The 55001-nt window shown below is 67.7% G+C and carries 55 protein-coding genes, 2 tRNA genes and 1 pseudogene (1 of these 58 only partly in view); 26 read left to right on the top strand and 32 right to left on the bottom strand.

The genetic code is table 11. The annotated features are described in order from the left end of the window. Positions 1–41: 41 nt before the first annotated feature. From C5O79_RS03915 to hemN, 4 genes are all read right to left on the bottom strand, one after another. Entirely contained in the window at positions 42–365 is a 324-nt protein-coding gene (locus C5O79_RS03915) for a rhodanese-like domain-containing protein (protein ID WP_011351193.1), read from the bottom strand. Positions 366–379: 14 nt separating this feature from the next. Then, a complete protein-coding gene (locus C5O79_RS03910) occupies positions 380–1033 on the bottom strand; it encodes a protein-L-isoaspartate O-methyltransferase (RefSeq protein WP_039367744.1) in 654 nt (217 codons plus the stop codon). Between the two features lie 104 nt (positions 1034–1137). After that, a complete protein-coding gene (locus tag C5O79_RS03905; RefSeq protein ID WP_006488573.1) occupies positions 1138–1395 on the bottom strand; it encodes a hypothetical protein in 258 nt (85 codons plus the stop codon). Positions 1396–1474: 79 nt separating this feature from the next. Then, positions 1475–2866, bottom strand: coding sequence for an oxygen-independent coproporphyrinogen III oxidase (hemN, locus tag C5O79_RS03900; protein WP_122473648.1), 1392 nt, complete (start codon positions 2864–2866; stop codon positions 1475–1477). A 172-nt stretch (positions 2867–3038) separates the two neighbouring features. Here hemN and C5O79_RS03895 point away from each other — a divergent pair, with 172 nt between their 5' ends. From C5O79_RS03895 to C5O79_RS03885, 3 genes are all read left to right on the top strand, one after another. Beyond that, positions 3039–3353, top strand: a complete 315-nt coding sequence (locus C5O79_RS03895; protein WP_122474510.1) for a YkgJ family cysteine cluster protein — start codon at positions 3039–3041, stop codon at positions 3351–3353. Beyond that, the gene (locus C5O79_RS03890) at positions 3350–3931 is read left to right on the top strand and encodes a DUF1439 domain-containing protein (protein WP_122473649.1); all 582 of its coding nucleotides are present in this window, start codon (positions 3350–3352) and stop codon (positions 3929–3931) included. Before C5O79_RS03895 ends, C5O79_RS03890 begins: the two co-directional genes overlap by 4 nt. A gap of 80 nt (positions 3932–4011) precedes the next feature. After that, on the top strand, positions 4012–4842 hold the full coding sequence (locus tag C5O79_RS03885; protein ID WP_046545097.1) for an undecaprenyl-diphosphate phosphatase: 831 nt from the start codon (positions 4012–4014) through the stop codon (positions 4840–4842). 116 nt (positions 4843–4958) lie between these two features. On the opposite strand, the gene trmB is transcribed toward C5O79_RS03885, so the two are convergent. Beyond that, on the bottom strand, positions 4959–5726 hold the full coding sequence (gene trmB / locus C5O79_RS03880; RefSeq protein ID WP_039367728.1) for a tRNA (guanosine(46)-N7)-methyltransferase TrmB: 768 nt from the start codon (positions 5724–5726) through the stop codon (positions 4959–4961). 132 nt (positions 5727–5858) lie between these two features. Further along, positions 5859–5933 (bottom strand) — tRNA-Gly (locus C5O79_RS03875). Between the two features lie 297 nt (positions 5934–6230). On the opposite strand from C5O79_RS03875, the gene C5O79_RS03870 reads away from it, so the two are divergent. Continuing rightward, positions 6231–6575: a cupin domain-containing protein gene (locus tag C5O79_RS03870; RefSeq protein WP_014897840.1), complete on the top strand. Its 345-nt coding sequence runs from the start codon at positions 6231–6233 to the stop codon at positions 6573–6575. 277 nt (positions 6576–6852) lie between these two features. Further along, positions 6853–8013 (top strand): mandelate racemase/muconate lactonizing enzyme family protein, encoded by a 1161-nt coding sequence (locus tag C5O79_RS03865; protein ID WP_122473650.1) that lies wholly within the window; start codon positions 6853–6855, stop codon positions 8011–8013. Here C5O79_RS03865 and C5O79_RS03860 read toward each other — a convergent pair. Beyond that, positions 7999–8643, bottom strand: a complete 645-nt coding sequence (locus C5O79_RS03860) for a LysE family transporter (protein WP_046545104.1) — start codon at positions 8641–8643, stop codon at positions 7999–8001. The genes C5O79_RS03865 and C5O79_RS03860 overlap by 15 nt on opposite strands. 78 nt (positions 8644–8721) lie before the next feature. After that, positions 8722–9651, bottom strand: coding sequence for a LysR substrate-binding domain-containing protein (locus tag C5O79_RS03855; RefSeq protein WP_046546299.1), 930 nt, complete (start codon positions 9649–9651; stop codon positions 8722–8724). A gap of 169 nt (positions 9652–9820) precedes the next feature. Here C5O79_RS03855 and C5O79_RS03850 point away from each other — a divergent pair, with 169 nt between their 5' ends. From C5O79_RS03850 to scpB, 3 genes are all read left to right on the top strand, one after another. Continuing rightward, positions 9821–11143 (top strand): MFS transporter, encoded by a 1323-nt coding sequence (locus C5O79_RS03850; protein WP_122473651.1) that lies wholly within the window; start codon positions 9821–9823, stop codon positions 11141–11143. Between the two features lie 61 nt (positions 11144–11204). After that, a complete protein-coding gene (locus C5O79_RS03845) occupies positions 11205–12428 on the top strand; it encodes a CaiB/BaiF CoA-transferase family protein (protein ID WP_122473652.1) in 1224 nt (407 codons plus the stop codon). After that, complete coding sequence (scpB, locus tag C5O79_RS03840; protein ID WP_047850588.1) at positions 12425–13234, top strand: methylmalonyl-CoA decarboxylase; 810 nt, start codon at positions 12425–12427, stop codon at positions 13232–13234. Before C5O79_RS03845 ends, scpB begins: the two co-directional genes overlap by 4 nt. Before the next feature lie 118 nt (positions 13235–13352). Here the strand turns inward: scpB and C5O79_RS03835 are convergent, their stop codons facing one another. From C5O79_RS03835 to C5O79_RS03825, 3 genes are all read right to left on the bottom strand, one after another. Further along, positions 13353–13892 (bottom strand): chromate transporter, encoded by a 540-nt coding sequence (locus C5O79_RS03835; protein WP_047850587.1) that lies wholly within the window; start codon positions 13890–13892, stop codon positions 13353–13355. Next, a complete protein-coding gene (locus C5O79_RS03830; RefSeq protein ID WP_240687898.1) occupies positions 13889–14410 on the bottom strand; it encodes a chromate transporter in 522 nt (173 codons plus the stop codon). Before C5O79_RS03830 ends, C5O79_RS03835 begins: the two co-directional genes overlap by 4 nt. Before the next feature lie 231 nt (positions 14411–14641). Then, positions 14642–15397, bottom strand: a complete 756-nt coding sequence (locus tag C5O79_RS03825; RefSeq protein WP_021157071.1) for a DeoR/GlpR family DNA-binding transcription regulator — start codon at positions 15395–15397, stop codon at positions 14642–14644. 81 nt (positions 15398–15478) lie between these two features. Between C5O79_RS03825 and C5O79_RS03820 the strand changes: the two genes are divergently transcribed. From C5O79_RS03820 to C5O79_RS03800, 5 genes are all read left to right on the top strand, one after another. Beyond that, complete coding sequence (locus C5O79_RS03820; protein ID WP_046545111.1) at positions 15479–16078, top strand: NUDIX domain-containing protein; 600 nt, start codon at positions 15479–15481, stop codon at positions 16076–16078. After that, positions 16075–16455, top strand: coding sequence for an NUDIX hydrolase (locus C5O79_RS03815; protein ID WP_046545112.1), 381 nt, complete (start codon positions 16075–16077; stop codon positions 16453–16455). Before C5O79_RS03820 ends, C5O79_RS03815 begins: the two co-directional genes overlap by 4 nt. Positions 16456–16639: 184 nt before the next feature. Continuing rightward, positions 16640–17512, top strand: a complete 873-nt coding sequence (locus C5O79_RS03810) for a Sir2 family NAD-dependent protein deacetylase (RefSeq protein WP_047850585.1) — start codon at positions 16640–16642, stop codon at positions 17510–17512. A gap of 203 nt (positions 17513–17715) precedes the next feature. Further along, complete coding sequence (gene crcB, locus C5O79_RS03805) at positions 17716–18102, top strand: fluoride efflux transporter CrcB (protein WP_046545114.1); 387 nt, start codon at positions 17716–17718, stop codon at positions 18100–18102. 23 nt (positions 18103–18125) lie between these two features. Then, positions 18126–18476, top strand: coding sequence for a DUF190 domain-containing protein (locus tag C5O79_RS03800; RefSeq protein ID WP_046546300.1), 351 nt, complete (start codon positions 18126–18128; stop codon positions 18474–18476). Between the two features lie 15 nt (positions 18477–18491). Here the strand turns inward: C5O79_RS03800 and C5O79_RS03795 are convergent, their stop codons facing one another. Both C5O79_RS03795 and C5O79_RS03790 read right to left on the bottom strand, forming a co-directional pair. Further along, positions 18492–19055, bottom strand: a complete 564-nt coding sequence (locus tag C5O79_RS03795; RefSeq protein ID WP_039371016.1) for a YggT family protein — start codon at positions 19053–19055, stop codon at positions 18492–18494. A gap of 71 nt (positions 19056–19126) precedes the next feature. Then, on the bottom strand, positions 19127–20056 hold the full coding sequence (locus C5O79_RS03790; protein ID WP_122473654.1) for a DUF2520 domain-containing protein: 930 nt from the start codon (positions 20054–20056) through the stop codon (positions 19127–19129). 516 nt (positions 20057–20572) lie between these two features. On the opposite strand from C5O79_RS03790, the gene C5O79_RS03785 reads away from it, so the two are divergent. Further along, positions 20573–20875, top strand: coding sequence for a hypothetical protein (locus tag C5O79_RS03785; RefSeq protein ID WP_021157078.1), 303 nt, complete (start codon positions 20573–20575; stop codon positions 20873–20875). Between the two features lie 123 nt (positions 20876–20998). On the opposite strand, the gene C5O79_RS03780 is transcribed toward C5O79_RS03785, so the two are convergent. Together C5O79_RS03780 and C5O79_RS03775 are read right to left on the bottom strand one after the other, a co-directional pair. After that, on the bottom strand, positions 20999–21667 hold the full coding sequence (locus tag C5O79_RS03780; RefSeq protein WP_122473655.1) for a LysE family transporter: 669 nt from the start codon (positions 21665–21667) through the stop codon (positions 20999–21001). Between the two features lie 58 nt (positions 21668–21725). Beyond that, complete coding sequence (locus C5O79_RS03775; RefSeq protein ID WP_046545117.1) at positions 21726–23282, bottom strand: UbiD family decarboxylase; 1557 nt, start codon at positions 23280–23282, stop codon at positions 21726–21728. A 596-nt stretch (positions 23283–23878) separates the two neighbouring features. On the opposite strand from C5O79_RS03775, the gene C5O79_RS03765 reads away from it, so the two are divergent. Next, positions 23879–24991, top strand: a complete 1113-nt coding sequence (locus tag C5O79_RS03765; RefSeq protein WP_047850581.1) for a lytic transglycosylase domain-containing protein — start codon at positions 23879–23881, stop codon at positions 24989–24991. Positions 24992–25091: 100 nt separating this feature from the next. On the opposite strand, the gene C5O79_RS03760 is transcribed toward C5O79_RS03765, so the two are convergent. The 9 genes and pseudogenes from C5O79_RS03760 to C5O79_RS03720 form a co-directional block, all read right to left on the bottom strand. Beyond that, complete coding sequence (locus C5O79_RS03760) at positions 25092–26288, bottom strand: pyridoxal phosphate-dependent aminotransferase (protein WP_122473656.1); 1197 nt, start codon at positions 26286–26288, stop codon at positions 25092–25094. 72 nt (positions 26289–26360) lie between these two features. Beyond that, entirely contained in the window at positions 26361–26798 is a 438-nt protein-coding gene (gene nusB / locus C5O79_RS03755) for a transcription antitermination factor NusB (RefSeq protein ID WP_021157083.1), read from the bottom strand. Beyond that, positions 26795–27310 carry a 6,7-dimethyl-8-ribityllumazine synthase gene (ribH, locus tag C5O79_RS03750; RefSeq protein ID WP_039371042.1) on the bottom strand — a complete coding sequence of 172 codons (516 nt, stop codon included), beginning with the start codon at positions 27308–27310 and terminating at the stop codon, positions 26795–26797. The genes nusB and ribH overlap by 4 nt, the downstream gene beginning before the upstream one ends. Positions 27311–27363: 53 nt before the next feature. Further along, positions 27364–28506 carry a bifunctional 3,4-dihydroxy-2-butanone-4-phosphate synthase/GTP cyclohydrolase II gene (ribBA, locus tag C5O79_RS03745; RefSeq protein WP_046545119.1) on the bottom strand — a complete coding sequence of 381 codons (1143 nt, stop codon included), beginning with the start codon at positions 28504–28506 and terminating at the stop codon, positions 27364–27366. Positions 28507–28699: 193 nt separating this feature from the next. Continuing rightward, positions 28700–29218, bottom strand: coding sequence for a DUF1993 domain-containing protein (locus C5O79_RS03740; RefSeq protein WP_122473657.1), 519 nt, complete (start codon positions 29216–29218; stop codon positions 28700–28702). A 215-nt stretch (positions 29219–29433) separates the two neighbouring features. Beyond that, positions 29434–29511, bottom strand: a pseudogene (locus C5O79_RS38475) (riboflavin synthase); the annotation flags it as partial. A gap of 3 nt (positions 29512–29514) precedes the next feature. Further along, entirely contained in the window at positions 29515–30636 is a 1122-nt protein-coding gene (ribD, locus tag C5O79_RS03730) for a bifunctional diaminohydroxyphosphoribosylaminopyrimidine deaminase/5-amino-6-(5-phosphoribosylamino)uracil reductase RibD (protein ID WP_046545120.1), read from the bottom strand. Positions 30637–30651: 15 nt separating this feature from the next. Further along, complete coding sequence (gene hemL / locus C5O79_RS03725; protein WP_122473658.1) at positions 30652–31935, bottom strand: glutamate-1-semialdehyde 2,1-aminomutase; 1284 nt, start codon at positions 31933–31935, stop codon at positions 30652–30654. A gap of 174 nt (positions 31936–32109) precedes the next feature. Beyond that, complete coding sequence (locus C5O79_RS03720; RefSeq protein WP_046545122.1) at positions 32110–32574, bottom strand: hypothetical protein; 465 nt, start codon at positions 32572–32574, stop codon at positions 32110–32112. A gap of 250 nt (positions 32575–32824) precedes the next feature. Between C5O79_RS03720 and C5O79_RS03715 the strand changes: the two genes are divergently transcribed. Beyond that, entirely contained in the window at positions 32825–34042 is a 1218-nt protein-coding gene (locus C5O79_RS03715; protein WP_047850578.1) for a Bcr/CflA family multidrug efflux MFS transporter, read from the top strand. A gap of 102 nt (positions 34043–34144) precedes the next feature. Here C5O79_RS03715 and C5O79_RS03710 read toward each other — a convergent pair whose 3' ends face one another. The 3 genes from C5O79_RS03710 to zwf form a co-directional block, all read right to left on the bottom strand. Next, positions 34145–36073 carry a bifunctional transcriptional regulator/glucokinase gene (locus C5O79_RS03710; RefSeq protein WP_046545124.1) on the bottom strand — a complete coding sequence of 643 codons (1929 nt, stop codon included), beginning with the start codon at positions 36071–36073 and terminating at the stop codon, positions 34145–34147. Then, on the bottom strand, positions 36051–36731 hold the full coding sequence (pgl, locus tag C5O79_RS03705; protein WP_039371066.1) for a 6-phosphogluconolactonase: 681 nt from the start codon (positions 36729–36731) through the stop codon (positions 36051–36053). The genes C5O79_RS03710 and pgl overlap by 23 nt, the downstream gene beginning before the upstream one ends. A gap of 88 nt (positions 36732–36819) precedes the next feature. After that, entirely contained in the window at positions 36820–38289 is a 1470-nt protein-coding gene (gene zwf / locus C5O79_RS03700) for a glucose-6-phosphate dehydrogenase (RefSeq protein ID WP_046196648.1), read from the bottom strand. Between the two features lie 431 nt (positions 38290–38720). Here zwf and C5O79_RS03695 point away from each other — a divergent pair, with 431 nt between their 5' ends. The 4 genes from C5O79_RS03695 to ugpC all read left to right on the top strand — a co-directional run bounded on the left by C5O79_RS03695 (position 38721) and on the right by ugpC (position 43124). Beyond that, a complete protein-coding gene (locus tag C5O79_RS03695; RefSeq protein WP_046545127.1) occupies positions 38721–39968 on the top strand; it encodes an ABC transporter substrate-binding protein in 1248 nt (415 codons plus the stop codon). 139 nt (positions 39969–40107) lie between these two features. Continuing rightward, positions 40108–41046, top strand: a complete 939-nt coding sequence (locus C5O79_RS03690; RefSeq protein WP_039343490.1) for a sugar ABC transporter permease — start codon at positions 40108–40110, stop codon at positions 41044–41046. After that, a complete protein-coding gene (locus C5O79_RS03685; RefSeq protein WP_011544828.1) occupies positions 41036–41893 on the top strand; it encodes a carbohydrate ABC transporter permease in 858 nt (285 codons plus the stop codon). The genes C5O79_RS03690 and C5O79_RS03685 overlap by 11 nt, the downstream gene beginning before the upstream one ends. A gap of 112 nt (positions 41894–42005) precedes the next feature. After that, complete coding sequence (ugpC, locus tag C5O79_RS03680; protein ID WP_046545128.1) at positions 42006–43124, top strand: sn-glycerol-3-phosphate ABC transporter ATP-binding protein UgpC; 1119 nt, start codon at positions 42006–42008, stop codon at positions 43122–43124. Between the two features lie 81 nt (positions 43125–43205). Here ugpC and C5O79_RS03675 read toward each other — a convergent pair whose 3' ends face one another. The 3 genes from C5O79_RS03675 to trxB all read right to left on the bottom strand — a co-directional run bounded on the left by C5O79_RS03675 (position 43206) and on the right by trxB (position 45694). After that, positions 43206–43829, bottom strand: coding sequence for a trimeric intracellular cation channel family protein (locus C5O79_RS03675; protein WP_011351253.1), 624 nt, complete (start codon positions 43827–43829; stop codon positions 43206–43208). Continuing rightward, a complete protein-coding gene (locus tag C5O79_RS03670) occupies positions 43816–44595 on the bottom strand; it encodes a Smr/MutS family protein (RefSeq protein WP_046545129.1) in 780 nt (259 codons plus the stop codon). The genes C5O79_RS03675 and C5O79_RS03670 overlap by 14 nt, the downstream gene beginning before the upstream one ends. A gap of 136 nt (positions 44596–44731) precedes the next feature. Further along, positions 44732–45694, bottom strand: a complete 963-nt coding sequence (trxB, locus tag C5O79_RS03665; protein WP_046545130.1) for a thioredoxin-disulfide reductase — start codon at positions 45692–45694, stop codon at positions 44732–44734. Positions 45695–46123: 429 nt separating this feature from the next. Here trxB and C5O79_RS03660 point away from each other — a divergent pair, with 429 nt between their 5' ends. The 3 genes from C5O79_RS03660 (at position 46124) to C5O79_RS03650 (ending at position 50650) form a co-directional block, all read left to right on the top strand. Further along, positions 46124–48433 carry a DNA translocase FtsK gene (locus tag C5O79_RS03660; protein ID WP_046545131.1) on the top strand — a complete coding sequence of 770 codons (2310 nt, stop codon included), beginning with the start codon at positions 46124–46126 and terminating at the stop codon, positions 48431–48433. Between the two features lie 46 nt (positions 48434–48479). After that, complete coding sequence (gene lolA, locus C5O79_RS03655) at positions 48480–49169, top strand: outer membrane lipoprotein chaperone LolA (RefSeq protein ID WP_046545132.1); 690 nt, start codon at positions 48480–48482, stop codon at positions 49167–49169. Between the two features lie 170 nt (positions 49170–49339). Then, positions 49340–50650, top strand: coding sequence for a replication-associated recombination protein A (locus C5O79_RS03650; protein ID WP_122473659.1), 1311 nt, complete (start codon positions 49340–49342; stop codon positions 50648–50650). A 43-nt stretch (positions 50651–50693) separates the two neighbouring features. Here the strand turns inward: C5O79_RS03650 and C5O79_RS03645 are convergent, their stop codons facing one another. After that, positions 50694–50960 carry a DUF2164 domain-containing protein gene (locus C5O79_RS03645; protein ID WP_122473660.1) on the bottom strand — a complete coding sequence of 89 codons (267 nt, stop codon included), beginning with the start codon at positions 50958–50960 and terminating at the stop codon, positions 50694–50696. 263 nt (positions 50961–51223) lie between these two features. Between C5O79_RS03645 and serS the strand changes: the two genes are divergently transcribed. The 3 genes from serS (at position 51224) to C5O79_RS03630 (ending at position 54773) form a co-directional block, all read left to right on the top strand. Continuing rightward, entirely contained in the window at positions 51224–52525 is a 1302-nt protein-coding gene (serS, locus tag C5O79_RS03640) for a serine--tRNA ligase (RefSeq protein ID WP_047850575.1), read from the top strand. 123 nt (positions 52526–52648) lie between these two features. Beyond that, positions 52649–52739: transfer RNA gene (locus C5O79_RS03635), tRNA-Ser, on the top strand. Between the two features lie 498 nt (positions 52740–53237). Then, positions 53238–54773, top strand: a complete 1536-nt coding sequence (locus tag C5O79_RS03630; RefSeq protein ID WP_122473661.1) for a methyl-accepting chemotaxis protein — start codon at positions 53238–53240, stop codon at positions 54771–54773. Between the two features lie 103 nt (positions 54774–54876). Here the strand turns inward: C5O79_RS03630 and C5O79_RS03625 are convergent, their stop codons facing one another. Beyond that, on the bottom strand, positions 54877–55001 hold the 3' end of the coding sequence (locus C5O79_RS03625; RefSeq protein ID WP_046545137.1) for an alkane 1-monooxygenase. It continues 1036 nt past the right edge of the window; 125 of the gene's 1161 nt are visible here — the last part of the coding sequence; its start codon lies beyond the right edge, outside the window; the stop codon is at positions 54877–54879.

The raw sequence follows: 55001 nt of genomic DNA, 5'->3' as shown, positions 1-55001 counted from the left end.
CGCCGGTCGGCGAGGCGGCGCGTGATGCGCCGCGGGCAGGATCAGTAACGCGGCACGGACGGATCGACGTCGCGCGACCACGCGTCGATCCCGCCTTGCAGGTTGTACAGCTTCGTGAAGCCGCGCGATTCGAGGAACATCGCGACCTGCGCGCTGCGCATCCCGTGATGGCACACGCAGACGATTTCCGCTTCGTCGTCGAGCTCCTCGCTGCGCGCGGGAATCTGCTGCATCGGGATCGACACGCTGCCGGCGATGTGCGCGGTCGCGATTTCCCACGGTTCGCGCACGTCGAGCACGACCGGCGCGGGGCGCGCCTTGTCGCCGAGCCATTCCGCGAGCATCGCGGCCGTCAGGATCTGCATGGGGGCTCCGCGGCTCAGAACTTGAAGCGCGACGGCTCGATCGCGTTGACGAGGTGGTCGATGTACGTTTCGAACACGTCGGCGACGCGGTACTGCTTGTCGTCGATGCGCGTGATGATCTGCGCCTTCATCACCGGACGGCCGCCGACGAATGCCGCGAGGCGGCCACCGACCTTCAGCTGTTCGAGCATTTCCTGCGGCACGACGGGCAGGCCGCCCGCGACGCAGATCACGTCATACGGCGCCTTGCCGGCCCAGCCGCGCGAACCGTCGCCGAGCACGACTTCCGCGTTGGTCACGCCGTCGTTGCGCAGGTTGTCTTCCGCGAACTTCGCGTTGGTCGGGTCGATCTCGACGGCCGTCACGTGCTGCGCCCGGTGCGCGAACAGCGCGGCCAGGTAGCCCGAGCCGGCGCCGATCACGAGCACGTTCTCGTGCTTCTTGACCGTCAGCTCCTGCAGCACGCGCGCTTCGACGCGCGGGAACAGCATCTTGCCGCCACCTGGCAGCGGCAGTTCGAGGTCGGCGAATGCGAGATCGCGGTATTCGGCCTGAACGTAGTTTTCACGCTTGACGATCGACAGCAGGCCCAGGACGTCGAGATCCAGCACGTCCCACGGCCGGATCTGTTGTTCGATCATGTTGAAACGCGCGTTTTCGATATTCATGGTGTGGTCACGCAGCCTGGTCGGCCATCAGCGGGGATAGAGAAACTTCGTGATTGTACCAAACGGGGCGGCCGCGAAGCCTTCAGGCGGCCTGCAACAGACCTTTACCCCTTGCTCTTCTTGATCTGCGCCTCGAACGCGAGGTCGAGCTTGCTCGCCTTGCGCGGCTTTTTGGGGCCGAATTCGTCGACGAACTTGACGAACTCGTCGAGCGGCAGCGGCTCGCAGCGCTTTTCGGCGGTGCCGCCGGAGCGGTCGACGAGATAGAACAGGCCGCCCGCCATCGCGACGGCCGCGAATTGCGGGTTGCCGGAGCGGGTCTTCAGGCGTTCGACCGCGTGGGTCGCTTTGGTGGTGCGCATCGTGCGGATTCTGGCGGAGCGTAAGCCCCACACTGTATCAAACCGGCCGCCCGCGTGCGGCCGGCCGGGCACGTCGGGCTCAGACCGTGCGCGAGTAGCGCTGCTGCGGCGTCTGGCCGAGATACGCGTCGAATGCCATCGCGATGTTGCGCACGACCATCCGGCCGGCCGGATGGATCGTCAGGCGGTCGGCCGCGATCGTCAGCAGCCCGTCGCGCTCGAACGGGCGCAGCGCGTCGAGTTCGCGCGCGAAATGATCGGCGAAGCGGATGCCGTGCGCGGCCTCGACGTGCGAGAACGGCAGGTCGAGGTTGCACATCAGTTGCGTGATCACGTCGCGGCGCAGCCGGTCGTCGGGCGTGAGCCGCACGCCGCGCGCGATCGGCAGCCGGCCCGCGTCGAGCGCGGCGCCGTAGGCGGGCAGGTCCTTCGCGTTCTGCGCGTAGACGTCGCCGACCTTGCCGATCGACGACACGCCGAACCCGACGAGATCGGTATCCGCGCGCGTGCTGTAGCCCTGGAAATTGCGCTGCAGCGTGCCGCTGCGCTGCGCCCGCACGAGTTCGTCGGACGGCCGCGCGAAGTGGTCCATCCCGATGTACACGTAACCGGCCGACGTCAGCATGTCGATCGCGAGGCCGAGCAGCGCGATGCGCGTTTCCGGCGGCGGCAGCGCCGCGTCGTCGATCTGCCGCTGCATCTTGAACAGGTGCGGCATGTGCGCGTAGCCGAACACCGACAGCCGGTCGGGGGCGAGTTCGATGATCGTTTCCAGCGTGCGCGCGAACACGGAGACGGTCTGGTGCGGCAGCCCGTAGATCAGGTCGACGCTCACCGAATGAAAGCCCGTCGCGCGCGCGGCGCAGAGCAGGTCGGCCGTCATCGCCAGCGGCTGGATGCGGTTGATCGCCTGCTGCACGACCGGATCGAAATCCTGCACGCCGAGGCTCAGCCGGTTGAAGCCGATGTTGCGCAGGTGGACGAGCGTCGCGGGCGTGACCGTACGCGGGTCGATCTCGATCGAGAACTCGGCTTCGGCGTCCGGCGCGAGCGCGAAGTGCTCGCGGGTGGCCGCCATCAGCTCGGCCGTTTCATCGTCGGACAGGAAGGTGGGCGTGCCGCCGCCCCAGTGCAGCTGCGTGACCGGCCGCGCGGGATCGAACAGCGCGGCCTGCAGTGCCATCTCGCGCTTGAGCTGGTCGAGATACGGGCGCGCGCGGCGGTGGTTGTTGGTCGCGATCTTGTTGCAGCCGCAGTAGAAGCACGCGGTGTTGCAGAACGGGATGTGGAAGTACAGCGACAGCTCGCTCGACGATGCGCCGGGGTCGCTTGCCGCGCGGACATAGTCGGTCGGGTCGAAATCGTCGCGGAACTGCAGCGCGGTGGGATACGACGTATAGCGCGGCCCGTTCGCGCCGTATTTCGCGAGCAAATCGGGACGGAACAATGTGTCGGCAGAACCGGAACGCATGATGATCTCGCGCTTTTTAGATGCTTTCGAGTATATAAACGCGCGATTCGGCTGCATTGTGTAATAACGTCGCAGCCGGCGATGGCACAATGCGGGGTGGGGCTGCCGGCACCGCGTCCGGTTGCCGCACCGTTTTTTGTTGTTCGTTCGAGAGAGCCGAGTGTCCGTCGAATTGCCTGTCTGCCCGGCGTCAGCCGTCCCGCCGCCGCATGCGTGCCGCGAGGGCTGCGGTGCGTGCTGCATCGCGCCGTCGATTTCCAGCCCGATTCCTGGCATGCCCGACGGCAAGCCCGCTGGTGTGCGCTGCGTGCAGCTCGGCGACGATCTGCGCTGCCGGATCTTCGGCCGCCCCGAGCGGCCCGCGTGCTGTTCCGGGCTGCAGCCGGCCGCGGACATGTGCGGCGCGTCGCGCGGCGACGCGCTCGCGTGGCTCACGCGTCTCGAGGCCGCGACGCGGCCGTCGCAACCAGGAGAGTGTTCAGCATGACCGCATCTTGCGCGCCCGGCCGGCGCCGTTTTCTCGCCGCAACCGTCGGCGCCATCGGCGTGACGCTCTCGCTTGCCGCGTGCGCGTCGACGTTCCCGTTCATCCCCGATCACTACACGTTTTCGCGCGGTGACGTGCAGAAAGCCGTCGCGCGCAAGTTCCCGTACCAGAAGACGGTCGCGCAGGTCGTCGACGTGTCGCTCGCGAACCCGGCCGTCAACCTGCTGCCCGACCAGAACCGCGTGGCCGTGCAGCTCGACGCGCACTTCGTGAGCCCGTTCCTGCGCGCGCCCGTCAGCGGCAAGTTCACCGTGTCGGGCCAGCTGGCTTACGACGCGCCGAGCCGCTCGGTCGTGCTGAGGTCGCCGGCCGTCGACAGCCTCGCGCTCGACGGCGACGCGCAGATGTACGCGCAGCAGGTCGGCGCGGCCGCCGGCCTGCTCGCGACGCAGTTGCTGACCAACTATCCGATCTACACGTTCAAGCCCGAACAACTGCAATTTGCCGGGGTGAACTACGAACCCGGTACAATTACGATTCTTACAAACGGCATACGCGTGGTGATCGTCGAAAAATGACGACGAACCGCGCTCGGCCGGAGGGGGCCGCGCGCGGAAGAGTGGCCCATTCATTCGACCATTTCGGAGTTGGGCCACGGATGGACTGGATCCTGATCTGCAAGGCTTTGATCCTCGGCGTCGTCGAGGGGCTGACGGAATTCCTGCCGGTGTCGAGCACCGGTCACCTGATCGTCGCGGGCAGCTTCCTGAATTTCAACGATTCGCACGCGAAGACGTTCGACGTCGTGATCCAGTTCGGCGCGATCCTCGCGGTCTGCTGGGAATACCGGCAACGGATCGCGTCCATCGTGTCCGGGCTGCCGAGCCGGCCCGACGCGCGGCGCTTCACGCTGAACGTCGTGATCGCGACGATTCCCGCCATTGCGCTCGGCCTCCTGTTCGAGAAGAAGATCAAGGCCGTGCTGTTCTCGCCGGTCCCCGTTGCGTTCGCGCTCGTCGTGGGCGGCGCGATCATTCTGTGGGCCGAGGCGCGGCAGCGCGAGCGCAGCGAGCCGCCGCGCGTGGTGTCGGTCGATGCGCTGACGCCGCTCGATGCGTTGAAGGTCGGCATCGCGCAGTGTTTTGCGCTGATTCCCGGCATGTCGCGCTCGGGCTCGACGATCATCGGCGGGATGCTGTTCGGCCTCGACCGGCGCGTGGCCACCGAATTCTCGTTTTTCCTCGCGATCCCGATCATCTTCGGCGCGACGCTCTATGAAACCGTCAAGGACTGGCAGGCGTTCACCGTCGATTCGCTCGGCCTGTTCGCGCTCGGGCTCGTCGCGGCTTTCGTCAGCGCGTTCGTGTGCGTGCGCTGGCTGCTGCGCTACGTCGCGACGCACGACTTCACGGTGTTCGCGTGGTACCGGATCGCGTTCGGGCTGTTCGTGCTGCTGGTCGGGTACAGCGGCTGGCTGAACTGGGCGTGACGCGAACACGAAGGCCGGCGCGCCTCGCATGAAAAGAAAAAGCCCGATCGGCGTAGGCCGGTCGGGCTTTTTCTTGTCCGGAGCAGGGCGGCGTGCGCCCGACTCGGCGGGAGGGCTCAGCCTGCGCGCTTGCGGAACACCAGGTCCCACACGCCGTGGCCGAGCCGCAGCCCGCGCCGTTCGAACTTCGTCACCGGGCGGTAGTCGGGGCGCGGCGCGTAGTCGGCGGCCGTGTTTTCGAGCGTCGGCTCCGCGCCGAGCACTTCGAGCATCTGTTCCGCGTAGTTCTGCCAGTCGGTCGCGCAGTGGATGTACGCGCCGGGCTTCAGGCGCGACGCAAGATGCGCGACGAGCGGCGGCTGGATCAGCCGGCGCTTGTGGTGGCGCGCCTTGTGCCACGGATCGGGGAAGAAGATGTGCACGCCGTCGAGGCTTTCCGGCGCGAGCATGTGCTCGAGCACTTCGACCGCGTCGTGCTGGATGATGCGGATGTTCGACAGATCCTGCTCGCCGATCAGCTTCAGCAGCGCGCCGACGCCCGGTTCGTGCACCTCGACGCCGAGGAAGTCGTCGCCAGGGCGGTTCGCGGCGATTTCCGCGGTCGATGCGCCCATGCCGAAGCCGATCTCGAGGATGCGCGGTGCGCTGCGGCCGAACACCGCGTTCCAGTCGGGCAACTCCGGCGCATACGGCACCACGAAGCGCGGGCCGAGTTCGTCCATCGCGCGGCGCTGGCCGGTCGATACGCGGCCGGCGCGCGTCACGAAGCTGCGGATGCGGCGGTGGTGCAGCGGATTGACTGCGTCGGCGCCTTCGGCGGCTTCGTCAGGAATGGCGTCGTCGTGCGGCGGCAGGCCGGCTTCGTTCGGATCGTCGTGCATCATCGGTGACAGAGAAAGGCTCGGTTGCGGGCGAGGGCCCGTTGCGCAGCAGTGCGCCGGGGGAACCGGCACATGGTACAAAAAAGCCGCCTTCGACGAGGCGGCTCATGCGCAGGCTGCGATGCAGCCGGAAAGTGGAGCGGGCGATGGGAATCGAACCCACGTCATCAGCTTGGGAAGCTGAGGTAATGGCCATTATACGACGCCCGCAGAACGCGCAATTCTACAGGCTTTGGCCGAGATGTGGCAAGTGGGCTTGTTTGGGGTGGTGGCTTCGAAGCCGGCAACCCTCGACGGAGGTGGGGTGGCGCCACCGGGAACGGTCGTCAACCAGGATCGACCGGCATCGGCCGTCCGCGCAACGCGGAGTCGACTAAGCGGGGCAATCTGCCTGCTCGCAAGCCCGTGTCGAAAATAGACGAGTCCGCGTCGGAAGCATACAAGTCCCCGCGATGCTTTCGAACTAACGTGACAGGCCTCTCATACGATCGTCAGTCTGGAGCCGACATGTCCGATTTCATCACCGTTCTGCGCAAAACCTGCCCGACCCCGGTCCTCGATGCGACCAAGTGGAAGCGCATCGGCGGCGATCCGCACACCGTGAACCTGAACGCCTATCTCTCGAAGGATGGCAGCAAGATCATGGGCACCTGGATCTGCACGCCGGGCAAGTTCGAGGTGAACTACGAAAAATGGGAGTACTGCCACTTCCTCGACGGCTACTGCATCATCACGCCGGAAGGCGAGGAGGCGGTGCACCTGAAGGCCGGCGACGTGTTCGTGATCGAACCCGGCATGAAAGGCACGTGGGAAGTGGTGGAAACGGTGCGCAAGTACTTCGTCTTTGCCTGAGCGGGCCGGTCGATTCCTTTCACGCATACCTGCGTCGCCCGAACCCTTCCCGGTTCCCGGAGCCGGGAGGGCAAGCGGATGATTCCGGCTCAATAGAACGCGTTCCGGATCGGAATTCCGCGCTCACGCAACTGCTGCGGCACGATCGTCCGCCACGGTGACGCTCGCCTGCAGCCTGCGGCGACAGCGCCTATGATGCAGCGGTCCGCCCATCGTGCCGGCCGCATCGCGTATTTCGTGCGGCAGCGCCTCGGTCGTCACCTTCGGAACCCCGACCATGCGCATCACCGCGATCCACGAACGATCGATTCCCGTGTCCCGCTATGCCGATCCGGCGATCCCGTCCGGCGGCCTGACGACGAGTGTCGTCGCGGTCACCACCGACGTCGTGCGCGATGGCCACCCGGTGACGGGCTACGGCTACGCATCGGTAGGCCGTTTCGCGCAGGGCGGCCTGATTCGCGAACGGTTCGCGCCGCGCCTGTTGGCCGCTGCAGATACGCTTGCCGACGAATCCGGCACGAACCTCGACCCGTTCCGCGCATGGCGCGCGATGATGGCCGGCGAAAAGCCGGGTGGGCACGGCGAACGATGCGTCGCAATCGGCACGCTCGACATGGCGATCTGGGATGCCGCCGCGAAGATTGCCGACTTGCCGCTCCATCGCTTTCTCGCTGACCGACTTGAACGCACGGCGGCATCACGCGTGCGCGTCTATGCGGGCGGCGGCTACCGCTATCCGCATGACGATCTCGCGCGGCTGTCGGACGAGATGCGCCGCATCGCCGATCTCGGCTACACGCACGCGAAGATCAAGATCGGCGGCGCGGATCTCGGCCAGGACAGCAGGCGCATCGAAGCGGCCGCAAGGCAATTGGCGGACAGTTCGCATCTCGCGGTCGATGCGATGAACACGTACGACGCGACGACCGTCGACGCCGCTGCCGCGATGCTCGCGCCGTTCGACCTCTGGTGGTTCGAGGACATCTGCGATCCGCTCGACCTGCCGCTGCAGGCGGATCTCGCCACGCGCTACGCACCGCCGATCGCGGCCGGCGAAGCGCTGTTCTCGCTCGCGGAAGCGAAGCTGCTCGACCGCTACGGCGGTTTGCGCCCCGATCGCGACGTGCTGGTGTTCGATCCGGTGCATGGCTACGGGCTGCCGGGCTATCTGCAGATCGTCGAGCACTTTGCATCGCGCGGCTGGCGGCGCGACGCATTCTGGCCGCACGGCGGACACCTGTTCTCGCTGCATGTCGTCGCGGCGCTTGGGCTCGGCGGCGCGGAAGTCAATCCGTTCGCGTTCCGTCCGTTCAGCGGACTGGCTGATGGCGTGAGTGTCGACGCCGGATACGCGCGGGTACCGCAGGCACCCGGCATCGGCTTCGAGCTGCATGCGGGCGCGCACGATGTGTTTCGCTCGTTATCGCGCCGCTGACGCCTGAAGCGCGTCGATCGCGAAACGCACCGCGAAGCCGAGCATCATCACCGCGACGAAGCAATCGAGCACGCGCCATGCCAGCGTACGGGCGAACCATGCGCGGCACGCGCGCGCGCCATAGGCGAGCATGAGGAACCACGCGAGCGAAGCCGTCATCGCGCCGATCGCAAACGGCGCGCGCGCGGCCGGCGTGTGACTCACGATGACGGTACCGAGCAGCAGCACGGTATCGATCCACGCATACGGATTCAGCAGCGAGACGGCGGCGGTCGCGAGCACCGTGCGCGCACGCGTGGGTTCGCTGCCCGTACGCGGACCGTCGACGTGCCCGGGCTGTCGTCGCCGGATCGCCGAGCGTAGCGCGAGCAGGCCATAGCCGGCGAGATACGCGATGCCGGCCCACAGTGCGGCCGACACCACGCCGGGATGTCGCGACAGCAACGACGACAATCCCTGCGCGCCGAGCATGATCAGCAGCGCGTCGCTGCCTGCGCAGACGACGGCGATGGAAAGCAGATGGGGGCTCGAGATCGAGCGCTTGATGACGAAAGCGTCCTTGGGGCCGACGGACGTGAACAGTCCGGCGCCAAGCAGCAGGCCTTCGATGAAGGCAGAGGTGTCGAGCACGAGCGGGCCGACAACCTCTTAAGCTGAACCGGTGATGGTTACGATGAACGAAACCTTAAGGGGCGCCCGAGGGCATTGTCAATGCCGTTTCGGGCGCCCGGCCGCCCACTCGGGCCGCTGCCCGAGCGTGTCGAACAGCCGGACGATCTCCGCTTTCACCTTCTGCACCGCGTTGCTGACGAGCGCCGTATCGTGCCAGCACAGCGACAGGTCGCGCGCGAACAGCCGGTGCGCGACCGTCGACAGCTTGAGCTTGCGCTCCTCGATTTCGACGTGCGCGGCCGTCCACGGCAGGATCGTCACGCCGAGCTGCGCCATCACGGCCGCGAACAGCAGCCCGGTCGAGCTCGCCTCGAAGCTGATCTCGTATGACAGCCCGGCCTCGCGCATCGCCCAGTCGACGCGGTTGCGGATCGTGTTCGGCGCGCTCGGCAGCACGAGCGGCATCCGCGCGATCGCGTCGAGCGGCACGGGATCGTCCGGCACCGGGAACCCGGGCCACGTGATCAGGTACAGCGTTTCCGTCAGCAGCCGGTGGACCGCGATGCCGCGCGTGCCGACCGCGTCGACGACGATCGCGAGATCGAGCCGCGTGCGTTCGAGCAGCGTGTCGAGATCGGCGCTCGGCGCCTCGATCAGCTCCAGCATGATGCCCGGGTAGCGGTCGCGCACCGCGCGGGCGAGCGGGATGGCCAGCACGCGCGCGGTGCTCGACGGCATCCCGACCGTCACGCGGCCCTGCGGCGTGTCGGCGTCGCGGCGCAGCAACTCGCGCGTGCCGTCGGCCTGGCGCAGCAGCTCGAGCGCGTGCTGGTACAGCGTGCGGCCGGCGGCGGTCGGCGCGACGCCGCGCACGCTGCGTTCGAGCAGTTGCATCCCGAGATCCTGTTCGAGATTGCGCATCTGCTGGCTGACCGCCGGCTGCGCGACATGCAGCGCCTCGCTCGCATGCGTGACGTTGCCGCATTCGACGACCTTCACGAAATAGCGCAACTGTCTCAAGTCCATCGCCGCCCCTCCCGATTCGAGCCATAAGCGAATCCGATCGAGCGAGATGAATATCATATTTTTCTCCGATCGATGCTGTTTCTATACTCGTCTCACAAAAGAGCCAGCCGCCCGGCCATCCCGGACCGGACGCGGCACAAGCGCCGGCACTGCCGGCAAGGAGACGAAGATGTTCAAGGCGATCGACGCGCCGGCGGCCGGCGCGAAGCCGCGGCGCACGCCGCTCACGCGCGAGCAGGTCAAGGGCTTCTGGGCCGTGTATGCGGGCTGGGTGCTCGACGGCGTGGATTCGGTGATCTACGCGCTGGTGCTGATTCCCGCGTTGACCGAGTTGCTGCCGGCATCCGGCATTGCGGCGACGCCCGCGAATCTCGGGATGTACGGCTCGATCCTGTTCGCGCTGTTCCTGATCGGCTGGGGGCTGTCGTTCATCTGGGGGCCGCTCGCCGACCGCTTCGGTCGTGTGCGCACGCTCGCCGCGAGCATCCTGATCTACTCGGTGTTCACCGGCGCGGCCGCGTTCGTGCACGACGTGTGGGCGCTGGCCGCGTGCCGGCTGATTGCGGGGATCGGCGTCGGCGGCGAATGGGCGCTCGCGGGCACCTACGTCGCCGAAAGCTGGCCGGAAGACCGCCGCAAGATGGGCGCCGGCTACCTGCAGACGGGCTACTACTTCGGCTTCTTCATCGCGGCGTGCCTGAACTACACGATCGGCGCGACCTACGGCTGGCGCGCGATGTTCCTGTGCGGGCTCGCGCCCGCGCTGCTCGCGGTGTTCACCGTGATGCGCGTGAAGGAGCCCGGCCAGTGGCGCCGGCATGACGCACGCGACGGCGACGTGGCCGACGCGCGTTGCGCCCATCCGCTGCGCGAGATCTTCGCGCCGGCCTTCCTGCGCCGCACGCTGACGAGCGCGAGCCTCGTCGGCGTCGCGATCGTCGGGCTGTGGGCCGGTTCCGTGTACGAGGCGAGCGCGGTCAGCACGCTGGCGGCACGTGCGGGCATCGACCACATCGGCGCGATGCGGCTTGCATCGATCGGCGCGGCAATCCTGTCGTGTGCGACGATCGCCGGCTGTCTGGTTGCGCCCTGGCTGTCCGAACGGCTCGGCCGGCGCACCGCGCTCGGCGTGTATTTCGCGGGCATGGCCGCATCGATCGTGTTCGCGTTCGGCTGGGCGTTCTACCAGCCGAACGGGCTCGCGGCGTTCATGGTGTCGCTCGCGTTCCTCGGCTTCTTCGGCGGCAATTTCGCGATTTTCTCGCTCTGGCTGCCCGAGCAGTACCCGACGCGCGTGCGGGCCACCGCGTTCGCGTTCAACGCGTCGGTCGGCCGCTTCATCGGCGCGGGCGTGAACTTCCTGCTCGGCGCCGCGATACACGGCTACGGATCGCTCGGCGTGCCGGTCGCATGGACCGCGGCCGTGTTCGGGCTCGGCATCCTGATCCTGCCGTTCGCGGTCGAAACACGTCACCAGACGCTGCCCGAATGAGCGGCACGTCGCCGTTGTCCGAAAACACGCCATACCTCGTCATCAATATCAGGAGTCCGGAATGCAGGCATTACAAGGAATCAGGGTCGTCGATCTGAGCCGCGCGCTGTCGGGGCCGTTCTGCTCGATGGTGCTCGCCGATCTCGGCGCCGACGTGATCAAGGTCGAGTCGGGGCCGCACGGCGACATGAGCCGCGCATGGGGGCCGTTCGATCGCGGCGTGAGCACGTACTACCTGTCCTGCAACCGCAACAAGCGCGGCATCTGCGTGGACTTCCGGCAGCCGGCCGGCCTCGACGTCGTGCGCCGGCTGATCGCGCAGGCCGACGTCGTGATCGAGAATTTCAAGGCGGGCACGATGGACGCGATGGGGCTCGGCTATGCCGCGCTGAGTGCGCGCGATTCGCGGCTCGTGATGGGCAGCGTCACCGCGTTCGGCCCGCGCGGCCCATTGCGCGACTGGCCGGGCTTCGACCAGATCGCGCAGGGCTATGCGGGATTGATGAGCCTCACCGGTTTTCCCGACGGCGAGCCCACCCGCACGGGCACCGCGATCGGCGATCTCAGCTCGGGGATGTGGGTCGCGACCGGCGTGATGGCCGCGCTTTACGAGCGTGAGCGCACCGGGCGCGGCCAGCATGTCGGCACGTCGCTGCTCGAGAGCCTCGTTTCGCTGTTGAGCGTGCACGGGCAACGCTACCTGAGCCTTGGCGACGTGCCGTGCCGCACCGGCAACGCGCACGCGGTGATCGCGCCGTATGGCGTGTTCGAGACGGCCGACGGGCCGCTCAACCTCGCGCCGATCACGACCGACATGTGGCTGCGGTTGTGCCAGTTGCTGGACCTGCCCCAGTTGCCGAGCGATCCGCGCTTCGCGACCAACGATGCGCGCGTCGCACACCGCGACGAACTGAAAGCGTTGCTCGAAAGCCGGCTGCGCACGCGCGGCAAGCGCGAATGGACGCAGCGTTTCGTCGACGCCGGGCTGCCGGCCGGGCCGATCAACACGCTCGACGAAGTGTTCGACGATCCGCAGCTCGCGCATTGCGGGCTGGTCGAGCCGGTCGCGCATCCGACGCTCGGCACGCTGCGCCAGGTCGTCACGCCGCTCGGCGGGATGGGCGACGAGATGCCGGCGCCGCGCACGCGCCATGCGCCGCCGCTGCTCGGCGAGCATACGGTCGACGTGCTGCGCGAAGCCGGCTACGGCGACGACGCGATCGACGCGCTGCTGGCCGAGCGCGCGATCTTCCAGGCGGAAGCGGTGGCGGAGGCGGTGCAATGAGCGACACGATGAAGCACGTAGGCGCGTCGAACGTGACGGTCGACATGGTCGGCGAACGGATCGCGCGCGTGCGGTTCGCGAATCCGGCGCGACGCCATGCGCTCGACGCACCGTTGCTCGATGCGCTCGTCGCGCGCCTCGATGCGCTGGCCGAACACCGTCCGCCGCCCGTCGTGATCCTGTCGAACGACGGCAGCGGCGACGTATGGAGCGCGGGGCACGACCTGCGCGAACTGGCCGACGATCGCGATCCGCTCGCATACGGCAAGCCGCTCGAACGGGCGCTGCGGCGCGTGCGGACCTATCCGGGCGCGGTGATCGCGGCTGTGTCGGGTTCGGCGTGGGGCGGGGCGGTCGATCTCGTGATGAGCTGCGACCTGGTGGTCGCGGCGCGCAACGCGCGTTTCGCGATGACACCCGCGAACATCGGCCTGCCGTATTCGACGAGCGGCCTGCTGCGCTTCTACGACAACCTGCCGATTCACGTGCTGAAGGAGATGTTCTTCTGCGCGCAGCCGCTCGATGCCGAGCGCGCCGCGCATCACGGGCTCGTGAACCGGCTGGCCGACGCGGGCGGCGTCGACGATGCGGCGCTCGACGTCGCGCGCACGATCGCCGCGAAGGCGCCGCTCGCGGTGTACGCGGTGAAGGAGCAATTGCGCGTGCTGCAGGACGCGCGACCGTTGCCGGCCGATGCGTTCGAACGGATTGCCGAGTTGCGCCGGCAGGCTTGCGAGGGAGGCGATTTCGACGAAGGGCTGCGCGCGTTCGCGGAGCGGCGCGCGCCGGTGTTTCGCGGCGTCTAGCCGATGTGTCGTGTGGGCGGGGTGCGCAAGCGGTGATGGTATGCGGACGCGCTGGTATTGCCGCGCGGGTATCGGCGGCGTCGTTCGCGACCGCCATCGCTTGCCGCGTCGCCGCGCATCACATGCCGAGCGCGTGCACGCCGACGAGCAACAGCGCGCCGATCGCGATCAGCAGCAGCGCGTGAATGCGCGTGTACATCACGCACAGCGTCGACGCGACCGCGATTGCGCGCGCGGCCCAGCCGCCGTCGAGCGCCTGCAGCAGCACCCACACCGACGCGAGGATCATGCCGGCCGCGACGGGGCGCAGGCCGGCCTCGAGCGCGATCTGCCAGCGCGCCCCCTTGTGCCGCCGCCAAAGATGCGCGACGCCGTAGATCAGGAACGCCGTCGGGCCGAACAGCGCGAGCGTCGCGATCACCGCGCCCCAGAAGCCGGCCACCTGCCAGCCGATCAGCGTCGCCAGCAGCGAGCCGGGGCCCGGCGCCATCCGCGCGATCGCGAAGTCGTTCACGAATTGCGTGGCGGTCATCCAGTGATGCACGTCGACGACCTGCCGCTGGATGTCGGCGATGATCGCCTGTCCGCCGCCGATCGTCGCGATCGACAGCGGCGCGAACACGCCGAGCAGCGCGGCGTAGCGTTGCGACGCGGTCATCGCGTGTCGCTCCCGGCCGGCGTCGCGGCCGCGCGGCGATATTCGAGCGCGACGCTCAGCGTGCCGCCGACCAGCACGGTCCATACGAGCGGCCAGTGCAGCACGGCCACCGACACGAAGGTGAGCGCCATCACCGCGAACGGCAGCGCGCGGCGCGGCAATCGGCGCACCGCCGTGATCGCCATCGAGATCGACAGCCCGATCGCCGCGGCTGCCGCGCCGGCGAGCGCGACATGCGTGAGCGGAAAGCGCGTGAGGGTGGAGAACGCGATGCCGAACAGCACGATCAGCACGGCGGGCGGCGCGATGATGCCGGTGAAGCCGGCCACGGCGCCGCGCCATCCGGCGAGCCGGTAGCCGATCCAGATCGCGAGGTTCTTCACGTTGACGCCCGGCAGCGCCTGCGACAGCGCGAGGCCGTTGAGGAACGCCTTCTCGTCGAGCCAGCGCCGCTCGTAGACGAAGTCGCGCATCATCCGTCCGCTGAGCCCGCCGCCCGGCGTCCTCGCGCTGTTCATCGCGTTCTCGCAGATCGGCCTGACCAGTTTCGGCGGCGGAGGGCGGGGGCTTCGGGCGGGCGGCACGTGGCGGTTGGGCGGTCCCCATGTTAGCAAGCGGAGCCTGTCAGCACGCTGACACGGGCTCGGGGGCGGTGTGATGGAAGACCGCTGCTGAGTCGGCGGGCGTATTCCGGGACGTCCGACACATCCCGCGCCCTGCGCACCCCGCGCGGGTGCGCCCCGCCGCCGCTACGCGCGCACGACCGTCACCCCCGCCGCCTCGATCGGCTTCGTGAGCGCGGCGTCGGTTTCCTTTTCGACCACCACGGTGTGCGCCAGTGTGAGCTCGCCGATCACGAACTGCGACGCCGCGCGCAGCTTCGACTGCGACGCGAGCACGACCGTCTCGGCCGCGCGTTCGGCGAGCGCGCGCTTGATCGCCGCTTCCTCGAAATCGCCGGTGCTGAGCCCCGCGACCGGATGCACGCCCGTGACGCCCATGAAGTACAGGTCCGCATGGATGCGCGCGATGCCTTCCATCGCCGCCGCGCCGACGGCCACGATCGAATGCTTGTAGAGCCGCCCGCCGATCAGGATTACGTCGATCGACGGATGCGCGGCGAGCGCCACCGCGACACTCGGGCTGTGCGTGACGATCGTCGCGCGCAGGTCGGCCGGCAACTGGCTGACGAGCAGCGCCGAGGTCGTGCCGCCGTCGACGATCGCCACCTGTCCGGGCGCGATCATCTCCGCGGCCCGCCGCGCGATGCGCCGCTTCTCCGCCGTTTCGAGCGTCTCGCGCTGTGCGAACGGCGCAACGGCGGGCGATGCCGGCAGCGCACCGCCATGCACGCGTTGCAGCAGGCCTTCGGCCGCAAGCTCGCGCAAGTCGCGGCGGACGGTATCTTCGGACACGCCGAATTGCGCGCTCAGTTCGACCGCCAGCACCTGGCCGTCACGCGCGAGTGCATCGAGGATCGCTTTCTTGCGTTGAGTCGTCAGCATCGTGTTTGCACGAATTTTCTTGAAGGTGCACGAATATGCACGTTACCATGGGCGCCGTCTTTTGTCGAACCGGAGGCTGGGATGGCTGCAACGCGGGACCGTGTCCGCATCGTCGATACGACGGTGCTGTCCGATGACTGGTATGTGCTGAAGAAGGTGACGTTCGATTTCCTGCGCCGCGACGGAACGTGGCAGCGCCTGAGCCGCGAGACCTACGATCGCGGCAATGGCGCGACCATCCTGCTGCGCAACGCGGGGACGGGCGACGTGCTGCTGACGCGGCAGTTCCGGATGCCGGCATTCGTCGGCGGGCACGACGGGATGCTGCTCGAGGCCGCTGCCGGCCTGCTCGACGACGCGACGCCCGAAGCCCGCATCCGCGCGGAGGCCGAGGAGGAGACCGGCTATCGCGTGCGCGGCGTGCGCAAGGTGTTCGAAGCATTCATGAGCCCGGGCTCGGTGACGGAGAAGCTGCATTTCTTCGTCGGCGAATACGATGCGTCGCTGCGCACCGGCGACGGCGGCGGCGTCGCGGAAGAGGGCGAGGATCTCGAGGTCGTCGAGATGCCGCTGCAGGCGGCGCTGGACGCAATCGAGCGCGGCGAGATCGTCGATGCGAAGACGATCATGCTGCTCCAGTACGTCGCGCTGCGGGAAACCGCCGGCGCGCGCACGGCATGACGCCGCTGCTCGTGCTGGTCGCCGGCCCCTATCGCAGCGGCACGGACGGCGACCCCGCGCGCATCGCCGCGAACCTGCACCGCCTGGAGGAGGCGGCGCTTGCCGTGTATCGCCGCGGACACGTGCCGATGATCGGTGAATGGGTGTCGCTGCCGCTCGCCGTTGCGGCCGGGTCGCGACAGGTCGGCGACGCGATCAGCGAGACGTTCCTGTATCCGGCCGCGCACCGGTTGCTGCGCCGCTGCGATGCCGTGCTGCGCATCGACGGTGCGTCGCGCGGGGCGGACATGGACGTCGGTCTTGCGCGGCAGCTCGGCAAGCCGGTGTACTTCGCGGTCGACGACATTCCGGTCGCGCAGGACGATTCGGATCGCTGAACAGGCGGGGAGGCGGCCGGCTGTGGCGCCTCCGCCCGCCGCCGGCATCGGCCGGCTGCCTGCATCCGTCGCGGCCGGGAGAGCATCGGGGCACGCCGTTGAATCGCGCATGCCGCGCTGCGCGCGAACCGGCGTATGATCGCGACGCCACTCGAGCACCGACCGACGCCACCTCCGTCCCATCATGCCGCTTTCCGATTCCGCTGCCGCGACCGCTGCTGCTGCCGCCGCGCAACTGCCTGCCGATCTCGTCGCTTCTGCCGTCGCCGCGCTCGCGCGTGCCGACGCCTTGCTCGTGACGGCCGGCGCCGGCATCGGCGTCGACTCCGGGCTGCCTGATTTTCGCGGCACGGACGGCTTCTGGCGCGCCTATCCGGCGCTGCGCCACGAGCGTTTCGAATTTCACGAGATCGCCTCGCCGCACGCGTTCCGGGCACGCGCGCCGCTCGCGTGGGGCTTCTACGGGCACCGACTCGCGCTTTACCGCGCGACGGAGCCGCATGCGGGCTTCGCGATCCTCCGCCGCTGGATCGACGCGATGCCGAACGGCGGCTTCGTGCTGACGAGCAACGTCGACGGCCAGTTCCAGAAAGCCGGCTTCGATCCGGCGCGGATCGTCGAGATTCACGGTTCGATCCACGCGATGCAGTGCCTGCGCCCCTGTTCGGACGACACGTGGGAAGCGGCGGCGTTCGTGCCGGACGTCGACGAAGCCACCTGCCGCCTCGTCGGCGACATGCCGCGCTGTCCGCACTGCGGTGGCCTCGCGCGGCCGAACATCCTGATGTTCGGCGACACCGGCTGGCTCGGGGCGCGCTACGACGCGCAGGAACGGGCGCTGGAAGACTGGCTCGCGCGGGCCGGGCGCGTCGCCGTGGTCGAGATCGGCGCGGGCACCGCGATCCCGACCGTGCGCCTGCTGAGCGAACGGCTCGGCGCCGACGTGATCCGCATCAATGCACGCGAGGCGCATGCGCGCCGTGCGGACGTGATCGGCCTGAAGGGCGGCGCGCTGGCAACGCTGCGCGCGCTCGACGCAGCCTGGCAACGCGCGTGAGCCCGAGGGCGGGCTCACGACCCGAAGGCCCCCGAACGGACCGGCATCCCGCAGGCGGCCGCCGTTGCAGGTGCGCGGCGAATCCGCATACAGTTCAGCGTGTGCCGCCCGCGCACGCGCCAACGGCGTCCGGGAGCGGACCTCGCCCCGGGCAACCGGGGGCCGGCGGCTGACTCGAGCCGCATCTTCGACCGGGAGCGCCCTTGTTCTATTCGATCGTCGCGATCTTCGTCGGCGCCGGGCTCGGCGCGCTGCTGCGCTGGTTCCTGAGTCTCGCGCTCAATGCGTTCTTTCCCGCCGTGCCGCTCGGCACGCTCGCCGCGAACCTGATCGGCGGTTACGTGATCGGCATCGCCGCCGTCGTGTTCACGACCCGCGTCGGGCTGCCGCCCGAGTGGCGGCTGTTCGTGATCACGGGCTTTCTCGGCGGCCTCACGACGTTCTCGACCTATTCGGTTGAAGTGATGACGCATGCGGTGCAGGGCGAATTCGGATGGGCGTTTGCGGTGGCTGCCCTACACTTGACTGGATCGTTCGCGCTGACGGCGCTCGGCATGTGGACCGCGCGCGCGTGGCTCGCGGCGGCCTGAGCGTGCCGCCATCGGAGGGTGCGATGGACAAGATCTTCCTGCGCTTCTATGTGCACGAGAAGCACCGGCTGCACTGGAAGCCGCTGTGGGAATGGCTGCTGGAGGAGGCGAACCGGATGGGTGTCGCGGGCGGTTCCGCGTTTCGCGCGATGGCCGGGTTCGGCCAGCATCGCGTGCTGCACGAGGACCGCTTCTTCGAACTGCAGGGGTCGCTCGCGATCGAGATCGAATTCATCGTCACCGAGGACGAGGCGCAGCGCTTGCTCGACCGGCTGTCGCACGAGAAGGTGCGCGTGTGCTACGCGATGATGCCGGCGCGCTTCGGCGTGATCGACACGCTTGGCGCACCGCCGGCGCAGGGGCCGGCGGCGTAGGGTGCGGCGTGAGCGTCAGATGCCGAACATCGTCAGCGACACGGCGGCGCGCGTGACGATCATCAGCAGCACCTGCACGATCACGAACAGCAGGATCGGCGACAGGTCGATGCCGCCGAGGTTCGGGATGATGCGGCGCAGCGGGTTCAGGAACGGCGCGGTGAGCTGGTAGAGGATCGGCATCGCCGGCGAGCGCGGGTTGAGCCACGACAGCAGCGCCATCAGGATCGTCATCCAGATCACGAGATTGAGCGCCCACTTCACGACGGTGAGTAGCGCGACCACGACGAGCGTCGCGATCACCGAGGCCGGATCGAAGCCGGCCATCACGACCATCAGCACGACGTAGACGAGGGCGGTGAGCAGTGCGGCGACGACGCTGGCCCAGTCGATGCCGCGCACGCCCGCGATCACGCGGCGCAGCGGCAGCACGAGCCAGTTGGTTGCCTGCAGCACGGCCTGCGTGACGGGGTTGTACGGTGGCACGCGGACGGCCTGCATCCAGACGCGCAGGATCAGCGCGGCGCCGAACAGCGTGAAGACGGTATTGAGCAGAAAACGGGCGATCTCGCCGAACATCGTTGGCATCCTTTTTAGTCAGTAGCGTGCGGCCGCCAACGCCGGATGGCGGCGCATCGGCCGACACATTATCACGCCTCGTCGCGCGGCGGGGAGGGGGGCGCGGCGGTGCGCGCGAGCGACGTTTCGACGGCGTCGGCGAGCGCCGGCAGCGACGCCGGCGGCGTGGCGCGCTGCGCCGCGAGCGCGATCGCGCGGCGGGTCAGCAGCGCGTAGAGCGTCGCGTGATCGCCGCCGCGCGTTTCAAGCAATGCCAACTGGCGTTCGACGATGCCCGTGTCGCCGCGCGACACCGGGCCGGACAGCGCGTTCGCGAGCCCCTTGTCGCGCGCGGTCTCGATCGTGCCGGCCAGCATCGGCAGCAGTGCGCGCAGCGCGGCGTCCTCGTCGAAACCCAGGCCGCGCCACAGCTCGACGGCTTCCGCCAGCCCGCACAGCGCGAAGCTCGCCGCGTAATGCGCGGCCGCGTGATAAAGCATCCGGCCGCCGGCCGGAATCGACAGCGGATGGCAGCCGAGTGCGGCAGCAAGTCGCAGCAGCGTCGCATGCAACGCGCCGTCGGCTTCGATCGTGACCGAGCAGCCGTCGATGCGGGCGAGGTCGGCGTCGGTGCCGCCGAACAGGTAAAGCGGATGGAAGCCGCCGGTGGCCGCGCCTTGCTGCTTGGCCGGATCGAGCAGGGCGACCGCCGACGCGCCGCTGCAGTGAACGACGGCCTGCCGGGCGGCACGCGATGCGTCGAAGTGCAGCGCCGCGGCCGTCGACGCGAGATGGTCGTCGGGCACCGTCAGGAAGATCAGGTCGGCGGCGTCGGCAACCTGCTGCGGGGTGTCGACAGCCTGGCAGCCGTCGATGCGCGCGGCGAGCGCCGCGGCTGACGCGGGCGTGCGGCTCGCGATCGCGACGACCGGAAAGCCGGCGTGCGCGAAGCGCTGCGCGACGCAGCGCGCGAGACGGCCGGCGCCGATGAAGCCGAGGCGGGGTGTGTCGGGAACGGACATGGCGGCGGGTGTAAGCGAAAACGAAGCAACCGCCAGTATCGCAGGAATGACCGCGTGGCCGCGAAACGGCAGTTTCTGCGCGGGCACGTGGCTGGCTTGACGGTCTGCGGCGCTATATCGGCAAGTGTTTCACCGCCCGGCACACGGTCGATTCCAGATCACGGAATCCGACCCCGAAACATATCGCCCCCGTATCCGGCTTGAAATGTCGGCATCTTGTCTCAAATTTGTAATCGTTCATTACGACTGCGTGCCCGCTGCGCGCGCCGTATCCGGTAAGACTGACCGGCCATGATGTTGCGACCTGACTCCTCGGACGGAATCACGCGACCGGCAAGGGGCGCCGCAGGCGCGGCGAGCCACGCCGCACGGCGGCTTCGCACGCGTGCAATTGCAATTTGCAACAAATGCACGACACGCGAGGAGCGGGTTTTCGCTACATTGCTTCCATGCGACGTGCATGCCCGCCGTTGCCGACAGGGGCGCACAAAATACCGCTCCAGCAGGAGAATCGAAGTGAAAAAGCTCATTCCGTTCATCGCCGCCGCCGCGCTGGGCCTGGGTGCCGCAAGCGCTGCGCAGGCTCACGTGTCGATCGGGGTCGGCATCGGTATCCCGGTCGCGCCCGCGTATCCCGTCTATGCACCGCCGCCGCCCGTGTACTACGCGCCGCCGCCTCCTCCCGTCTATTACGCACCGGCGCCGGCCTACTACGCACCGCCGCCCGCGGTGGTCGTCGGCGGCTATGGTGGTTACTACGGCCGCCCGTACTGGCGTCACGGTTACGGCGGCTGGGGCCATCACGGCTGGCGTCGCTGATTCGTGCCGCGCGGCCTGGCCGCGCGTGGCAAAACGGCGCAACGTCCCGCGAGGGGCGCTGCGCCGTTTTTTCTTTGGAGCCCCCGCCGACCCCGGTGGGTAACCCGTGCAGGCCGGCTTCGATTACACCGCGTGCACGATCAGGTCGCGGTACCCGCCGACGATCACGCTGTACGAGAAATACGCGAACAGCAGCGCCGACGCGATGTGACACGCGCGCATCAGCCCGGCGCCCGCGCGCTTGCGGCCGTGGCTTGCGAGCGTGCACATGAAGAGTGTCCACGCGAGGCCGCCGAGGAAAAAGCCCGACAGGAACACCGACGCGGTGGCCGGCGTGGTCGCGCCGGCTTTCGCGATCAGCGCGCCGCCGACCGCCGCGAACCACAGGATCGCGCTCGGCGACGACATCGCGAGCAGCATCCCGCGCAGGAAACTGCGCCGCGCACTGGCGCGCGGCTGCGGCGTGTCCTCGGCATCGTCGCCGGCCGTCCTGGCCGGCGTGAGCGCTTCACGCGCCATCTTCCACGTGAGGAACAGCAGTACGGCGCCACCGCCGATCCACACGATCCAGCGCACCGGCTCGAACTGCAGCAGCACGGCCATCCCGCCAAGCGCGAGCGCCGCATAGACGAGATCGCCGACGCACGAGCCGATACCGAGCCAGAAGCCCGGCCGGAAGCCGTGCGACAGCGTCAGCGACAGCATCGCGACATTGACGAGGCCGATGTCGAGACACAGCGACAGCGACAGAAAGAAGCCGTCGGACAGCATGGAGGCGGGCGGAAAGGTCATCTTCGGGGTTCGTGTCGCGATGGCAGTCCACGGGCCGGCAGGCGCCGGCCTCATGGCGTCAGAGGCCGATCTCCTGCCAGAGCCGGTCGACGCGCGCCTTCACGGCCGCATCCATCTCGATCGGGCGGCCCCATTCTCGGCTGGTCTCGCCGGGCCACTTGTTGGTCGCGTCGAGCCCCATCTTCGAACCGAGGCCGGCCACCGGCGACGCGAAATCGAGATAGTCGATCGGCGTGCTGTCGACCATCACGGTGTCGCGCACGGGGTCGACGCGCGTCGTGATCGCCCAGATCACTTCCTTCCAGTCTCGGATGTTCACGTCCTCGTCGACGACCACGATGAACTTCGTATACATGAACTGCCGCAGGAAGCTCCACACGCCGAACATCACGCGTTTCGCGTGGCCCGCGTAGCTCTTCTTCATCTGGACGATGGCCATCCGGTAGCTGCAGCCTTCGGGCGGCAGGTAGAAGTCGGTGATCTCGGTGAACTGCTTCTGCAGCAGCGGCACGAACACCTCGTTGAGCGCGACGCCGAGCACTGCCGGCTCGTCAGGCGGCTTGCCCGTGTAGGTCGAGTGGTAGATCGCGTCGCGGCGCATCGTGATGCGCTCGACGGTGAACACCGGGAACCACTCCTGCTCGTTGTAATAGCCGGTGTGGTCGCCGTACGGGCCTTCGAGCGCGTGCTCGTACGTGGCGGACGCATTGCCGGCCGGGCGCGGCGGTGCGCCGGCCGGCGCCGGGGCGGGGACGCCTTCCTGCGGATAAATGAAGCCTTCGAGCACGATCTCCGCGCGCGCGGGCACCTGCAGCGTGTCGACGCCGGGCGTCAGGCACTTCGCGAGCTCGGTGCGGCTGCCGCGCAGCAGGCCGGCGAACTGGTACTCGGACAGCGAATCGGGCACCGGCGTCACCGCGCCGAGCGTCGTGGCTGGATCGGCGCCGAGCACGACCGCGACCGGATACGGCTTGCCGGGGTTCTGCAGCGCGAATTCGCGGAAGTCGAGCGCGCCGCCGCGATGCGCGAGCCAGCGCATGATCAGCTTGTTGCGGCCGATCAGCTGCTGACGGTAGATCCCGAGGTTCTGCCGTGACTTGTTCGGCCCGCGCGTGACCGTCAAGCCCCACGTGACGAGCGGCCCCGCGTCGCCGGGCCAGCAGGTCTGGATCGGCAGCCGGTTCAGGTCGACGTCGGCGCCTTCCCAGACGATCTCCTGGCACGGCGGCGACGACACCGATTTCGGCGCCATGTCCCACACGGCCTTCGCGAGCGACAGCAGCTTGCCGGCGTCCTTCAGGCTCTTCGGCGGATCGGGTTCCTTCAATGCGGACAGCAGGCGCCCGAGATCGCGCAGCGAATCGAGCGCGGCGTCATCGCCCGCATCGACGCCCATCCCGAGCGCGACGCGGCGCGGTGTGCCGAACAGGTTGCCGAGCACCGGGAAGTCGTAGCCGGTCGGCGCGTTGAACAGCAGCGCAGGGCCGCCGGCGCGCAGCACGCGGTCGCACAGCTCGGTCATTTCGAGCACGGGCGACACGGGCTGCGTGACGCGCCGCAGCTCGCCGAGTGCCTCGAGGCGCTGGATGAAATCGCGTAAGTCTTTGTATTTCATGAAGATGGTCCGGGCCACCCGCCAGGCGGGCAGCGATGGGTGGGCGCAGCGGCCGGCTGCGACCCCGAATCGACCGACGATTTTACCCGCGCTGCCGCATGCCCGCCCGGCGGAGAAAAAAGTCGACCGCGCGCAAACCCCCTACGGCACGGGGCTTGCGATCTGAAGAGTGTCGGTAAATTACTTTTTGTTATAATTTCAAGGTTTTATAGTGTTGACGATCTATAAAACCCTGCTAGAATCCGCTCACATTGGCTGCAGGGTAAAAGGCTTCGAGCCGCCAATCACCGATCTTTGACGCAGCGCGTCACCGTCCGCCGAATCCTGCACGGCGTATCCGACGGCCTTAGTCGTAGTCTCAGCCAGCGCCACCAGACGCTGGTTTTTTGCGTGGGTGCCACCGCGTATGCCCGCCTCGCCCAATGTGCGAAGGTGCCGGCCTTCTTACACCGTGGCCTCGAACGGTACTTATACCGTTTCCCCGATGCTTGCACGCCCCAACCAAAGCGTGCGGCGTCGTGATTCCGCGGCGCGTTACCTGTCTCGCCATCGAGCTGAGCGAGCCGCACGAGTCATGTTCATGGGAGATGATCTGAATGAACGCTTGGTTATCGTGGCGTCCTAGTGAGCAGCATGCGCAATTCGTGCGCAGCATGCTGCGTCGCGGGACGCGTGTCAGTCACCACCTATTCAGCGTTGTCGGCTGTCTGGCCGTCGCAGTTGCGCTTGCACTGTGGCTGCTGCCAACCGTCCGCGGCACGCTCGCCGCGAAGCTGATGCCGGTCGTATCCGCGGCCGTGCAAGCCGGCCCGGCCCGTCTGCTGACCGGCCATCCGCTGCCGAACTTCGCACCCGCTGGCGCGCAGCCGCAGCAGGAAGACAACAGCCCCGAAACGGACGCGCTTGCGGTCGGCCTCGACGTCGCACCGGAAGCCGCTGCCGCGCAGGGCGATGCGACCGATCCGGCCCGCAACGGCCCGTCGCCCGTCGCGCTGGCGAAGCTGATCCCGACCCAGCGCGTGGCGGCCGATGCGCGTGACGACCGTGCGCTCGCATCGAATCGCGAACAGGCGCTCGTCGCGACCTACCTGTCGCGCCGTTACCGCGTCGCACAGGAGCCGCTCGGCCAGCTCGTCAAGGCCGCGTTCCAGACCGGCCGTGACGTCGGCCTCGATCCGCTGCTGCTGCTGTCCGTGATGGCGATCGAGTCGGGCTTCAACCCGTATGCCGAAAGCGGTGTCGGTGCGAAGGGCCTGATGCAGGTCATGTCGAAGGTCCATTCCGACAAGTTCGAGTATTTCGGCGGCACCGATACCGCACTGCAGCCGCTCGCGAACCTCCAGGTCGGCGCACTCGTGCTGAAGGACTGCATCGCACGCGGCGGCTCGCTCGCGAACGGCCTGCGCCTGTACAACGGCTCGACGAACCCCGACGACAACGGCTACGGCTCCAAGGTGATGGCCGAGCGCGGTCGCCTGCGTGACGTCGCGCGTGGTCGTAGCGTACCGGTCAATGCGCCGCAGGCGCCGGCGAAGCCGATCGTCACGGCCGCCGCCGTGACGGCGGCCGCAGGCGGCGCGAAGCGCGTGCATGCGACGCTCGAAACGTCGGCGAAGTCGACGGCATCGAAGGAAGCCCCGTCGCAGGACGACGCGAGCGTCGATACCGCGAAGCAATCGCACGTCGATCGTTCGGAGCTTGGTGCGTAACTTGTGCACGGCTCCAGCCGGCAGGACATGAAAAAGGCACCCGGATCGGGTGCCTTTTTGCTTTTGGGGTGTGCGGAATGGCCGCCGCACCGGCCGCGTGTCAGTGCTGCCCGAACAGCGTCGCGAGCCGGTCGACGGCTTCCTCGAGCCGCGAGTAGGCGGTCGCATAGGACAGGCGGATATAGTCACGCGGCGCATGGACACCGAAGTCCATGCCGGGCACCAGCACGACGCCCGCGTCGTGCAGCATCGCCGTCGTGAGCGCGGCGCTGTCGCCGGCCGCAGGGTGGGCGACGCCGCCGCAGTGCGCATATACGTAGAACGCGCCGTCCGGCATCACGGGCACCGTGAAGCCGAGCCGTTCGAGCGCCGGTGCGATGAAATCGCGACGGCGCTTGAATTCGAGCCGGCGCGCTTCGTAGATATCGAGCGCGGCCGGCTCGAAGCACGCGAGCGCCGCGTGCTGCGCGAGCGCTGACGGGCAGATGAACAGGTTCTGCGCCAGCTTCTCGAACGTGCCGACCAGCGCGGGCGGCACGACCAGCCAGCCGAGCCGCCAGCCCGTCATGCTGAAATACTTGGAGAAGCTGTTCACGGTGACGACGTCGTCGCCGAACGACAGCGCCGACACGGGCGCCGCGTCGTAGCTGAGCCCCTGGTAGATCTCGTCGACGATCGTGAAGCCGCCGCGTGCGCGCACGGCTTCGACGATCCGTTTCAGCTCGTCCGGCTCGAGCGATGTGCCGGTCGGGTTCGACGGCGACGCGAGCAGCACGCCGCGCGTGCGGTCGCCCCAGCGTGTACGGACGTCATCCTCGGTGAGCTGGAAGCGCGCATCCGGCCCGCTCGGCACGAGCACCGCGCGGCCTTCGGCCGCCGCGATGAAGTGCCGGTTGCACGGATACGACGGGTCGGGCATCAGCACCTCGTCGTCGCGCCCGACGAGCGCGAGGCACGCGAGCAGCAGCGCGGCCGACGCGCCGGCCGTCACGACGATCCGTTCGGGGCTGATCGTGAGGCCGTAGGCGCGTGCGTAGTGCGCGGCGATCGCCTCGCGCAGCGGTGCGATGCCGAGCGCGCTCGTATATTGGGTGACGCCACGGCGCAGCGCGGCCGCGGCCGCTTCGACGACCGGCTCCGGCGCAGTGAAATCCGGCTCGCCGATGCCCATGTGGATAACATCGCGCCCCGAGGACTCGAGACGCTGTGCCTCCTTCATCAGTTCCATCACGTAGAAGGGCTGGATCGCGTCGACGCGTGCGGCGAGTCTGACGAGCGAATCGGTGGCGGTATTCATCGGGCGGGCAGGGCGAGGGAGTCGGGCAAAAGAAAAAACGGGCGCATGCGCGCCCGTTCCGGACCAACGGGTTCAGCCGTTGCGGCGCGCCTGCGTTTCGGCGGGGCGCAGCTTCGCGGCGAGCTTGTCGAGCACGCCGTTCACGTACTTGTAGCCGTCGGAGCCGCCGAACGTCTTCGCGAGTTCGACAGCTTCGTTGATGATCACGCGGTACGGCGTTTCGACGTGGTGCGTGAGCTCGAACGTGGCGATCAGCAGCACGGCGCGTTCGACTGGTGACAACTGGTCGATCGGGCGGTCGAGCGACGGCGTCAGCGCTTCGACGAGCGTGGCGTGCTCGCGGATCACGCCGTGCAGGATCGCGTCGAGCAGCTCCTTGTCGGCCTTGTCGTACCCGAGCGCGCCGCGCAGTTGCGCGTCGATCTCACCGGAGGACGCGTTCGACAGCAGCCACTGGTACAGCCCCTGCGTCGCCAGCTCGCGCGATTGTCGGCGGGCGCTCTTCTTCATGCACGCTCCTCTTCGTCGTCTTCTTCCTCTTCGTCCTCGTCGTCATCGCCGAGCTGGTCGAGGGCCATCGTCAGGTTGGCCATCTCGACGGCGACGCGTGCGGCGTCACGACCTTTTTCGGTCATGCGCGCGACGGCCTGTTCGTCGTTTTCGGTCGTCAGGACCGCGTTCGCGATCGGCAGGTTGAAGTCGAGGCCGATGCGGGTGATGCCCGCGCCGCTCTCGTTCGACACGAGTTCGAAATGGTAGGTCTCGCCGCGGATCACCGCGCCGAGCGCGATCAGCGCGTCGAACTGGCCGCTTTCCGCGAGCTTCTGCAGTGCGAGCGGGATTTCCAGCGCGCCGGGCACCGACACGAGCAGCACGTCTTCACCGGTGACGCCGAGGCGTTCCAGTTCCTCGACGCACGCGTCGGCGAGGCCGTTGCACACGGGTTCGTTGAAGCGCGATTGCACGATGCCGATACGCAGGCCGTCGCCTTCGAGATTCGGTTGGTATTGTCCGATTTCCATGATCTGGTCCGTGGTGTGGATGAACGGTTATAGGGCGAAAGCGCCGTGGCGGGTTACGCGTGGGACGCCGGGCAGGACGTGGCTTCGCCGCCGGGCATCGGGATGAAGCCCGTGACTTCGAGGCCGTAGCCGGACATGCTGCCCAGCTTGCGCGGATTCGACAGCACCTGCATCTTGCCGACGCCGACATCGCGCAGGATCTGCGCGCCGATGCCGAACGTCTTGAAATCGACCGGCCGGCGCTTGAGCGCAGCGGCCCTTTCTTCCTCGTCGAACGCCTTGAAGACGTCGATGAGGTGTTCCTTCGTATCGCCGCAGTTGAGCAGCACGATCACGCCGAGGTCGCGCTCCGCGATCTCGCGCATCGCGGCGTCGAGCGTCCACGAGTGCGTCGACACGCCCGTCTCGAGCAGGTCGAGCACCGACAGCGGCTCGTGCACGCGTACCGGCGTATCGACGTCCGGCGACGGCGTGCCGCGCACCAGCGCGATGTGCGGCGAGCCGCTCGGCTGGTCGCGGTACAGCACCGCGCGGAACGTGCCGTGCGCAGTCTGCATCGTGCGCTCGGCGATCCGCTCGATGATCGATTCGGTGCGGCTGCGGTACTGGATCAGGTCGGCGATCGTGCCGATCTTCAGGTTGTGTTCCTGCGCGAACTCGATCAGGTCTGGCAGGCGCGCCATCGTGCCGTCGTCCTTGATGATCTCGCAGATCACCGCCGCCGGCGTGAGGCCCGCCAGCGCGGTGAAGTCGCAACCGGCCTCGGTGTGGCCCGCGCGCACGAGCACGCCGCCCGGCTGCGCCATGATCGGGAACACGTGGCCCGGCTGCACGATGTGCTCGGGGCGCACGTCGTGCGCGACCGCCGTGGCGATCGTGTGCGCACGGTCGGCGGCTGAGATGCCGGTCGTCACGCCTTCGGCCGCTTCGATGCTGACCGTGAAGGCGGTGCCGTACTGCGTGCCGTTGCGGTAGGTCATCAGCGGCAGGTGCAACTGCTTGCAGCGTTCCTGCGTCAACGTCAGACAAACCAGGCCGCGGCCGTACTTGGCCATGAAGTTGATCGCTTCCGGCGTGACGAATTCGGCGGCGATCACGAGGTCGCCCTCGTTTTCGCGGTCTTCTTCGTCGACCAGGATCACCATCCGGCCGGCTTTCAGCTCGGCGATGATGTCGAGCGTGGAGGCGAGCGTCATAAGGGGGCGTGAAAGAGGAAAGTGCGTATTTTACGCCAGCCGGACGACGTTTCGGCTGGCGTGGACCGCGCTCGACCGGCGAGCACTCCGGAAAGCGCCGCGGCCGGCCTGCGCGGCAGGCCTGGCGTGGCCGCCGCGCATTGGCTGCATGCGCGTGCGGACGGTGGCGGCCCGGGCTTTGCCCGGCCGCGCGTCAGGCGTGCTGGTCGCGCCCGCCCAGGTAGTCGAGCTTGCCGAGCTCGACGCCGCTGTGGCGCAGGATGTCGTACGCGGTCGTCACGTGGAAGAAGAAATTGGGCAGCACGAAGTTCAGCAGGTACGACTGGCCGGTGAACTCGATCGGGCCCACGCGCATCTTCAGCACGATCTGGCGCGTTTCGCTGCCGTCGATCTGCGCGGCGTCGAAGCTTTTCAGGTAGTCGATCGTCTTCTGGATGCGGGCGTGCAGTTCGTCGAAGGTCTGCTCGACGTCCGGGTAGCTGGGGATCTCGGCATCGGCGAGGCGCGCGGCGCAGCCCTTGGCCGTGTCGGTCGCGATATAGACCTGGCGGACGAGCGGAAGCATGTCCGGGTAAAGGCGGGCGCCGATGAGCACCGACGGATCGATCTGCTTTTCGGCTGCATGCGCCTGCGCCTTGCCGAGAATGTGCTGAAGATTGGTCAGGCCACGGATCAGGACAGGCACCGAGGCCTGATACATCGAAATGGACATGGGGACGACTCCTTGAGGAAGAGGGTGACCAATACGCGGCCGCGCCGTGCGTTGCGGCGCTGGAACCGCTGTCGACGCATCTTAGCGCGGCGGCATGACCCGTGCGCGTCGTTGGCCATTCGGCCAGCTGTCGGCGCGGGCCGGCGAGCGTCGAGCGCAGGCATCGTGGCTTCGGCCGGCGACGCGCGGCACGAAATGGGGCGGGAGATCAGCTAGATCGAGAATGCGCAGCCGCCCGCGCGATTGTCGACCGTGTTGACGGCCACGCTCACGCCGTTGACCGTGATCGACCCCGTTCAGTGCGGGGTGTCGGGCGGTGCGAAGCGCGCGAGGATCCGCAGGTCGTCGCCGACCCGCTCGAATCCGTGGAACGACAGCCGCGTACGCGCGTCGAGGTTCGCCGGCGCGGCGAGATCGAACATGCCGGCCGCATCGGCGCCCAGCAGGCTCGGCGCGAGGTAGACGAGCAATTCGTCGACGCACTGCTCGCGCAGCAACGAGCCGTTCAGCTTGTGGCCGGCCTCGACGTGCAGCTCGTTGACGCCGCGCGCGCCGAGCGCCGCCAGCATCGCGGGCAGGTCGACCTTGCCGTGCGGATTCGCGATCGGCACGATTTCCGCGCCACGGGACTTCAGCACGTTCGCGCGCACTTCGCCGGCGGCGTCGAGCCGGCCGCAGAAGATCAGCAGCGGCGCGCCTTCGAGCAGCCGCGCGTCGAGCGGCAGGTCGAGGCGGCTGTCCACCAGGATGCGCTGCGGCTGGCGGGGCGTGTCGATGCCGCGCACGGTCAGCAGCGGGTTGTCTTCACGCACGGTACCGATGCCGGTGAGGATCGCGCAGGCGCGCGCACGCCATGCATGCCCGTCGAGGCGCGCGGCCTCGCCGGTGATCCACTGGCTTTCGCCGGACGGCAGCGCGGTGCGGCCGTCGAGCGACGCGGCGGTCTTCATCCGCACCCACGGGCGGCCGCGCGTCATCCGCGACACGAAGCCGACGTTCAGCTCACCCGCTTCGTGCGCGAGCAGCCCGCAGCGCACGTCGATACCCGCGTCGCGCAGCATGCCGAGGCCGCGCCCCGACACCTGCGGGTTCGGGTCTTCCATCGCGGCGACGACCTTCGCGACGCGCGCTTCAATCAGCGCGTTCGCGCACGGCGGCGTGCGGCCGAAGTGGCTGCACGGTTCGAGCGTCACGTAGACGGTCGAGCCGGCGACGTCGTAGCCGCGCGCACGCGCGTCCTTCAGCGCCTGCACTTCCGCGTGATCCTGGCCGGCCGGCTGCGTGAAGCCTTCGCCGATCACGTCGCCGTCCTTGACGATCACGCAGCCGACACGCGGGTTCGGCGCCGTCGTATACATGCCGCGCGCGGCGAGCGCGAGCGCGCGCTGCATGTGGGCGAAATCGATATCCGAGAACATGCGCGCGGCCCCGGGTCAGGCAGCGAGTGCCGCGAATGCGCGGCGCGCGGCCGCGAGCGTCGCGTCGATCACCGCGTCGTCGTGCGTGCTCGACACGAAGCCGGCCTCGTACGCGGACGGCGCGAAGTACACGCCTTCGTCGAGCATCAGGTGGAAGAAGCGGTTGAAGCGCTCGGTATCGCTCTTCGTCACTTCGGCGAAGCTGGTCGGCACGCGCTCGGCGAAGTAGAGGCCGAACATCGCGCCGATCGAGTCGGCCGCGAACGGCACGCCGGCCGCACGCGCTTCGGCCGCGAGGCCGTCGGCGAGACGCTTCGTCCGTGCGGTGAGCGCGTCGTAGAAGCCGGGCGCCTGGATCAGTTGCAGCGTCTTCAGGCCAGCCGCGACCGCGATCGGGTTGCCCGACAGCGTGCCGGCCTGGTAGACGCCGCCCAGCGGCGCGAGGTGGGCCATGATGTCGCGGCGGCCGCCGAACGCGGCAGCCGGCATCCCGCCGCCGATCACCTTGCCGAGGCAGGTGAGGTCGGCCGTGATCCCGTAGTAAGCCTGCGCGCCGCCGAGCGCGACGCGGAACCCGCACATCACTTCGTCGAAGATCAGCACGGCGCCGTGCTTCGTGCACAGCGCGCGCAGCGCGTTCAGGAATTCGGGCGTGCCGCGCACGAGGTTCATGTTGCCTGCGACCGGTTCGACGATCACGGCGGCGATCTCGTCGCCGAACGCGCCGAACGCCTCTTCGAGCGCGGCGACGTTGTTGTATTCGAGGACGGTCGTGTGCTTCGCGATGTCGGCGGGCACGCCGGCCGACGTCGGGTTGCCGAACGTCAGCAGGCCGGAGCCGGCCTTCACGAGCAGGCTGTCCGCGTGGCCGTGGTAGCAGCCCTCGAACTTGACGATGCGGCTGCGGCCCGTGAAGCCGCGCGCGAGACGCAGCGCGCTCATCGTGGCCTCGGTGCCGCTCGACACCATCCGCACCTGCTCGATCGACGGCACGAGCTTGCAGATTTCCTCGGCGATCTCGATCTCGGCTTCGGTCGGCGCGCCGAACGAGAAGCCGTCGGCGAGCACGTTCTGCACGGCCGACAGCACTTCCGGATGGACGTGGCCGACGATCATCGGGCCCCACGAGCCGATGTAGTCGATGTACTGCTTGCCGTCGGCATCCCAGAAGTACGGGCCTTGCGCGCGCGCGACGAAGCGCGGCGTGCCGCCGACCGAACGGAATGCGCGCACCGGCGAGTTGACGCCGCCGGGAATGGTCTTCTGGGCGCGTTCGAAGAGGATCTGATTGTTGGACATGGACGAAACCTGCGAGAGAAGGGCGCGGGGGCCTGTGCACGGGCCGCGGCGCCTGGGCGGAACGATCGTCCGATTGTACCGGAGACGCGCGCGGCGGGCCCGCGGCGCGGTCTGCGGCGTATCGGCGCGCGACGGATCGCGCGGGCCGGGAAGGAAGAGGGGGATTCGGCCCCGTTATCGATCCGGCAACGGCGGCGGCTTGCGCTTGCCGGTCAGCTCGGCCCAGCGCTTCTCGAGCGGGCCTTCGACCATCGGCTTGATCACCGTGCCGGAGCTCTGCGCATCCCAGGTCTGCACCGAATACGGATGGACGCGCAGCGCGTCGCGCGCGATCACGACGTCCTGGTGCGCGTCGACCAGCCGGTCGTACACGAAGTCGATGCACAGCCGGTAGCCGCGCTTCGTCGACGGATCGGGCACCTCGTACGGCGCGCGCGTCACGTAGCCGGAGCCGAACACGCCCTTGGGCTCCTTCGCGACGCGATGCAGGAACACGCGGTCGCCCGGGAGGATGCCGCGCGCGAAGCCGCAGCCCCACACGTCATGCACGGCTTCGCCGGCCTTCACGCGTGCGGCGACGTCGGGCAGTTCGGGCCATGGCCATTTCTTGGGGCTCCAGATCAACAGGAAGGCGGTCATCGGTTCGATCGTGCGCTGTATTGGTCAGACAAGAAGGGAGTGAGGCGCTGCAAGCTTAATCGAATCCACGCTCTCGATCCCGCGTGGCGGGTGCCGCGCAGTGACTTTCGGGCCTGCTGCGCACTCACGCCGCCAGCAAGCAAAAAAGTTGCGCGTACAATCATGGGCCTGGGCGCGCCGTTCGCGGCGCGGCCGGCCGTCTTCACCGCCACGCGTGCCCCGATGCGCGCGGGCTCCATTCCGGATACCCATGTCTCACGTCATCCGACGCCGGCCCGATGCCCGGCTGATCCTGTTGCTCGGCGCGCTCGCCGCCTGCGGGCCGATCGCTACCGACATGTATCTGCCGAGCCTGCCGTCGATTGCCGACGGCTTCTCAGTCAGCCCCGGCGCCGCGCAGCGCACGCTCACGAGCTTCATGGCCGGCTTCTCGGTCGGCATGCTGCTGTACGGCCCGCTGTCCGACACGTGGGGCCGACGCCCCGTGCTGCTCGGCGGCATCGCGCTGTTCACGCTCGCGAGCATCGGCTGCTTCGTGTCGACGTCGATCGACATGCTGATCCTCGTGCGCTTCCTGCAGGCGCTCGGCGCCGGCGCGGCGTCGGTGCTGTCGCGTGCGATCGCGCGTGACGCACACGAGCCGACCGACGCGGCGAAGGTGCTGTCGATGGTGGCGATCGTCACCGCGGTCGGGCCGCTGCTCGCGCCGCTGATCGGCGGTCAGATCCTGCGCTTCTCCGGTTGGCGCGGCGTGTTCGTCGTCCTGGCCGCATTCGGCGCGGTGTGCGCGGTGACCGCGTACCTGCGCGTGCCCGAAACCTGGCCGAAGGAACGACGCAAGAGCGCGGCGGTGCTCGCGTCGTTCGCGTCATACGGGCGCATCCTGTCCGATCCCGTCGCCTGGGGGCACATGCTGTGCGGCGGGATGGCGTTCGCGTCGATGTTCTCGTACATCACCGCCACGCCGTTCGTGTACATCGAGTATTTCCACGTGTCGCCGCAACACTACGGGCTGCTGTTCGGCCTGAACGTCGTCGGCATCATGATCGGCAACTTCGCGAACACGCGGCTCGTCGGTCGCCTCGGTTCGCTGCGCATCATCGCGGCCGCGTCGCTCGTGAGCTGCATCGCGTCGCTCGCGGTCGCGCTCGTCGCGCTGACCGGGTGGGGCGGGCTGTGGTCGATCGTCGTGTGCCTGTTCTTCGTCGTCGGCGTGGTCGGGATACTGTCGGCGAACTGCACGACCGACCTCATGCATCGCTATCCGCACAACGCGGGCGCGTCGGCGGCCGTGTTCGGCGCGATGCAGCTGGCGCTCGGCGCGCTCGCGAGCGTCGCGATCGGCGCACTCGCGGACGGCACGCCATTCGCGATGGGCGTGACGATCGGTGTTTCGGGCGTGCTGTGTCTCGCCGGACGCTACCTCGTGCTGCGCTGGCATGGTCGGCCCGTGAAAGCGGGCGCTTGAGCCGCGTGGCCAGCCGGGCCGCACAATGAAAAACGCCACCGTGCGCGCTGCGCCGGTGGCGTTCTCGTTTGGAACGCGGCAAGCGGCTGCCGCCGCGCCGCGTCAATCCCGCGCGACGTCCTTCGCCGCCGGCGACGCGCCGTGGCTCAGCCAGTCGAGCACGTCGGCCGTCTCGTCGTCGCTCGCGCGTGCCCTCGCCTGCGCGACGGCCTCGGGCAGTTCGCCGTTGGTCGACGCACGGCGGATCGCGACGCCGACCGCGAGGATGTCGATCATCAGCAGATGCAGCACCCGTGAGATCATCGATAGCTGCGACTCGCGCATCTCGATGTGATCGGTCTCGAGCGCGACGGTCGCGCGCTTCGCGAGCGGCGTGTTGCTCGACGTGATCGCGATCACCTTCGCGCCGGCCTGCATCGCGACGTCGAGCACGCGCAGCAGTTCGGGCGCGCGTCCCGACTTCGACACCGCGACGATCACGTCGCCCTTGCCGAGCAGCGCGGCAGATGCGGCCTGCATGTACAGGTCGCCGTACGCGATCGTCGGGATCCCGAAGCGGAAGAACTTGTAGTGCGCGTCCTGCGCGACGATGTTCGAGTTGCCGAGCCCGTAGAACTCGATGCGCCGCGCGCCGTTCAGGATCTCGATCGCGTTCTCGACGTGCTCGAAATTCAGGTGCTCGCGCAGCTGCAGGATCGCGGACACCGTGTTGTCGAGCACCTTCGCGCCGAAGTCGGTGGCCGTGTCGCCGAGATGCACCTGGCTGTGGCTCATCGGGATCGTGCCGGTGAGGCCGGTGGCGAGCTTCAGCTTGAAGTCGGACAGCCCCTGGCAGCCGAGCGAGCGGCAGAAGCGGATCACCGTCGGCTGGCTCACGTCGGCCTTGCGCGCGATGTCGACGATCGGATCGTTGATGATCGAGCGCGGATGGTTCAGCGCGAGATCGGCGACGCGGCGCTCGGCCGGCGTCAGCGCGTCACGCATCTGGCGGATCCGTTCGAACACGGCCGACGACGCACCGCCCGAACGATTCGACAACTGCTCCGCGAGGATCGCCGATACGCCGAGGAACGCCGGGTATTCGGCGGTGATCAGGTAGGTCGGGATGTTCTCGAGGTAGTGCGTGAAGCGGCCCTTCGCCTCGAAGCGCGCGCGGAACGACGAGCGCGTGAACAGCTCGCCCAGCTTCAGTGCGACGCCGCCGCCGATGTACACGCCGCCGAGCGCGCCGAGCGTCAGCGCGACGCTGCCCGCGAACGCGCCGAGAATCCCGCAGAAGCATTCGACCGTCTCGAGCGCGAGTGCGTCGCCCGCATGCGCGCGCTCGACGATTTCGACCGTGTCGACGGACGCGGCCACCCGCTTCTTGTCGCGCGCGGCGAGCGCACGATAGATGATCTCCATGCCGGGGCCGGCGCACACGCGTTCGAACGACACGTGCGGAAACTTCTTGCGCGCGTATTGCAGCACGAGATCCTCGCGCTCGTCCTGCGGCGCGAACGATGCGTGGCCGCCTTCGCTGCCGAGCGCGATCCAGCGGTCGTCGGCCGGAATCAGGCCCGACACGCCGAGCCCGGTACCGGGCCCGAGCAGCCCGATCACGCTGTTCTGGCGGCGCGCGCCGCCGCCGACCTGCACGCGCTGCGCATCGGTCAGGCCCGGCAGCGCCATCGCGAGCGCGGTGAAATCGTTGACGACGAGCAGCGTGTCGAAGCCGAGCGCGCGGCGCGTCGCCTCGATCGAGAAGCTCCAGTCGTGGTTGGTCATCGTGACCTGGTCGCCGTCGACCGGGTTCGCGATCGCGATCGCCGCGTGGTTCACGCGGCTGATCTTCACATCCTTCAGATACTTGCGGATCGCGTCGGTGATCGTCGGATAGTCGGCGCCGGGATACACGCGAATCTGCGTGATCTCGCCCGGGCCGGTTTCCAGCGCGAAGCGCGCGTTGGTGCCGCCGACGTCCGCGAGCAGGCGCGGGCCGTCGGCATGCTGGCCTGCGACGGCCGCCTTACTTTGCGCACCAGTAGACATCGAGCTGGGTCCCCTTGTCGTTGGCCAGTTGGGAAATCGCGTTCTTCTGCAGCGATGCGGCTGCGGCGTCGAGCACCGCGCGTTTGCGTTCGCCCGCGATCAGCAGGAACAGCCGGTCGACGCGCTTGAGCGCATCGAGCGAGAAGCTCACGCGCGCATGCGGCGCGGCGCCGGGATGGACGGCGACGAAACGCTCGGGCGTCGTGATCGCGTGGTCCCATTCGGGCGCATCGGCGAAGATCGATGCGGTATGGCCGTCCTCGCCCATGCCGAGCACCGCGACGGTCGGCACGCGGTAGTCGGCGTTCGCGTTGAGCGCGGCGACGTGCGCGTCGAGCGCGGCGCGCGTGTCGACGAGCGGCAGGAAGCGGGCAGGGGCGGCTGCGTGCTGCAGCAGCGTGTCGCGCACGAGGTGCGCGTTGCTGGCTGCATCGTCCTCCGGCACCCAGCGGTCGTCGACCAGCGTCACGTCGACGCCGGCCCAGTCGAGCGCCGCGTGCGACAGCGTTTGCAGGAACGGGCGCGGGCTCGTGCCGCCGGACACCGCGAGCGTCGGGCGCGCGGGACCGGCGAGCGCGGCGCGCAGCGCATCGCCGACGGCGCGCGCGAGCGCTTCGCTTTGCGCTTCCTGGGTGTCGAAAGCGTGAATCTCGATCACATCTCCTCCGGACTGCTTTGTCTGTTCAAATCGTACGAATCGTGGAGCACGTTGCCGCGTACGCTGGCGTGCGCGGCAACGGTTTGCATCAGTTCTCTTCTTCGAGCCAGCAGGTGTCGTGCTGCGCGAGCATCGCGCTCGCCGCGGCCGGCCCCCACGTGCCTGCCGCATACGGCTTCGGCGGCTTCAGCGTGCGCGCCCATTCGTTCAGGATAGGCTCGACCCAGCGCCATGCGGCTTCCTGTTCGTCGCGGCGCACGAAGAGGGCGAGACGGCCGTTGATCACGTCGAGCAGCAGGCGCTGGTACGCCTCCATCTGCCCTTCCTTGAAGAACTGGTCGAACGCGAGGTCGAGGTGCACGCTCGCGAGGTTCATCCCTTCGCCCGGCTGCTTCGCGAGGCAGTACAGGCGGATCGTCTCGTTCGGCTGCAGCCGGATCACGAGGCGGTTCGAGCCGGGACGCAGCGCGGTGGGCCCGAGCGCCGAATGCGGCACCGGGCGGAAATTGACGACGATCTCCGCGACGCGATCGGCAAGACGCTTGCCGGTGCGCAGGAAGAACGGCACGCCGGCCCAGCGCCAATTCTCGATCTCGACCTTCAGCGCGACGAAGGTTTCGGTCTGGCTGTCGGGCTTCACGCCCGGCTCGGTCGCGTAGGCCGGCACCTGCGCGCCCTTGATCACGCCCGCATGATACTGGCCGCGCACGGCCACCTTGCCGATGTCGCGCGGATCGACGGGCTTCAGCGCGCGCAGCACGCGCAGCTTTTCGTCGCGTACCGAATCCGAATCCATCGAATGCGGCGGCTCCATCGCGACGATCGACAGCAGCTGCAGCAGGTGGTTCTGCACCATGTCGCGCAGCGCGCCGGTATTGTCGTAGAAATCGCCGCGCGCCTCGACGCCGAGCTCCTCGGCGATCGTGATCTGGATGCTCTCGACCCATTCGCGGCGCCACAGCGGCTCGAACAGCGCATTGCCGAAGCGCAGCGCGAGCAGGTTCTGCACGGGTTCTTTGCCGAGGTAGTGGTCGATCCGGTAGATCTGGCCTTCCGCGAAGATCTCGCCGACCGCGTCGTTGATCGCGTTCGACGACTTCAGGTCGTAGCCGAGCGGCTTCTCGAGCACGATGCGCGAGCCTTCGCTCAGGCCGACCGCCGCGAGCGCCTTGCAGATCGGCACGAACAGCGACGGGCCCGTTGCCAGATAGAACACGCGGATGCCGGGCAGCGATGCCACCGCGTCGCGCAGCACGACGTAGTCTTCCGCGCGGCCGAGATCGAGGTGCACGTACTCGATGCGATCGAGGAAGGACTTCCACGCAGCTTCGTCGAACGCCTTGCCGGCGGCCTTGGCCGCGTGCGGCTTCACGTGCGTGTCGACCCATTCGAGATAGGACGCCCGATCCGATTCATGACGCGCCACGGCGACGATGCGGCCGCTCTCCGCCAGCATGTTCGCACGGTGCGCTTCGAACAGCGCAGGCAGGATCTTGCGCATCGACAGATCGCCGGTGCCGCCGAAAAGTACGAAGGTAAAGCTGGAATCGGTATGCATGTGTCTCCGCCGTGTTGGGGGTGCTCGGAAGCGATCCGTAGTGCGATAAAAATATTTTTGACACTGAATTGTAGTTTAACTACAATCCGCCGCAAGGGGTAGCACCTGGGTGAAGAAAAAAAGAAGTGCGGTCGATGAACTGCGCGAGCTTCGCCTTCGGGAACGCCTTGTGCCGAATGTTATCGGACATTGACGGCGCGCATCGTCAGCGCGGCGTCGGCCCCGGGCTCGCGCCGCACCATCGCGGCGGGCCAGAAACACAAAGAGGAGACACGCCGTTGAATCTCGATTCACGCTTTCTGTAAGAGCCCGGCCGGTCATCGGCCCCGTACGCTGCATGCGTCCCGCGGCTCGATTTCCCCGTCGTTATCAAGAAGCCGGTTCCCCGTCAGGGAACCTCACGAGTTGATTCAGTCTGGAGGAGATAAGTAATGAAAGTTCGCTCGATCATGGGCGCGCTCTGCGCCGCAGGTCTGATGGCTGGCGCCGTGGCGGCGCAGGCAGCCGAGAACGTAACGGTGCTGCACTGGTGGACCTCGGGTGGCGAGTCGAAGGCCGTCGGCGTGCTGAAGGACGACGTGCAGAAGCAGGGCTACGTGTGGAAGGACTTCGCGGTCGCGGGCGGCGCCGGCGCCGCGGCCATGACCGCGCTGAAGACCAAGGTGATCAGCGGCGACGCACCGTCGGCCGCGCAGATCAAGGGCCCGCTGATCCAGGACTGGGCCGACCAGGGCGTGCTCGTCAACATCGATTCCGCTGCCGGCGACTGGAAGCAGAACCTGCCGCCGGAAATCGACAAGATCATCAAGTACAAGGGCCACACCGTCGCGGCGCCGTTCTCGGTGCACCGCGTGAACTGGCTGTACATCAACAAGGCCGCGCTCGACAAGGTCGGTGCGAAGGTGCCCACCACCTGGCCTGAATTCTTCGCGGTGGCCGACAAGCTGAAGGCCGCGGGCATCCAGCCGGTCGCGATGGGCGGCCAGCCGTGGCAGGACCTGACGCTGTGGGAAGACGTCGTGCTGTCGCAGGGCCCGGCGTTCTACAAGAAGGCGCTGGTCGACCTCGACCAGGCGACGCTGACCTCGCCGCAGATGCTGTCCGTGTTCGACACGGTGCGCAAGATCCAGGGCTACTTCGATACCGGCCGTAACGGCCGCGACTGGAACCTCGCGACCGCGATGGTGATCAACGGCAAGGCCGGCATGCAGTTCATGGGCGACTGGGCGAAGGGCGAGTTCGAGAACGCCGGCAAGAAGGCGGGCAAGGACTACATCTGCGCGGCGGTGCCGGGCACGGCGAATGCGTACACGTTCAACGTCGATTCGTTCGTGTTCTTCCAGCAGAAGGGCGAGAAGACGGCAACGCCGGGCCAGCTCGCGCTCGCGAAGACGATCATGACGCCGGACTTCCAGGAACAGTTCAGCCTGCTGAAGGGTTCGGTGCCGGTACGCCTCGGCGTGAAGATGGACAAGTTCGACGACTGCGCGAAGAAGTCGTACGCCGACGAGCAGACCGCGATCAAGTCGGGCGGCTTCGTTCCGTCGCTCGCGCACGGGATGGCGCAGAGCGACGCGACCGCCGGCGCGATCACGGACGTCGTGACGAAGTTCATGAACTCGCAGCAGGATTCGAAGAGCGCGGTCGCCGCGCTCGCGAAGGCCGCGAAGGTCAAGTAACGCGCGACAGGCGCCCGGCCGGAAGCGCTTCATCGGCCGGGCGTTTTTGCATGTGCAGCAAACGGGCTCGCCCGCGAAGCCCGTGCCGTACCTGGCGCCGGCCTGGCCTGCGTCGCCCTCGTTCCAGGAGTCGAATCAAGTGGCTGCCCCTCTTAGCGGAAACGGATCCGGCGCTGCCGCCGCACGGCGTACGTCGCCGATGTCGGCCTTCGCCGATCGCTGGATTCCGAAGCTCGTGCTTGCGCCGAGCGTCGCGATCGCCGTGGTGTTCATCTACGGCTTCATCCTGATTACCGGCTATCTGTCGCTGACCAATTCGCGGCTGTTGCCGAACTACGAATTCGACGGCTTCGGCCGTTACTCGGACCTGTTCCAGAACGACGTGTGGTGGACGTCCGCCGCGAATCTCGGCTGGTTCGGGATCCCGTTCATCGTGATCTGCGTCGCGCTCGGGCTGTTCCTCGCGATCCTGCTCGATCAGCGGATCCGCAATGAAGGCGCGCTGCGCGCCGTCTTCCTCTATCCGATGGCACTGTCGTTCATCGTCACCGGCACCGCCTGGCAGTGGATCCTGAACCCGGGCCTCGGCCTCGAGAAGGTGATGCACGACTGGGGCTGGACGAGCTTCTCGTTCGGCTGGCTCGACGATCCGGACAAGGCGATCTTCTGCGTGGTGATCGCGGCCGTGTGGCAGTCGACCGGCTTCGTGATGGCGCTGTTTCTCGCGGGGCTGCGCGGTGTCGACGCGGAGATCTTCAAGGCCGCGCAGGTGGACGGCGCGACGCTGCCGACCATCTACCGCAAGATCGTGATTCCGAGCATGCGCCCGGTGTTCTTCTCGGTGCTGCTGATCCTCTGCCACATCACGATCAAGACCTTCGACCTCGTCGTCGCGCTGACGGCGGGCGGCCCGGGCACGTCGTCGTCGCTGCCGGCCATGTTCATGTACACGTTTTCGTTCAACCGCGGCCAGCTCGGGCTCGGCGCGGCGTCCTCGGTGATGATGCTCGCGACCGTGGTCGCGGTGCTGGTGCCGCTGATGTATATGGAATCGAGGAGCACCCGCAATGCAGCCTAAGATGACGATCAGCCGGGCAGTGATCTATGCGGCACTGATCCTGTTCGCGCTGTATTTCCTGTTTCCGATCTACGTGATGCTGTCGACGTCGTTCAAGGATCTCGACCAGCTGCGCACCGGCAACCTGCTGACGCCGCCCACCACGTGGACCGTCGACCCGTGGGTGAAGGCATGGAGCGGCGCGTGCACCGGCGTGCGCTGCGACGGCATGAAGCCGTTCTTCCTGAACTCGCTGCAGATGGTGATCCCGGCCGTGCTGATCTCGTCGCTGATCGGCGCGTTCAACGGCTACGTGCTCACGCACTGGCGCTTTCGCGGCGCGGATGCGTTGTTCACGATGATGCTGGTCGGCTGCTTCATTCCGTTCCAGGTGATCCTGCTGCCGATGGCGCGCCTGCAGGGGATGCTCGGCCTCGCCAACACGATTCCGGGCCTCGTGTTCGTGCACGTCGTGTACGGCATCGCGTTCACGACGATGTTCTTCCGCAACTTCTACGTGAGCGTGCCGGCCGAGCTCGTGAAGGCCGCGCGCATCGACGGCGCGGGCTTCTTCACGATCTTCACGAAGATCCTGCTGCCGGTATCGCTGCCGATCTTCATGGTGTGCCTGATCTGGCAATTCACGCAGATATGGAACGACTTCCTGTTCGGGATCGTGTTCTCCGGCGTCGATTCGATGCCGATCACGGTTGCGCTGAACAACCTCGTCAACACGTCGACGGGCGTGAAGGAATACAACGTCGACATGGCGGGCGCGATCATCGCCGCGCTGCCGACGCTGCTCGTCTACATCGTCGCCGGCCGCTATTTCGTGCGCGGGCTGACGGCGGGCGCGGTGAAGGGGTAAGCGCGGTTTCATCCGATACGACGAACCGGCCGCGCCTCGCGCGCGGCGCATCGAAACGAACCCGACGCGGCGCCGGAGTGCGCCGCGCGAGACGAGACAGAGGATTCACAGCATGGCAAGCCTTTCCATCCGTGACGTGTACAAGACCTACCCGAACGGGGTGCCGGTCCTGAAGGGTGTCGACATCGAGATCGAGGACGGACAGTTCCTGATCCTGGTCGGCGGGTCGGGCTGCGGGAAGTCGACGCTGCTCAACATGATCGCCGGGCTCGAGACCGTGACGAGCGGCGAGATCTGCATCGACGGCAAGGTCGTCAACGACCTGTCGCCGAAGGATCGCGACATCGCGATGGTGTTCCAGTCGTACGCGCTGTACCCGTCGATGACGGTGCGCGAGAACATCTCGTTCGGCCTGAACATCCGCAAGGTGCCGAAGAGCGAGCAGCAGCAGATCGTCGACCGCGTGTCGCAGATGCTGCAGATCCAGCACCTGCTCGACCGCAAGCCTGGCCAGCTGTCGGGCGGCCAGCGCCAGCGCGTTGCAATGGGCCGTGCGCTCGCACGCGATCCGTCGCTGTTCCTGTTCGACGAACCGCTGTCGAACCTCGACGCGAAGCTGCGCATCGAGATGCGTGCCGAAATCAAGCTGCTGCACCAGCGCCTCGGCACGACGATCGTCTACGTGACGCACGACCAGATCGAGGCGATGACGCTCGGCGACCGGATCGCGGTGATGAAGGACGGCGTGGTCCAGCAGTTCGGCGCGCCGCAGGAGATCTACGATTCGCCGTCGAACCTGTTCGTCGCGGGTTTCATCGGCGCGCCGCCGATGAACTTCATCAACGGCAAGCTGGTCGAGCAGGGCAGCGGGATCGCGCTCGAAGTCGATACGGGCGTCAAGCGCGGCGCGCTGAACCTGCCGTTCGACGCGGCGAAGCTGAAGTCGCACGTCGGCCGCGAGGTGATCCTGGGCCTGCGGCCGGAGCGCATCACCGACGTGCGCCACGCGCACAACGGCGATGCGTCGCATCTGCAACCGTTCGACGTGCGCGTCGACGTGACCGAGCCGACCGGGCCGGACACGCACGTGTTCGCGCAGGTGAACGGCAAGCGCATCGTGAGCCGCGTGCACCCGGCCGCGAACCCGCAGCCCGACCAGACGCTGTCGCTGCTGTTCGACGTGTCGAAGGCGGTGTTGTTCGATCCGGCGTCGGAAGAGCGGATCGCGTGACGCGGTCCATGCGCTGAATGAAGAAGGGGCCGTTTCGAAACGGCCCCTTTCGTTTGCGCATGCGGGTGCGGCGTCAATGCGTCAATGCGGCAGCCTGACGTCGAACTTGAACGTTGCGAGCCGCGCGACGAGGATGAAGCCGGTCGCGAGCAGCACGCTGTACACCGAGTCGAACTGCAGCCACACGAGCAGCAGGTAGAACCAGCAGCCGACGAACGCGCAGGTCGCATACGGCCGCGAATCGCGCAGGATCAGCGGGATGTCGTTGCACAGCACGTCGCGGATGATCCCGCCGACCACGCCCGTGATCACGCCCATCATCACCGCGATGAAGCGCGGCATCTCGGCATCGAGCGCGATCGCCGTGCCCGAGATGCTGAAGATCCCGAGCCCGATCGCATCGGCGACGAGCAGCAACCGCTCGGCCGACAGCCGCGACAACATCCGCAGCACGAACGGTGCGAACAGCGCGAGCACGAAGATCGCGATCACGTAGTCGTCGTGCACGACCCAGTAGAACGGCCGGCGCTCGAGCAGGATGTCGCGCAGCGTGCCGCCGCCGAACGCGGTGGCGAGCGCGACGACGAACGTGCCGACCGAGTCGAGGCGGTTCTTGCGTGCCTCGATGAAGCCGGAGATCGCAAAGGCCAGCGTGGCGATCGCTTCCAGTATCGCGATCGCGAGCGTCAGCCTAGGATGCGGCACGCGGCCCCCGATCGCCGGGCGCCGCGAACGGTTGCAGCAGCACCAGCACCGCACCCGCGCCGCCGTCGTTGCCGCGCGCCTCGCAGAACGCGATCACTTCTTCCTTCTGCACGAGCCATGCGCGCACCTTGCCCTTCAGCACGGGTTCCTTGCCGATCGAGCCGAGCCCCTTGCCGTGGATCACGCGCAGGCAGCGCAGCCCTTTCTTGCCGGCTTCGCGGATGAACTCGGCGAGCGCATCGCGCGCCTCGTCGCGCCGCATGCCGTGCAGGTCGATCTGCGCCTGCACGATCCACGCGCCGCTCCTCAGCTTGCGCACGACGTCGCGGCTGATGCCGGGGCGGTGGTAATACAGCGAGTCGTCGCTGTCGAGCAGTGTCTCGGGATCGAATTCATCGGACAACGTCGCGTTCAGCACGGCTTCCTCGTCGCGCTGCGTCTGCTTCGGCACCGGGTCGGGCGGCGTGCGGCCGGCCGCCGCGCGCGGCGGCGCGTTCAGCGGCCGGATCGCGCCGATCTCGTTGCGGAACAGGTTCGCGTCGGCTTCTGCCTTGCGCTCGGCCTTGGCCGTTTCGACGCGCGCGCGTTCGCGGCGATCGGCTTCGCCTTGCAGCGACTTGCGCAATGCGCCGAGGCCCGCGAGCCCCTGGCCGCGCAACGCGGCCGCATCGAGCGCGGGCGGCGGCGCTTCGGGCGCCGGGGTCACGGGGCGGGCAGCGATCGTCCGCTTCGCGGGATCGCTCGGATGGGGCTGGTTCTTCGCCATGATTCGGTAACGGGGCAAGCGCGTTCGGGCGCGCGGGCAGAAAAAAAGCCGCTGCGCGGCGGCAGCGGCTTTCCGGTCGAGCCCGCTTCGCGGCAGCGGACGCCATTGTAGCGCCCGGCGCGGCGAGACTCGCGGCTTACTTCTTGTCGTGCAGGCTTTCGAGGTAGCGCTGCGCGTCGAGCGCGGCCATGCAGCCCGTGCCGGCGCTGGTGATCGCCTGGCGGTACACGTTGTCCTGCACGTCGCCCGCGGCGAACACGCCCGGCACGCTCGTCGACGTCGCGTTGCCGTGCAGGCCGCTCTTCGTCAGGATGTAGCCGTCCTTCATCTCGAGCTGGCCCTGGAACAGGTCGGTGTTCGGCTTGTGGCCGATCGCCACGAACACACCCTGCACGTGCAGGTCTTCCGTCGCGCCGGTCTTCACGTTCTTGATGCGCAGCCCCGTGACGCCCGACTCCTCACCCGTCACTTCGTCGAGCACGTGATCCCACTTGATCACGACGGCGCCTTCCTTTTCCTTCTCCAGCAGGCGGTCGATCAGGATCGGCTCAGCGCGGAACTTGTCGCGGCGATGGATCACCGTGACCTTCTTCGCGATGCCCGTCAGGTAGAGCGCTTCCTCGACGGCCGTGTTGCCGCCGCCGATCACCGCGACTTCCTGATTGCGGTAGAAGAAGCCGTCGCAGGTCGCGCAGGCCGACACGCCCTTGCCCATGAACGCTTCTTCGGACGGCAGGCCGAGATACTGCGCCGATGCGCCGGTCGCGATGATCAGCGAGTCGCACGTGTATTCGCCCGAGTCGCCGATCAGGCGGATCGGCTGCTCATGCAGCTTCGCGGTGTGGATGTGATCGAACACGATCTCGGTGTTGAAGCGCTCGGCGTGCTCGAGGAAGCGCGCCATCAGCTCCGGACCCTGCACGCCTTTCGCGTCTGCCGGCCAGTTTTCGACGTCGGTCGTGGTCATCAGCTGGCCGCCCTGCGCGATGCCGGTGATCAGCACCGGGGACAGGTTGGCGCGTGCCGCGTAGACGGCGGCCGTGTAGCCGGCGGGGCCGGAACCGAGAATCAGGACTTTGGCGTGTTTGGGCGTGGACATGTGCGAATCCGTAAAAGGCGGCCGTGGCGGGCGGGGTAGGCTCGCCGTACGATCCGGGTTGACCGGGATGCCGTCATAGATGGGTATCAGACGCGCATTATAAAGGCCCCGTTGCTGCGTTGCCGAACGAGAGTTTCAATCGTGGCGATAGTGTCGGGCAGCGCAACGGACGCGCACGCGGGGTGGGCGAGGCGCGCGGCGGCGCGTTGCCGCACGGGGGCGGCGGAGCCTGGCGCCGGCTCGGGGAGCGCGGCGGCGGTGCCTGACGGACGAGGGTGAAAGGGCCGCTGCGGCGCGCGTCCGACGGGCCGTCCGTACCCCGGCCCCGTTATGTAACCGTCATTTACACTTGGCGGCCCGGTGCAGCGTTTACAATAAGCGGGATCGAACGACAGGCGGGCGCACGGCCCGTCCTCTAAATACGGATTCATGGCAAAAGCTCCTTATTCCGCCCAGGCACAGGCGTTGCCGCACCGGATGTCGAAGCTCCTCACGGAGATCCGCTGGATTCTCCAGGTCGCGCTCTGCGCATTTCTGGTGATGGCCCTGCTGAGCTACAGCCGGCGCGATCCGAGCTGGACGCACGCCGCCCAGGTGGACCACATCACGAACTGGGCCGGCCGCGTCGGCGCCTGGACGGCCGACATCATCCTGCTGCTGTTCGGCCTGTCGGCCTACTGGCTGATCGTGCCGCTCGCGCGGCGCATCGCCGTCAACTATCGCCGCATCACGCGCCACGAGGCGGTCTCGGACGAACCCGAGCGGCCGATCGGCTGGCTCACCGAAATCCTCGCGTTCGTGCTCGTCGTGCTCGCGTGCGACGGCATCGAGGCGCTGCGCATGTGGTCGCTGAAGGTGCAGTTGCCGCGCGCGCCGGGCGGTGTCGTCGGCGAGGCCGTCGCGGGCGCGATGTCGCACGCGTTCGGCTTCACGGGCGGCACGCTGCTGCTGCTGATCGCACTGGCGATCGGCCTGTCGCTGTATTTCCGCTTCTCGTGGCTGTCGGTCGCCGAGCGCGTCGGCGGCGCGATCCTGTCCGCCGTCAACGTCGCGAAGCTGCGCCGCGAGGCCGAGCGCGACCGCAAGCTCGGCGAGGCCGCGGCCGTGCGCCGTGAAGGCAAGGTCGAAGAGGAGCGCGTGCGCATCGAGGATCACGAGCCCGTGACGATCGTGCCGCCGGTCGTCACGCCGGCGAAGTCCGAGCGTGTCGAGCGCGAGCGCCAGGTGCCGCTCTTCACCGACCTGCCGGGCGATTCGACGCTGCCCGCGGTATCGCTGCTCGATCCCGCGCCGAAGGCGCAGGAATCGATTTCCGCCGACACGCTCGAATTCACGTCGCGCCTGATCGAGAAGAAGCTGAAGGACTTCGGCGTCGAGGCGAGCGTCGTCGCCGCGTATCCGGGCCCGGTCGTCACGCGCTACGAGATCGAGCCGGCCACCGGCGTAAAGGGCAGCCAGATCGTCAACCTCGCGAAGGATCTCGCGCGCTCGCTGTCGCTCGTGTCGATCCGCGTCGTCGAGACGATTCCCGGCAAGAACTACATGGCGCTCGAGCTGCCGAACCAGCGCCGCCAGACGGTGCACCTGTCCGAGATCATCGGTTCCGAGGTGTACGCGGCCGCGTCGTCGGCGCTCACGCTGAGCCTCGGCAAGGACATCGGCGGCAAGCCGGTGTGCGCGGATCTCGCAAAGATGCCTCACCTGCTCGTCGCCGGCACGACCGGTTCGGGCAAGTCGGTCGGGATCAACGCGATGATCCTGTCGCTGCTGTACAAGGCGACCGCTGACCAGGTGCGCCTGATCCTGATCGATCCGAAGATGCTCGAAATGAGCGTCTACGAAGGCATTCCGCACCTGCTGTGCCCGGTCGTCACCGACATGCGCCAGGCCGGCCATGCGCTGAACTGGACGGTCGCGGAGATGGAGCGCCGCTACAAGCTGATGAGCAAGCTCGGCGTGCGCAACCTGGCCGGCTACAACAACAAGATCGACGAGGCCGCGAAGCGCGAGGAGAAGCTGCCGAACCCGTTCAGCCTGACGCCTGAGGATCCGGAGCCGCTCGGCCGCCTGCCGAACATCGTCGTCGTGATCGACGAGCTCGCCGACCTGATGATGGTCGTCGGCAAGAAGGTCGAGGAGCTGATCGCGCGGATCGCGCAGAAGGCGCGCGCGGCCGGCATCCACCTGATCCTCGCGACGCAGCGTCCGTCGGTCGACGTGATCACCGGCCTCATCAAGGCCAACGTGCCGACCCGGATCGCGTTCCAGGTGTCGTCGAAGATCGACTCGCGCACGATTCTCGACCAGATGGGCGCCGAATCGCTGCTCGGGATGGGCGACATGCTGTACCTGGCGCCGGGCACCGGGCTGCCGGTGCGCGTGCACGGCGCGTTCGTCGGAGATGACGAAGTGCACCGCGTCGTCGAGAAGCTCAAGGAGCAGGGCGAGCCGAACTACGTCGAAGGGCTGCTCGAGGGCGGCACGGCCGACGGCGACGAGGGCTCGGCCGGCGCGGGAACCGGCGAAGGCGGCGACGAGTCTGATCCGCTGTACGACCAGGCGGTCGAGATCGTCATCAAGAACCGCCGCGCATCGATCTCGCTCGTGCAGCGCCACCTGCGGATCGGCTATAACCGCGCGGCGCGGCTGCTCGAGCAGATGGAGCAGTCGGGGCTCGTGTCGGCGATGTCGTCGAGCGGCAACCGCGAAATTCTTGTGCCGGCGCGCGACGCGGAATGAGTCCGCGGCGCTCGCCGCGCCGGCCACCCACGGAGAAAACCGCAATATGCAGCAACATTCGTTCGCAATGTCCCTTCGTTCGACGCGCCGCTGGCTCGGCGCGGCGCTCGCCGGCGCATCGCTGATGCTCGCGGCGACGCACGCGTTCGCGGGCGGCACCGAGCAACTGAAGGCGTTCGTGTCGCAAGTGCGCTCGGCGAAGGGCGACTTCACGCAGCAGATCGTCAAGGCCCCGGCGAAGGGCGCGAGCGCCGCGCAGGCCGTGCCGAAGCCCACCGACAATTCGAGCGGCACGTTCGTGTTCGCGCGCCCGGGCAAGTTCATCTGGACGTACCAGAAGCCGTACCAGCAGGTGCTGCAGGCCGACGGCGACAAGCTCTACGTGTACGACCGCGACCTGAACCAGGTCACCGAGCGCAAGCTGAACGGCGCGCTGGGCGCGAGCCCGGCCGCGATCCTGTTCGGCAGCAACGATCTCGACAAGAACTACACGCTGCGCGATGCCGGCGAGAAAGGCGGCATCGAGTGGCTCGAGATGCTGCCGAAGGCGCAGGACACGCAGTTCCAGCGGATCGGCATCGGCTTCAAGAACGGCACGCTGGCCGCGATGGAACTGCACGACGTGTTCGGCAACGTCACGCTGCTGACGTTTACGAACATCCAGACGAATCCGCCGCTGAAGGGCGATACGTTCAAGTTCGTCGTGCCGAAGGGCGCCGACGTGATTACCGGCTGACCGCGTCGCGCGCTGCCGTTTCACCGAAGGGCCTGCCGGCGACGACAGGCCCTTGTTGTTTCTGGGCGCGGGCACCGGGCACCAGGCGCGGCGGTGCTTTCGCGCGGCTGTCATAATGTCGGGTCCGGCGGCCGGTTCGGCCGCCATTGTTTGATGTGGAGCGAGGGTTCATGTCCGACCTGTTTCAAGTCGAGCCGCGCCGCCCGCTGGCCGAGGCGCTGCGGCCGAAGACGCTCGCCGAGGTGATCGGCCAGACGCATTTGCTGGGCGAAGGCAAGCCGCTGCGGCTCGCGTTCGAATCGGGCAAGCCGCATTCGATGATCCTGTGGGGGCCGCCCGGCGTCGGCAAGACGACGCTCGCACGGCTCACCGCGCTCGCGTTCGACTGCGAGTTCATTGCGCTGTCCGCGGTGCTCGGCGGCGTGAAGGACATCCGCGAGTCGATGGAACAGGCGAAGGACACGCTGAACCGCACCGGCCGCCACACGATCCTGTTCGTCGACGAGATCCACCGCTTCAACAAGGGGCAGCAGGACGCGTTGCTGCCGTTCGTCGAGTCGGGGCTCGTGACCTTCATCGGCGCGACGACCGAGAACCCGAGCTTCGAGGTCAACTCTGCCTTGCTGTCGCGTGCGCAGGTGTACGTGCTGAAGTCGCTGGACGACGACGAGATGCGCCAGTTGCTGAAGCGCGCACAGGAAATCGCGCTCGACGGCCTGTCGTTCGACGACAAGGCGGTCGATACGCTGGTCGGCTATGCGGACGGCGACGCGCGGCGCTTCCTGAACCTGCTCGAGCAGGCGCAGACGGCGGCCACGTCGGCCGGCACCGCGACGATCGATGCCGAATTCGTCAGCAGCGCGATGACGCTGAACGCCCGGCGCTTCGACAAGGGCGGCGACAACTTCTACGACCAGATCTCGGCGCTGCACAAGTCGGTGCGCGGTTCGAGTCCGGACGGCGCGCTGTACTGGTTCTGCAGGATGATCGACGGTGGCGCGGATCCGAAGTATCTCGCGCGGCGGATCGTGCGGATGGCGTGGGAAGACATCGGCCTCGCCGATCCGCGCGCGCTTCAGATGGCGAACGACGCGGCCGAAACCTACGAGCGGCTCGGCTCGCCGGAAGGCGAGCTCGCGCTCGGGCAGGCGGTGATCTATCTCGCGTGCGCGGCGAAGAGCAACGCGGGCTACAACGCTTTCAACCAGGCGATGGCGTTCGTGAAGCAGGACAAGTCGCGCGAGGTGCCCGTGCATCTGCGCAACGCACCGACCAAGCTGATGAAGGAGCTCGGCTACGGTCACGCGTACCGTTACGCGCACGACGAGCCGAATGCGTATGCGGCCGGCGAGACGTACCTGCCGGACGGGATGCACGAGCCGCGCTGGTACAAGCCGGTGCCGCGCGGGCTCGAATCGAAGATCGCCGACAAGCTCGCGTGGCTGCGCGAACTCGACCGCGAAGCCGGCAAGAAGGACTGACCGGGCAACGTCCGGCGCGGCCCGCGCCGGTGCCGCGAACGCGTCAGCGCTTGCGGGCCGGCTGCTTTTTCCAGTAGCCGAACGGCTCCTGATGGCACTCGATGTCGAGTTCGGTGACGCGGGCGTGCAGGCTCTGCTGCGCATCGGCGATCGCGAGGTTGTAGATCGCGGGCGCGATTTCCTCGACGAAGAAGTGCAGCAGTGCACCCGCCTGGATATTGCCGATCGGCTCATCCATGTTCTCTGTGAAATAGCGTTGCAGCGACGAGATCGCGCGGTCGCGTACGTCCTTCTCCAGTTCGATGGCCATCGGATTCCTTGGGTCGTTGTGACGGTGGGCGAGTGCCTTGTTCGATGCGCTGTGGCGGGCATGCCCGGGTGTTTCGCGATCCGCGGCGCGTCGATGCCGCGCGATTTCGCGGGTGTCGACTGGCGGACCGGCAATGCGATACTGCCATGGCCATCGCGCCACGGTCATCGCCCGTTTGCAGCATTGTCCGTCCGGCCGGTGCCGTGGCGGCCCCGTGGTGCGTTAGAATTCCCGTCTTACACAACGATTCTCCAAGTCCTCCCATGCTCGACATCCAGTTGCTGCGCAAAGACCTCGACGGCGTCGCCCAGCGCCTCGCCGATCGCGGCTACACCCTCGACATCGCCGCCTTCTCCGCGCTCGAAGCGGAACGCCGCGCGATCCAGACCCGTACCGAAGAGCTTCAGGCGCGCCGCAACAGCCTGTCGAAGCAGATCGGCGCGATGAAGGGGAAGGGCGAGGACACGTCGGCCGTGATGGCCGAGGTCGGCGGGATCGGCGACGAAATGAAGGCGGGAGAAGCCAAGCTCGGCGAGATCCAGGCGCGCCTGTCCGACCTGATGCTCGGCATGCCGAACGTCGCGCATGAGAGCGTGCCGGTCGGCAAGGACGAAGCCGGCAACGTCGAGGTGCGCCGCTGGGGCACGCCGCGCCAGTTCGATTTCGAGGTGAAGGATCACGTCGATGTCGGCACGCCGCTCGGCCTCGATTTCGAGACCGGCGCGAAGCTCGCCGGCGCACGCTTCACGATGCTGCGCGGCTCGATCGCGCGCCTGCACCGCGCACTCGCGCAGTTCATGATCGATACGCACACGCTGCAGCACGGCTATACCGAAGCGTATACGCCGTACATCGTGAACCCCGAGATCCTGTACGGCACGGGCCAGCTGCCGAAGTTCGCGGACGACATGTTTCGCGTCGAGAAGGGCGGCGAGGAGAACAAGGTCACGCAATACCTGATCTCCACGTCGGAAATCTCGCTGACGAACACCGTGCGCGAGTCGATCGTCGACGCGTCCGCACTGCCGATCAAGCTGACTGCGCATTCCCCGTGCTTCCGCTCGGAAGCCGGTTCATACGGCCGCGACACGCGCGGCATGATTCGCCAGCACCAGTTCGACAAGGTCGAGATGGTGCAGGTCGTCGCGCCGGAAACGTCGTACGCCGCGCTCGACGAGATGGTCGGCCATGCGGAAGCGATCCTGCAGAAGCTCGGCCTGCCGTACCGCGTGATCACGTTGTGCACGGGCGACATGGGTTTCTCGGCCGCGAAGACGTTCGACCTCGAAGTGTGGCTGCCTGCGCAGAACACCTATCGCGAGATCTCGAGCTGCTCGAACACCGAAGCGTTCCAGGCGCGCCGGATGCAGGCGCGTTTCCGCAACGCGCAAGGCAAGCCGGAGCTCGTGCATACGCTGAACGGTTCGGGTCTTGCCGTCGGCCGCACGCTCGTCGCGGTGCTGGAGAACTACCAGAACGCGGACGGCTCGGTCACGGTGCCGGAAGTGCTGCGTCCGTACATGGGCGGCATCGAGCGTATCGACGCGCCGGCACAGGCGTCGTAACGCGGCCTTCAAAGCCCTCGCAAAAAAATTTGCAGAAAGGGCTTGTCAGCTGCGAAGCGATCGTCTTATAATCTTTTTCTCGCGGAAACGACCAACCGCGAAATGCAGTAAAGCAGCAAGGAAGGAGAGGTGGCAGAGTGGTCGAATGTACCTGACTCGAAATCAGGCGTACGGTTTCCCCGTACCGTGGGTTCGAATCCCACCCTCTCCGCCAAAATACGAAGCCCCTTGATCCGGAAGGATCAAGGGGTTTTTCGTTTTGGGTTCGCGGTGCGTGCGACGTGTCGCAAGCCGTTGCAGTGGCAACGGCTCGACCTTCGGCAATTCGGATCGTGCGGATGCGAGGGGGCCCACCGCATGCGTGATCGTGGCGCGTCCTCGATACAGCCGCGCCGAATGGCAAACGCAGCATCGATCGTGCTGAATGCCGCGATGATCATGTCGACGTCGACCCAAGGTGGCCACTCCACTACCTGTCCAACGTGATCGCGAGGATCGTCGTCGTGCGTCGCTGGATGGCGGACCCGCGCAGGGGCGCGACAATCGGGCCGCGCGCGACGCATCCGACCTGAGCACACTGGCCGGCCTCGATACGCGCGATCGGCCTTTGCCGCATTCTTCAGCTTTAAGCCCGCGCTTCCCGCGTCGTTAACACGTGGCGGCGGCCGGCGCCCGTGCCGGATCGCATCGTTCCCCGTCGATTCAAGGTTCCATGAAGCTGAGTTACAAGATTCCCCTCGCATTCGCCGTCGCGCTGCTGCTGATGTTCTGTGGCGCGCTGTACGGTATCCACATTCTCAATCGGTCGATCGATACGTTTGCCGAAGACGTGCAGGCGAACGTTGGCGACGAACGGCTCGTGTCGGCCACCCTCGTGCAGTTCAAGCTGCAGGTTCAGGAATGGAAGGACACGCTGTTGCGCGGCAAGCAGCCCGACAAGCTCGACAAGTATTGGCAGGCTTTCCAGACGCGCGAGCGGACGGTCGATACGCTCGCCGCGCAGCTCGTGCATCAGTTGCCGCCCGGCGAGAGCCGCTCGCTCGTCGAGCAGTTCATGCGCGCGCACACGGCGATGGGCGAGGGTTACCGGCGCGGGTTCGACGCGTTCAAGGCGGCCGGCTTCGAGCCGTCGGCGGGCGATGCTGCAGTGGCGGGCGTGGACCGCGAGCCGGCGGCGCTGCTGGAGCGGGCCGCGAAGTCGATCGCCGACGAGAGTGCCGCGGTGTCGGCGCAGGCGAGCCGCGACGCGCAGCACGCCACGACCGCGAGCCTCGTGCTGATGCTGGTCGTGCTCGGCGTCTCGATGGTCGGCGCATTCCTGTTCAGCCGCGCGATCCTGCGTCCGCTCGACCGGGCGGTGGCGTGCGCGCAGGCCGTCGCCGAAGGCGACCTGACGCGCGACGTCGATGCAGGCGGCCGCGACGAGATCGCCGATCTGCTGCGCGCGTTGCAGACGATGCAGGCGAGCCTGTCGGGCGTCGTGCTCGAAGTGCGTACGCACGCCGAAGCTGTCGCGACGGCGAGCGCACAGATCGCATCGGGCAATCACGACCTGTCGGCGCGTACCGAGGCGCAGGCTGCGTCGCTTGAGGAGACGGCTGCCAGCATGACCGAACTCACGGACATCGTCCGCCAGTCGGCCGAGCACGCGCAGCACGCGGCGCAACTGGCGCACGACGCGTCGAACATCGCAGCGGCGGGCGGCGGCGTGATGACGGATGCCGTCGGCACGATGAACGGCATCGCCGACAGCTCCGCCAAGGTCGGCGAGATCATCGCGGTGATCGACGGCATCGCGTTCCAGACCAACATCCTCGCGCTGAACGCGGCGGTCGAAGCCGCGCGTGCGGGCGAACAGGGCCGCGGCTTCGCAGTCGTCGCGGCGGAAGTGCGTACGCTCGCACAACGCAGCGCTGCCGCCGCGAAGGAGATCAAGGAGCTCATCGAGCAGTCGACGAAGCGGGTCGACGAGGGCGCCGTGCTGATCGGCCGAGCGGGCGAATCGATTCACGAGATCGTCGGCGCGGTGCAGCGCGTCACGACGATCGTCGGCGAGATCTCGTCCGCGTCGCAGGAGCAGAGCGGCGGCATCGAGCAGGTGAACATCGCGGTGACGCAGATGGACGAAGCGACGCAGCGCAACGCGGCGCTCGTCGAGCAGGCCTCGGCCGCGACGCAAGCGCTGGCCGAGCAGGCGAGCGCGCTGCGGCATGCGGTGGCCGTGTTCAGGCTGCCGGAAATGGCGTGACGGCGGCCGCCGTCGCGCCGGACTTCGATGGAACCGGGGCCGGCGCGGTGTCGGCTTTCAGCGGCGCACCTGTGCCGGTCGGCCCCCGGCCCGCCCCCCGCGATCACGCCGCAGCCGGATATTGCGCGAGCACCCGGGCGCGGATCGACGGCTTGATGTTCGATTGCGCCATGTTGCCGCCGTAGTGCGCGACGACGCGCGGATTCATCACGCGATACCAGAGCGGCG

The organism is Burkholderia sp. SRS-25 (genome assembly GCF_004343765.1).
Taxonomy (GTDB): Bacteria; Pseudomonadota; Gammaproteobacteria; order Burkholderiales; family Burkholderiaceae; genus Burkholderia; species Burkholderia contaminans.
The sequence above is the reverse complement of the archived record's forward strand: the minus strand, read 5'-3'. Positions and strand labels throughout refer to the sequence as shown.

Bases quoted from the DNA above. Each gene is read 5' to 3' on its own strand.
- C5O79_RS03710 (WP_046545124.1), bottom strand. From the start codon at position 36,073: ATGTCTACTGGTGCGCAAAGTAAGGCGGCCGTCGCAGGCCAGCATGCC.
- C5O79_RS03645 (WP_122473660.1), bottom strand. From the start codon at position 50,960: ATGGCCATCGAACTGGAGAAGGACGTACGCGACCGCGCGATCTCGTCG.
- C5O79_RS03740 (WP_122473657.1), bottom strand. From the start codon at position 29,218: ATGTCCATTTCGATGTATCAGGCCTCGGTGCCTGTCCTGATCCGTGGC.
- hemN (WP_122473648.1), bottom strand. From the start codon at position 2,866: ATGCGTTCCGGTTCTGCCGACACATTGTTCCGTCCCGATTTGCTCGCG.
- C5O79_RS03815 (WP_046545112.1), top strand. From the start codon at position 16,075: ATGACGCCGCTGCTCGTGCTGGTCGCCGGCCCCTATCGCAGCGGCACG.
- C5O79_RS03780 (WP_122473655.1), bottom strand. From the start codon at position 21,667: ATGACCTTTCCGCCCGCCTCCATGCTGTCCGACGGCTTCTTTCTGTCG.
- C5O79_RS03765 (WP_047850581.1), top strand. From the start codon at position 23,879: ATGAACGCTTGGTTATCGTGGCGTCCTAGTGAGCAGCATGCGCAATTC.
- C5O79_RS03905 (WP_006488573.1), bottom strand. From the start codon at position 1,395: ATGCGCACCACCAAAGCGACCCACGCGGTCGAACGCCTGAAGACCCGC.
- C5O79_RS03850 (WP_122473651.1), top strand. From the start codon at position 9,821: ATGTTCAAGGCGATCGACGCGCCGGCGGCCGGCGCGAAGCCGCGGCGC.
- C5O79_RS03650 (WP_122473659.1), top strand. From the start codon at position 49,340: ATGTCCGACCTGTTTCAAGTCGAGCCGCGCCGCCCGCTGGCCGAGGCG.
- C5O79_RS03890 (WP_122473649.1), top strand. From the start codon at position 3,350: ATGACCGCATCTTGCGCGCCCGGCCGGCGCCGTTTTCTCGCCGCAACC.
- C5O79_RS03825 (WP_021157071.1), bottom strand. From the start codon at position 15,397: ATGCTGACGACTCAACGCAAGAAAGCGATCCTCGATGCACTCGCGCGT.
- C5O79_RS03830 (WP_240687898.1), bottom strand. From the start codon at position 14,410: ATGAACAGCGCGAGGACGCCGGGCGGCGGGCTCAGCGGACGGATGATG.
- trmB (WP_039367728.1), bottom strand. From the start codon at position 5,726: ATGATGCACGACGATCCGAACGAAGCCGGCCTGCCGCCGCACGACGAC.
- zwf (WP_046196648.1), bottom strand. From the start codon at position 38,289: ATGCATACCGATTCCAGCTTTACCTTCGTACTTTTCGGCGGCACCGGC.
- scpB (WP_047850588.1), top strand. From the start codon at position 12,425: ATGAGCGACACGATGAAGCACGTAGGCGCGTCGAACGTGACGGTCGAC.
- C5O79_RS03715 (WP_047850578.1), top strand. From the start codon at position 32,825: ATGTCTCACGTCATCCGACGCCGGCCCGATGCCCGGCTGATCCTGTTG.
- C5O79_RS03810 (WP_047850585.1), top strand. From the start codon at position 16,640: ATGCCGCTTTCCGATTCCGCTGCCGCGACCGCTGCTGCTGCCGCCGCG.
- C5O79_RS03845 (WP_122473652.1), top strand. From the start codon at position 11,205: ATGCAGGCATTACAAGGAATCAGGGTCGTCGATCTGAGCCGCGCGCTG.
- C5O79_RS03790 (WP_122473654.1), bottom strand. From the start codon at position 20,056: ATGTCCGTTCCCGACACACCCCGCCTCGGCTTCATCGGCGCCGGCCGT.
- C5O79_RS03835 (WP_047850587.1), bottom strand. From the start codon at position 13,892: ATGACCGCGTCGCAACGCTACGCCGCGCTGCTCGGCGTGTTCGCGCCG.
- C5O79_RS03695 (WP_046545127.1), top strand. From the start codon at position 38,721: ATGAAAGTTCGCTCGATCATGGGCGCGCTCTGCGCCGCAGGTCTGATG.
- C5O79_RS03870 (WP_014897840.1), top strand. From the start codon at position 6,231: ATGTCCGATTTCATCACCGTTCTGCGCAAAACCTGCCCGACCCCGGTC.
- serS (WP_047850575.1), top strand. From the start codon at position 51,224: ATGCTCGACATCCAGTTGCTGCGCAAAGACCTCGACGGCGTCGCCCAG.
- C5O79_RS03820 (WP_046545111.1), top strand. From the start codon at position 15,479: ATGGCTGCAACGCGGGACCGTGTCCGCATCGTCGATACGACGGTGCTG.
- ribBA (WP_046545119.1), bottom strand. From the start codon at position 28,506: ATGACGCTCGCCTCCACGCTCGACATCATCGCCGAGCTGAAAGCCGGC.
- C5O79_RS03760 (WP_122473656.1), bottom strand. From the start codon at position 26,288: ATGAATACCGCCACCGATTCGCTCGTCAGACTCGCCGCACGCGTCGAC.
- hemL (WP_122473658.1), bottom strand. From the start codon at position 31,935: ATGTCCAACAATCAGATCCTCTTCGAACGCGCCCAGAAGACCATTCCC.
- C5O79_RS03910 (WP_039367744.1), bottom strand. From the start codon at position 1,033: ATGAATATCGAAAACGCGCGTTTCAACATGATCGAACAACAGATCCGG.
- lolA (WP_046545132.1), top strand. From the start codon at position 48,480: ATGCAGCAACATTCGTTCGCAATGTCCCTTCGTTCGACGCGCCGCTGG.
- C5O79_RS03720 (WP_046545122.1), bottom strand. From the start codon at position 32,574: ATGACCGCCTTCCTGTTGATCTGGAGCCCCAAGAAATGGCCATGGCCC.
- nusB (WP_021157083.1), bottom strand. From the start codon at position 26,798: ATGAAGAAGAGCGCCCGCCGACAATCGCGCGAGCTGGCGACGCAGGGG.
- C5O79_RS03775 (WP_046545117.1), bottom strand. From the start codon at position 23,282: ATGAAATACAAAGACTTACGCGATTTCATCCAGCGCCTCGAGGCACTC.
- C5O79_RS03855 (WP_046546299.1), bottom strand. From the start codon at position 9,651: ATGGACTTGAGACAGTTGCGCTATTTCGTGAAGGTCGTCGAATGCGGC.
- ribD (WP_046545120.1), bottom strand. From the start codon at position 30,636: ATGTTCTCGGATATCGATTTCGCCCACATGCAGCGCGCGCTCGCGCTC.
- C5O79_RS03660 (WP_046545131.1), top strand. From the start codon at position 46,124: ATGGCAAAAGCTCCTTATTCCGCCCAGGCACAGGCGTTGCCGCACCGG.
- C5O79_RS03885 (WP_046545097.1), top strand. From the start codon at position 4,012: ATGGACTGGATCCTGATCTGCAAGGCTTTGATCCTCGGCGTCGTCGAG.
- C5O79_RS03670 (WP_046545129.1), bottom strand. From the start codon at position 44,595: ATGGCGAAGAACCAGCCCCATCCGAGCGATCCCGCGAAGCGGACGATC.
- trxB (WP_046545130.1), bottom strand. From the start codon at position 45,694: ATGTCCACGCCCAAACACGCCAAAGTCCTGATTCTCGGTTCCGGCCCC.
- C5O79_RS03685 (WP_011544828.1), top strand. From the start codon at position 41,036: ATGCAGCCTAAGATGACGATCAGCCGGGCAGTGATCTATGCGGCACTG.
- ugpC (WP_046545128.1), top strand. From the start codon at position 42,006: ATGGCAAGCCTTTCCATCCGTGACGTGTACAAGACCTACCCGAACGGG.
- ribH (WP_039371042.1), bottom strand. From the start codon at position 27,310: ATGGAAATCGGACAATACCAACCGAATCTCGAAGGCGACGGCCTGCGT.
- C5O79_RS03630 (WP_122473661.1), top strand. From the start codon at position 53,238: ATGAAGCTGAGTTACAAGATTCCCCTCGCATTCGCCGTCGCGCTGCTG.
- C5O79_RS03865 (WP_122473650.1), top strand. From the start codon at position 6,853: ATGCGCATCACCGCGATCCACGAACGATCGATTCCCGTGTCCCGCTAT.
- C5O79_RS03915 (WP_011351193.1), bottom strand. From the start codon at position 365: ATGCAGATCCTGACGGCCGCGATGCTCGCGGAATGGCTCGGCGACAAG.
- C5O79_RS03795 (WP_039371016.1), bottom strand. From the start codon at position 19,055: ATGTTCGGCGAGATCGCCCGTTTTCTGCTCAATACCGTCTTCACGCTG.
- C5O79_RS03800 (WP_046546300.1), top strand. From the start codon at position 18,126: ATGGACAAGATCTTCCTGCGCTTCTATGTGCACGAGAAGCACCGGCTG.